We start from the raw sequence: 57,671 nt of genomic DNA on the forward strand, positions 1-57,671 counted from the left end.
CTTCAACGGCCATTAGGCCTTTATCATACTTTTGTGTCAATTGTGCCACAACATATCCTGTAGGTACATCAAAACGTTTAATGTCGTTTACCCCTGTATCTTCATTGAAGGCCCACTGCACAATCGCTCTCTGGTTACCTAATCCGCCTAGAGCTTCATCCATCTCTTTGATACCGTTAATATCTTTAACCTCATAAGTATTTGATTTGGCTACTTCTTGAAAATCTGATTCGCCGGCTGCGATTTCGAATTTTGTAGTTTCAGCAAATAAATCATTACCCGTTTTTTCAGATGGTTCTATTTCTTTGGCAACTGTTGCAATTTTAATTGCCTTTTTAGGCGCTTTTTTCTCCTCAATCAAAACTACGTGAAAACCAAATTCTGTTTCTGTTACCCCTAAACTTGGTGAGGTATCTGCGAAAAGATAATCAATAAAGTCGGAGCTATTCGTATTTCTATAGTTTACCCAACCTAAGTCGCCTTCTTTATTTTTGGTAGACGCATCAGCAGAAAACTCCTGTGCGAATTCTTTGAATAAATCTTGATTGGATTTCAACTCTGTGCTTAAACTGTCCGCTAATTTTTTAGCTTCTTCTTTGGTACGTTCTAGATCTTGACCAACTGCAGTTCCCGAATAAGCTACCAGAATATGTTTTGCTTTTACAGAATCTGTCATTTGTTTTGACTCCACCACCTTAGAGGCTTTCCAGAAGTTATTATGTTTGTATGGCCCATATATAGCTCCGGTTTCGGTACTCATTAGTGCGTCTGCAAATGCCGTTGGAAGTTCATCTTTAAAACTAAAGCGATCTTCATAGGCTAAATCAGAATTCTCATTAATAAATTCTTGATAATCAGAAGTGTTTTTTAAGCCCTTGATTTCCTCTTCCATTTTAGAAACCTCATTGTAGATTTTTCTATCTTCTAATAGGCTCATCAATTCTTCCTTGGTTTCTTCGTCATCCGCTTGCGAAGGCTTTTCTTCAAAATACACATACTGTATAGCACGAGAAGCTTCGGTGGTATATTTTTTCTTATTATCTTGTAAATAAGCCTTAATATCTTCTTTACTTACTTCTACTTCTCCAGCTTTTTCGTAAGGTATTTGTACAAAATTCAAGTTAACTTGATCGTTTTGCTTTTTATAAGCTTGCTCGCCTTCAACTAAAGTTGCCCCAACACCTGCTCGCACAAGATTATAGTACAATTGTGCTTTGGCCTGTTGAGCAATATTATTTTCTATACTCACCCATTGCTGATATGCCTCTGGAGAGTTTGCCTTTAAATTAGCAATGTATTCTTTCATTTTACCAAAATCAAATTGTCCATTTTCATTGGTAAAATTTGGATTACCTGCAAATTGCTGCTTGATACTGTTGTTGATTTGATCGTTTCCTACCTGCAGGCCTAATTTTTCAAGCTGTTCACTTAACAAAGTCTGGTTTACTTGATTTTCCCAAACTTGCTTTACGGCTTGTGCTGTGGTTAAGTTCCCTCTTGAATTACGCTGAACCCCCTCAACTTGTCTTGCAAAAGCTTCACGGCTAATCTCCTCACCATTTACAACACCAATGATGTTTTGATCTTTAGCACCCGAAAATCCTCCACTTCTAAACAAATCAGCTAAAACAAAAGAAAATAAAGCTAATGCGATAATGATGATTAGAAAAACAGAACGTTGTCTAATTTTATTTAATACTGCCATTTTTAAAGGTTATTTATCTAAATATAGTGGGCGAAAATAAGATATTTATACAGATAATAAAATATTTTTCAAAGAAAAACTTAGGCTTATTTTTATTTTTTAAGCAATTTTCTATGGCTAATCTTAATCTTCTAATCGTTCAATTTGTACCAATTCAATTTTTGTGTTGGAAACTTCGAGCACTTTAATCTTATAATCATTCACCATGATTTGTCCTCCTTTTTGAGGAATTTCTTCGGTGTGATGAACAATAAGCCCACCAAGTGTTTCATAGTTTTCTTCTTCGGGGAGATCTAATTTATAGGTTTCGTTTATGTAGTCAACCTCCATTCTAGCCGAGAATTTGTACACGTTTTCGGCCAACTCTTCTTCGATGAGCACTGGTGCATCATGCTCATCTTCAATTTCCCCAAATAACTCTTCTACAATATCTTCGACCGTCATCATACCACTAGTGCCACCGTATTCATCTAGCACTACTGCGATACTTTTTCGTTTTTTAATCAGTAAATTTAATACATCTTTCACCAGCATAGTTTCGGGTACATACACCACTGGTATCATTATATCTTTTATACTTTGCGGATTTTTAAACAATTCAAAAGAATGCACATAGCCTATAATATCATCATTACTCTCTTTGTAGACCAGCAGTTTACTCAAGCCTGTGTCGGTAAAAATATTAATTAGGTTTTGTGGAGTTTCGGTTAGATCTACGGCAATAATTTCTGTTCGAGGCACCATAACTTCTCGAGACTTAACCTCTGAAAAATCAAGCGCATTTTTAAAGATTTGAATTTCTGAATCTATCTCATCATTTTCTTGAACGGCATCCATCTGCTCGTTGATATAATGCCCCAATTCTACCTTACTAAAAGCCAATTGCACCTCATCGCCCTCGGTTTTAAAAAAAAGTTTAAGCACTAAATCTGATATCCAAATGACAAATGCTGAAACCGGAGTAAAAAAGAGGTAAAAGAAATAAGCTGGTAAAGCAAAAAACTTAAGCAATGTATTGGCATATATCTGAAAAAACACTTTAGGCAAAAACTCAGCCGTAAAAAGAATTACCAATGTAGAAATTAAAGTTTGTGTAAAAAGCAAGGCTTCATTGACCAAATAGGAAAAAAAAGAGGGCGTATCTGAATTTACGGATTGTTGCAATAATTCTACTAACAAATCCCCCATAAAAAAACCATAAATCACTAAGGCTATATTATTGCCTACCAACATGGTTGCGATAAACTTGGATGGTTTTTTGGTAAGCTTTGCTAATACTTTAGCTAGAAAATCATTTTGTTTCTTTTCAATTTCAATATGAATTTTATTGGACGAAACGTAGGCGATTTCCATTCCTGAAAAAAAGGCGGAGAGAACTAAGGATAATAAAATTATAAAAAGATCTAACTCCATTATTGCTGATTGCGTTTCTCTACGCGTTTCCTAAACCTTCGCTTAAAAAAGAACATAAAGATTGCCAGAATTACAAAAAAACTAAATAAGTAAGCTTGGCTTCGGTCTTTATTCCAAAGCATAATCGTTTCATAAGTAAAGAAGGCTGCTATTACAAGGTAAGCATATTCAAAATATTTATACACTTTATTCATAGTCTATTGGTCTATAACCTGCATTCCTTTATTAGAACGCGAGATGAATTTATTAAATTTTTCATTAGCATCAAAACTTTCGCCGTTATTCACCGCTCCGTTTTTGAATTGAACCTGATAGGGTACATCAGAAAAAACCCACTGTTTAGATTGATCCCAATAAAGTTGATTAGCTTTAAGCACCACACTATCACTTGTAGTGATTACGACATTATTTTGAAGATCTACCAGATTCGTTTGTTCATATAAAATACCATAATCGGCTTTAATGGTATTTTTCTGATTTTTCTCATCATAAAAGTCAAGCTCTAAACCCTCTGGAAAAGCTCTATAACCAAAATCTAATTGTGTAAAGTCCTGCATCAATGGAGTTCTTAAAAAAGCTTTGATTTTACCACTATCGGTATAAACTAGTTTAATACCTTGACCAGATGTTTGTGGTTTTATTTCTTGCACCTCCCATTTTCTTACCGTACTCAGGCGTTCATTGCAAGAAAAAAACATTGCTGCTATAGCGATAGCAGCAATGTTTTTAAACTGAATAATTAGACTTTTTTTAATATACATCTTATCCTGGAATTCGAACGCTTTCTCCAATCCAGCATCCAATCTTGATGGTTTCCCCGGCTTTTCTACCTTCTTGGAAAACATCAGATTTCTGCGGTGCTCTTCCTCTATAACTTGCAGCGGCTTGCTTTGCAGATGAACTAATCGCCGGACTAACACGCGCTGCTCTTTCTGCATATTCTGCTGCCAACCAGTATACAGCACGTTTATTAAAAGTGGTATCTCCACAATTGTTTGCACTACTAGCATACATACTTGCTATTTGCAAATAAGCGCTACCCAAAGATGGCTGTATGCTTAAAGCTTTTTTATAGTAACTACGTGCTTTTGAGAAGCTTCCAGACTTTTTATAGTTCCCAGCAATCATCATATACACCCTAGCTTTATCGATTTTATTATCTTCTAAATCAGCCGACTGCTCGTAATACTCTAAAGCCTTGCTATACTTTCCGTCTTTAGCAGCCAATTGCCCCAAATAAAGCGCTGATTTAGCAGATGGTTCTTGTTTGTGTAAAGATTCAACTAATTTAAAAAACAAAGGATCTCCAGTACACTCTTTAGCCGATAAACGCTTAGCTGCTCTCTTTAACCACTCTACATCCTCTTTTTTAGCATCAAATTCTTTATTATATAATGGAATAAGGTTGTCACAGTCTGCTCTTTCTCCTAACAACCCGTTAATTCCTTGTTTAATTTTATTGAAATTATTTAAGTAGATATCAGTATTTTTTAAGATACGCTCTTCTTTACTACTTAGAGACTCACCTAGCTCTTGCTTTTTAAGCAAAGGTTCGGCTTGACCGGCACGATAAATTTCTTGTTCTTCAATTTTTTGAATTAACTCATCATACATTGTAAAAACCTCTTGTAAGTCACGGTTTCCAGCATCTTGTTCAGCTACCAAAATATTAAAGTAAACATAAAGCGTACGTGGGTCATTTACATTCTCTTTATCTTCTTTCCAGGCTTTCTCATACCAACTCAATTGCTCGGCTGCTGTACCGATTTTATAATCGTACATTGCCTCTGCGATGTTGGCATAGGTTTCTCCTTTTGAAGTTTTTGCCGGGAAATTTTGGAGTCTTAATTTATAATTCTCTATCAATTGCTCGGCATATTGTTTTTGCAAATCTGCATCATCTTTAGTAGACTTAGCAAAATGCTTTAACATACGATCTCCGTACTGATACAGGCTAATGTGATAATCTTGACAAGATTTTATCAATTTTTCATAATAAGGTTTTGCTGCTTTGTAATCTTTCACCTTGGCACTTTGCGAAAACAAAGATAAAGCTCTAGCACAATCTACCTCTTGAGCAGCAACAGATTGATTTGCAAAAACACCAATGGCCAATAAAATTAAGAATTTGATTTTCATAGTATTTGAATTGTCTCTATTGATTTTAATTGTATTTTCTTTTTATAAACCACTTATCATTTAGTGATAAGCCCACAAAGAAACTAAAAAACTTTTCTTCAACCAAGTTGTTTTTGGTAGTGCCTCTTTGGCCATACTCAACTCCAAGGTTGATATTGGTTAAAAAGTCTCCTGCTGGCAATCCAACTCCAAAAGATATGCCAAACTCATCAATACTCTCTTGATTAATCGCTAAACCTAACTCCTCATAACGTAATCCTGCACGGTAAGTAACTCGTTTAAAGTACCCTGTAACATCATTAAAATTAGGTATATAATACCCACCTAATTTATAAGAATGTCCCGTATTAAACGCTACATTATTTAAACTATACGAACGATTTGAAAATTTATTCGCCTCGGTAATTTGGTATTCAAATCCGGCAAACCACTTTCTAGGTTGCCCTATACCCGCACCAAAACTTGAGACTGCACCCAAGTCTAGCTCACTATCGGCCACAGCGATCTCACGTTCCTCTGCCACTAACTCATCATCTCCTAAATTAAGCACAATAGTAGCCAATTGTCGTTCGTTTTTTGCATTTAAAGTACTAGCTGGCGCATAGGTTGCAGATGCTGTTAACTGCAATTTATCTGTTAGCATTTTCTCATAATGTGTACCAAAATTAAATCTAAAACCGCTAAGGTCTGATCTATTCTTTTCTCGGGTACCAAATTGAACGTTCTGTTGTCTTAAAATACTTTTATTCTTTATGTTACCAAAGTAATAACCACCTTCAACACCTACGCTAAGCTCAGGTAAAACTTGATAAGCTGCTCCTAAGTAAAGTTTATTCACGCCACCACTTCCGCTAAAGCTAGCTTCGCGATCCTCGGTGAAGTCACCCATTTCGTAACCTACAGAGCTAAATGGTTTAAGTCCAAAACCAAAACCAAATTTACCTGCAGGAAAAGCTAGAGCGACATAATCTAATCCTGTAGCAGTAACTTTGCTTTCTGAAATATTATCACTTATGGTATTGCTAGTATGCGATGCACCCACACTAAAAGTGGTTAAACCTAAACCAGCATATCCTGCCGGATTCTGGAGGTTGATGTGAATACTATCTGATTTGATGCCCAAGCCACCCATAACTCTATTTTCTACGGTACCGCTAAACTTATTGGTACCCACCCCAAAAAAGGAGTATGGCGATGCGGTGTTATCTTGTGCAAATCCTGCAAAACCTAGAAAGGTTAAGAGAATAAAAAATGTTTTTTTAATCATTTATTTAAATTAAATTCTAAAATGTAGTTTAATCCTTTGGCCAGAAAATTGGGCGCTGCAAATATGCTATTTTTTAACCGCTTAGACAAAATTTCGTGGTCTCCCCCAGTAAAAATAACTGTTAAATCGCTGTATTTTTTCTTATAATCATTTATAAAGCCATCTATTTCTCTGGCCAATCCTTCAGCTGCGCCAATCTGCATTCCTGTTTTAGTTTCATCTCCTATCAAGGGCAGATCATCAAAAGGCTGATCCCGTAGATCTGGCAATCCAGCGGTAAAAGAATGCATGGCGGCAAACCGCATTTTTAAACCTGGCGAAATTGCCCCTCCTAAATATTCATTTTGATCATTTATAAATTCATATGTCACACAAGAACCAGCATCAATAACCAAAACATTACGTGCAGGGTAATAACCAACGGCAGCGGCAGCCAAAGCAATTCGATCTTTACCCAAAGTTCTTGGAGTGGCGTATAAATTACGAAAAGGAAGAGAGGTTGTTGCAGATAAATGTATAAATTCAATTTGTTGAAGCTTAAAAACCGATTCTAATTCAGGAATCACTACACTCACATTACAAATAATCGCTTTACGGATTTGATTTTCGGATAAAACTGAATTTATTTTTTCAACCAAACTGTCACGCTCTACGCGCCACCAAGCAACAATATTATCCTGCTGAAAAACAGTCACTTTGGCAAAAGTATTACCGATATCTAAAATTAAATTGCTCAATCCCTTTCATTTTATTTCACAACAAATGTAGTTTTTTTTATCAAATTATTTGGTAGAATGTAAAAATGAATATATATTTGCCACCGCTTACAAGCACTGGTGCCTTAGCTCAGTTGGTAGAGCAAAGGACTGAAAATCCTTGTGTCCCTGGTTCGATTCCTGGAGGCACCACCGCAAAACCTCGACTTTTAGTCGGGGTTTTTTGTTTTAAACCGGTTAAGCATTTTCTTTATATTATACACAGCGCTACCTTAAATAAATTCTATGTTGGAGAAACATTGGACGTCCAAAATAGATTAAAGATGTACAATGAAAATAGCTTTAATAAGTCATTCACAAAGGCTGCAGACGATTGGAAACTAGCACTCGCTTTTAAATGCAGAAACAAAAACCACGCGCTTTATTTAGAGAATTTCATTAAAAGAATGAAAAGCAAAAAGTTTATACTTAAAATTATAGATCAGCCAGATATCTTAAATGACATTATTAATAAAAAATAGTCCCTGGTTCTCCCGAAGCATAGGGACTAGAGGCACCACCGCAAAACCTCGATCTTTTGATCGGGGTTTTTGTATAATTGTCATAGCTAACTTATGAGGATAGACCGAAAAATATAGAGACAACCACAGAAAGAATAAAATAGCTCAATGATTTTAAACTATTAATTTATTATTCATTCTTTGTCACCTTATACTTCAACACACTAAATTGCTCTTCTTCAAATTGAATACCATATTTTTCATTTAAAAAGTTTTGTAAAGAAGTAATGGACATAACTGAATCAAAGTTTATATTATATCCTCGTAAATTTTCTTGCCCTTTACCCGTAGTAACCTTTACCCCATATAGATCTTGAATAACACTGGCTAATATTTTTAAATTAGCATTACGCATATTAACTATGCTACCGTTTTGCTCTACACTAGTGTTTTGATTGTTTTCTGCCACATAAATATTTATTTTATCATTTTCTAGACCTAAAGTATAACCTTTTTCTAACTTTTGATTTTTATTTATGTGTAAATCATAATACTCAACAAACTTTTTTAATATAAGGTTTTTTAGCGCTGTAGCATCAGAGCCTCTATACTCTAAAGTGTAAAAATTTTTATCAATTCTGTTATCAACAATAACATCTTTTAAATCAACATCTAGAAGAAAAGAAATTAAATGTCGCAAATCTGCTCCTCTTACTTCATAGCCATTTTCTAGTTTTTTATAGGAATAATATTTTGCACACTGAATATCATTATCTTCATTCGTTTTATTTTTACCTTCATAGATAGTATAGCTAATAGAATCGCTATGCACTTCTTCTATAACCTTCATACTTCTTGCTTTATTCTGACAAGAAGCCAATACGCTAACTGCCATAAAAGCAACCACCAGCGTATTAACTGAATATAAAATTCTATAATTAATTTATTTTATTTTCGATTATTCTGCAAGGCAAGTCTAATCACTCTTAAAATCACAGGGATTAAGACTAAAACAGCCAAAAAAATACCTGTAACTGAATGAAAATTATTGCTCCAAATAGTTTTAAAGCTATAAAAGTAATATAGCTACGGAAAAAATAGAAATATCGCGGTCTTTATTCATTATTCTTAATAGTCTTCCTTACTACAAGTAGCAAAAACCATACTTGCTAACAACCTAATAAAAGGTACTCTAAATAAATTTTTCATTTTATTTTTTAAATTTAATTATACTTTTTTAGATGTATGGCCAAACACGATTGCAAGAAAAAAAATAATATCTAAAAATTTAAAATGTTAAAATTTTATCTCAATTACTAAGTTTATATGATAAATGTATCGGTAAAAATTATATTCTTAGGATTAGTAGTACAAATAAACCAATTTATATATAATTTTACGCTTTTACAAATTAATCAAGACAAGGTGTAATTAAAATAGGATAATTGGTTTAACCTTTCCTAGTAATGACTCAATAATACCAAGGGCATATAATGTATTCAAACATTTGCAAAGTAAAATTTTAGACTGGTTAGTCCCATTTTTAGTCCGCCAATAATCACTTCTCTAATCTTTTATTAGTATTTTTCTTAGCTGGTGCTTTGGCCGATAGAGGTCCTAGCACAGACTCATCCAAGTAAACACCATTTTGGTGCATATCGGCTAGAATAAATTCATCTTTTTCTTGATCTGATTTTTTTAAACTGTTCGGATTCATAACTTTTTTTCTAAAACTTAGAATAAAAACGCCAAACAGAAAAAATACAAAGCTTTAATTCATAAGTAACTAACTATTGTTTATTGCCTAAGAAAAATTAGATAATCAGAACTACCTTTTAAGCGTAAAGTGCGATTTAAACACTTTTATATTTCCCTGATATTTATACTCTACTTGAAACCAATAATCCGCAGACGGCATTTGTTTTCCGTTAAAAGAACCGTCCCAACCTCGCTTTCGCGGATTGGTAGAAGTAATTAATTTACCAAAACGATCGTAAATGTAAATTTTAGCCTCTGGATAATCGTACATATCGTTAATATTCCAATAATCATTTATTCCATCGGTATTTGGGGTGAAAAATTTAGGATAATTAATAACCTGAATCTCTTTTACTACCTCGCCACAATCGGCATATTTACCTTTAGCACGTACCAAATGAGGGCCAGAACCTACTCCGGTAAAATAAGGACTTTCTTGGTAAGGCTGATCATCGATTTGGTACATCATTTCACCCTCAGCTTTTATCAGCTCAACAAAAACCTCTGCTCCCCCAGAAAAGGGCTCAGACACATTAACTTTAATCTCTGGTCGGCTAGAGGCATAAACCTGAACCGAAGTTGCGTAATAGCCACAATCCTCTACATGGCTAATCTCTTTTAACTCTACCTCTATTTCAAAAGTACCTGCCTGAGTAACCTCAAAGTTAACTCCTTCATGCACCAGTTGATTTTCTAGGTACCAATAGACATTGTACTTATTTGGATCAAGTCCCGTTTCTAGAAAAGCTGTTGACAATAGTTCACCTGTTTCCGGGTCTAAACATATAGCAGCCGGTTCTAAATTCAGTTGTTTTATCGGGAATATTTCTATCTCGAATCGGCCTTCACTTATGCAACCATCCATTAAATTAGAAGAGGCTTGTACATAAAAAATATACTTTCCTGGCTTTGTTAAACGCAATGCATTTGGACTTACAGGTTTACTGAAGTTAGGATCTACAAAAAACCTAAAATCTTGATTTTCTTGAGCCAGATCTGGCAGATATAATTCTCCGCAGTGCGTATAGTGCTCAAAAGCGCTTAAATCTATTTTAGGTTCTACTTCTATCCTAAAAGAGGTTTGATCAAAACACGTAAATCGATCTCCTTTTTGAGCAAAAATATATACTGTTTTACTCTCTTTGATTTCGGTTCCAGGTTGAAGTTTCTGCCCCTTAGCATAAGGTTCGGTAAAATACTCCCCTACTGCTAATTGAGGCAACACAAAAGTCTCACAAGCAAGAACATCAGGTAACTGAGTTGCCTCTACGCCCTCTACATATACGGTAAAAGAATCTTCATTGTCGCAACCCACTAAACTGCTAGACTCTTTATACAAAAATAACTTCTGAGTAGAATGAATTAGGTCACCTGAAAAGTATTCATTTCCACTTCCATTAGGGCCACTAAAGTATTTTGCACCTGTTATCTCTGGTAATTCGTAAGTATCACAAGTATAAACATCGGCAAAATTAGGCACTACGGGTAAGGGAATTAAAGTTACGGTAAAAGAGGTCTCGCTCATACAAGTAGTGGTAGCATTATTGATAAATATGGTTTGTGATTCTGCTATCACATCGCCTGGAGCTAGCATTTGCCCACCCCGTTTTTTCTCTGTAAAGTATTCACCATCTTGCAAAGGAGGCAAAACAAAAGGAGTACTTGCACACTGCACCACATTGGGCAAAGTGTCTACCTTAGGTTTATCAAAAATGGTTACCTCAAAGCTCAGGTTTGTTGTACAATTTGGTGATGTAGTGGTTTCTGCAAAATAATATATGGTTTGAGAAAACTTAATTTTAGTTGTTGATGTGAGTAGGTTTCCTTGACCGTTAGGCAAGCTATAAAACCCACCTACTTCGACCTCGGGAAGTTGGAAAGCTCCACAGGAAACAACATCGTCAAATTGAGGGGTTATGAATACAGTGAATTCTGATTGGTTTGCGCATCTACCATCAAAGTTAAAGGCATAAAGCGTGGTGGTCTCGGTGATGGTCGTTCCTGGTAACAATTGGTCACCGGCACCGCCAGACTGTGTGTAATAATTACCATGAGTCAAGGCAGGTAAGGTGTAATTGTTACAGGTAATTACATCTGCTGGTTGATCTACTGGAGGCAAAGGAAAAACCTGAAAAGAAAAGGTATCTTCTTTACAGAATACACCATTCACTTCGGCATAATAATAAATGCTAGCGTCATTATAATAGATGGTACCCGGCGGAATTATTTTTCCGCCACCAGATGGTCCACCAGGCAAAGTATAAAAATTGCCCGCAGGTGGAGATGGAACCCGCATAAATTCGCAGTATTCATCTTTTATACCATACTCTTCAATGAGTTGAACCGTAAAACTGCTTTGGTTATAACAACCTGCATCTGTTGGACCGTTATAAATATAATAGGTTCCGCTTTCATCTATTACGTCGCCTGCAAAAAGCGGGGTTCCGCCACCTTGCGCTCGGGTAAAATAATTACCGTGTGTCAAGGGCGGCAAAGTGTAAGTACTACACTCAATAACATCGGGCAACTCATCTACCAAAGGCAGTCCATTTACTTGAATTTGAAAACTGGTAAATACGTAACACTCAGGCATATATCTATCGGTTACTTTTACATAGATGTTCTGGTTATTTGAGCGTCGACTAGGAGAAACAGAAAAGGCTCGGTAATCTTGAATTTCATTTTGACCAGCTTCCAAATCAGCTTGACTGTAATAATAAGCAAACATATAGTTTTGGGTATGGCCTACTAAATCTTCGTTTACCTGAGTGAGATCTACCAGATGTGTTTTTGTAATGTCGCACAGTTGAATATCTTCTAACGGCCCTAAGTGAATTTTATCCGCTACTTCTAACTTAAAGTCGATGATTTGGGTACACCAATTATTATTATTTTTAGCTTTCAGTTTGATGTAAACACTTTGGTTGGGTGTACCCGCAAAAGCCGTAATATTTGCCGCAGGTATAGGTAAATCACTATTCAAATCTTGCAAACTGGCATAATAAAAAAGCTCATAATCTGATGGCGATACACCTAGAATCTGGTGATTATTGACGGTTAAATCCCAGAAATAATTAGCTCGATCGTCGTAACATATCTTTAAATTATTAGCTTCATTTATTTGCACTTGTGTCAATTGTATCTCGTCGGTTAAAAGACAACCTGTATTATTTTCGGTAACCTCAACACTATAATCCCCAGGATTGGTCACCGTAAGGGTATTGGTATTGGTGTAGTTCACCACGCTACCATTCATTTTCCATGTATGGTTATAAAGCTGAGTATCTAATCCCGTAGTCAAGGTTTTAGATTGCCCCAAACAAATGGCTTCATCGTCTCCAAGATTTACATTGGTTTGAAAACTACCAGCCTCCAAAAAGATGGCCGAATCAAAATTAGCATCGTTAGAATCTGCTATTAAAAGTTCTATTTTATAGGTATCACCTGGGACAATTTGAGCCGAGGCTTTCATCACCTTGGTATACCCTCGCATATTTAAACCCGCATTGGGTTGATTTACCAAATATTCACCAAACAAATGTTTATTATCTGATGAACAAGAATTGTTATAAGCCTTGTCTTTTATATTCTTTACGGAGACAGGGGTAGTTGTTCCGGGTATTACCGCTAGATTTTGTGATTGCCCAGTATTAAGATTGGTCAATACAAACGCAAAAACATCACTAGAAACACATTGCCACTGCCCATACTCATTTGAAGCAAAGACAAAATTAAAACTGAAGTCATGAGACAAAGGAACAAACTCAAACGATAAAAATGCCACGTCGGTAATTTGAGCGTGTTGCCCAGAAGCGGCATTTAAATTTTCTAAGTAGGCGTTAGTATTTTGATTTATTTGAGAACTCAGGTGGTTCCCTGAAAACGGACCTTCGCTATGCTTTGCGTTTCCACTTCGAATAATCACGCCTTCCTCAATAGGAAAATTACTGTTGTTTTGAGAAAAATAACCAACCGCTTGACTAGATGACATCTCGGCATTGAATAAACTAGAACAAGCATTATTCAATAACATTTCACTTAAGTCTTGTGCATTATATGTATTCACATCTACCTGCACATTCTGACTAAATCCAATATTGAAGATCAAAAAAACAACCAACACAGCATATTTCATAGCAACTCCTAATTTATTCTTAAAATCGATGGCAAAAATAATCGATTATCTTAATTTTTACACGATTAAAGGTATTTTATTTCGGATAAATAACAAATTTTTTTTTAATAATTTTTTAACATATTGTATTTCAGCGGATTAAAATGACTTTATATAGGTAAATCACTCTAGATAAAGTACTTACAACATCGATTTAAGGTTGTTTTTCGTGGTTATAAAACTAATATCTGTAGTTAAAGCTTAATTTTGTACCTTTAATCTTAATTTAAAGGTTAAAAATTATGCGTTTTATTAATGAGACTTCTGCCTATTTAAAAGAGAAAGGATTTGAGGTACCAGAAATTGGTATCATATTAGGCAGCGGATTGAGCGATTTTGTGAATCATATCAATATTATTCAAGAGGTATCTTATAATCATATTCCGCATTTTCCTACCGCAACAGTTGAATTCCATAAAGGTAAACTTATATATGGTGAGTTAAGCGGAAAGAAAATTATGGTTATGCAAGGGCGATTTCATTTTTATGAAGGCTATACTTTACGGGATGTGACTTACCCGGTACGTATAATGAAAAATCTAGGGGTGAAACACTTATTAGTATCTAATGCAGCTGGCGGTTTAAATTTGAATTATAAGACCAGCGACTTAATGCTTCTTGAAGATCATATTAACTTATTAGGAGATTCGCCTTTAGCTTTTAAAGGTGTTGCAAAACATGGAGAGCGTTTTGTAGATATGAGTAACCCCTATGATACTGGTATGCGCAAAAAGCTAATGAAAATAGCTAAGGAAGAAAACATTAAGCTACATCAAGGGGTGTATGCCGCAGTAAAGGGTCCGCAATTAGAAACCAGGGCAGAGTATAGGTATTTGAAATTGATTGGCGCCGATGCAGTAGGAATGAGCACTGTACCAGAAATCATTGTAGCCAATCATTTAAAACTACCTGTCATTGCTTTATCGGTTATTACCGATTTGTGTGATCCAGACCATTTAAAACCTGTGAATATTAAAAGTATAATGCAAGCCGCTAAGCAAGCTGAGCCGCAAATGATCACTTTATTCTGTAAACTCATCGCAAGTTTATAAAAAAAGAGGCGAAGATATCTCTCCGCCTCTTTCTAAATTTTAGATTTAATAGATTACCTAGAAATTTCTAAGATTTCAAAAGTAATCTTTCCATTAGGCACTTGAATTTCAGCTTCTTCACCTGCTTTCTTACCCAACAACCCTTTACCAATAGGAGAATCTACCGAAATTTTACCGGCTTTCAAATCGGCTTCGCTTTGGGCTACTAATTTATATTGCATCTCCATATTGTTGGCTAGGTTTTTTAACTTCACCGTAGAGTGGATTAATATTTTTGAGGTGTCTAGTTGTGATTCATCAATTACTCTTGCATTTGAAACCACCTCTTCTAGTTTAGAAATTTTCATTTCTAATAAACCTTGGGCTTCTTTAGCTGCGTCATACTCTGCATTCTCACTTAAATCTCCTTTGTCTCTAGCTTCTGCTATAGCTTGCGAAGCTTTAGGACGCTCAACGTCTCTTAAATGATCAAGCTCTGCTTTAAGTTTTTTCAAACCATCAGCAGTGTAATAAGATACTTTACTCATAACTTCATCGTTATTAATTATACTATAAAAAAAAGAATCCTACTCGCATAGGATTCGTTAAGACCAAAGATAATAAAATTAAATCAGTAAAACAATTTATATTCGCACACAAAAACTATTATGATGAAATACCTCAATTTTTTGCTTTTAACTTGCCTTCTTTTTGCGAGTTGCGATTCTGATGATGGCCGTTTAGACAATCCTTACTTGGCTGGGGCACCTGTAAATTTAGAAATAAATCTTAGACTACCACAATACACCCCTTTGTTAAATCCTGCTAATCCCGTTTTTATACCCAACCAAGGTAATGTTGGTATTGTTGTAATGAACACTGGCACAAACACCTATGTAGCTTTTGACGCCTCAGACCCTAACCACCCTATTTCATCTGATTGCTATGCCATGCAGCTAGAAGGAACCCGATTAGTTTGTGATTGTGAGCAAAATACCTACGAATTGTTTACCGGGAATTTTATAAGTGGTGAGAATTTGAGGTTCCCTTTGTATGCTTATCGTATTTCTAAAATAGACAACAACACCCTAGTGGTGACTAATTGATTAAATTAATTCCCCCCCTTCCTTTACGGAAGGGAGGGGAACATAATTTTAGCTGTTTAAAATTTTAGGTTAATACCAAATAAAAAGTTTATAGTAGCCTGCGGATAATACCCTGCTCCTTCTAGGGTCTCTAAACCGCTTGGAATATTAGTGTTTTCAACCTCATAATTGAAGTAATAGCCGTTTGAAACATATTTTACATTAAAAATATTATTCACCAACCCCGTGAAAACTATTTCGTTAAAGAAGGGTGGTTTTTTCCAAACGTATTGCAAATTCAAATCGTTGATAAAGTAATCGTCTAATCGCGAAGCCTCGCGCTCAAGGTTACTCATATACTGCTCTCCTACGTATTTACTCAACCAATTGATCTGAAGATTTTTTACTGGTGAAAACCGAATAGCATTAGCGGCCACTACACTAGGTGAAAATGCAATTTCTGTATTGCCAAAATTTTGCAGCTCACCGTCAAAACGAGTTTTAAAATCTCTATTTTGATTCCTACTGATCGCCACATTAGGGTGAAGGCTTAATGTATTGGTAAGTTTGATACTGGCATCTAATTCGATTCCTGCTCGGTAACTATCGCCTACATTTTCTCTAACAGCTCCTCCCTCGGCATCAATTTCACCAGTTAAAACCAATTGGTTTTTATAATTCATGTAATAGAAATTAGCATTTAAGACAAGTTTTGGTGTTTGCCAACGCCATCCCCATTCAAAATCGTCTAAACTTTCTGGCTCAACATCTGCATTGTTGAATAACGCATTTTCAAAATCTGAACGGCTTGGTTCTCTATGCGCTTTAGCATATGAAAAGTAAAGTTGATGGTCTTCAGCAGGTTGATAGGTAAGTCCGAATTTAGGGTTAAAGAAACTATATTGCTCATCAACACCTAAAGGAATACCCTCTTCAATTGCACCATTTGTTTCATATCCGATCCATCGTCCTTGTAAATCGATATAAGTATTAAGCTTATTGCTTAGAGCGTATGAAATTTTAGTGTAAAGATTTGCATCGGTTTTAACCGCATCATTATCATAATAAGGCGCATAAGGTTCTTTATTTTGTGCAAATCGGGTATAAATAACTTCTCCAAAATGATCTCCTTCGTAACGATTTGCCCCTCCACCAATAAGAGCATTAATCCTCTTAAAATTATATTGAACACTAAAAGTTGTACCGTAAAAATGATTATCTAACCATTTGGTATTAATAAGATCTGAAGTTTCAACCAGTTCGCCATTAGCTGTAAAGCTCGGTAGATTATAGTCGTTTAAACTTGCATCCTCTTGAAATTCCTCGTAATAACCTTTACCGCGCGTGTAGTGTAGCGCAAAATTTGATGACCATCTACTATCATAAGTCTGGTTCCACAACAGTTGGTAATGATCTTGCCAGTAATTATCGGTTTGGTTATCATAATATTTTACCTCTCCTTCATCTGTAGTGTATTCTCCTGCGGGGTTATATCGTCTATCTTCTTTTAACTGATTAGCATCTATACCATACCATGCTTGGTAGGTCTTTTCTTTATTACCAAAAGTAATCGCTTTAATCTTGGTATTCTCATCAATAAAAGCGGCTTGCAAGAAATAAGAGCGCATCGAGCTACTGGCTCTATCTATGTAACCGTCGCTCTCAAGAACCGAGGCTCTACCAGATATTTCCCAATGTTTATTAAATAAACCGGTACTAAAATTCAGGGTATGTTTATGGGTATCAAAAGAGCCATAACTATTTGATAGCTCGGCATAAGCTTTTTCAGAAAAGTCTTTTGTAGCGATATTTATACTCGCTCCAAAGGCTCCTGCGCCATTTGTTGAGGTTCCTACACCACGTTGTAATTGCAAACTTTCGATAGAACTGGCCATATCGCTTAAGTTTACCCAAAAGCTCCCTTGGCTTTCGGCATCGTTATAAGGAATACCGTTAATGGTCACATTGGTTCTTGACGCATCGCTACCTCTAACCCGTAAAGAGGTATAACCAATACCAGCCCCCGCATCTGATGTCATAACCACTCCTGGCATATAACCCATTAACACTGGTATATCCTGTCCTAGATTTCGCTCTTCTATTTCATCCTCCTCCAAATTGGTGTAAGCAATGGGTGTTTTTTTGGTTGCTCTAAGCGCCTGAATAAATACCTCCTCTAAGTTCTCTTCTACCCCATCTAAGCTTATATTGAGTCGTGTATCTTTATTCAAAAACACCTCAACTTTTTTGGTATTGCCCGAGGTTACCACTAAATTGTAGTTTCCCTTCTTTAATTTTAATCGGTATTTACCGTTTTGATCGCTTAGGGTTCCCATTTTTGTGCCTTCTATACTAATTTGAGCGTAAGGCACCGGTTTTTCATTTCTTGAGATTTCGCCAGCTAAAAAATAAGTTGCCTCTTGGGCGGAGACTATACTGGCAGAAATTAAACCAACTAAAAATAATACAATTCTCATTCGTAATTTTTTTTAAATACGAATAAAAGGGGCGATTATTCTTGGTAAATTATTAAACATAAAAAAACCTGCAATTCTTTTCTTCAAAAGAAAAACAGGAGTACACCTACAACAAAATGCTGCTAGCCGCATTTTCCCTTGGCAACATTACTTGCCCAGGTTCATTGGGTATGATCTCAGCCTTCTTCAAGGCACCCCTTAGAGATGCTGCGAAATTAATTCTTTTTTTGATTTTACCATAACTTTAAGGCACTTTTAAAAATTTGCATTCTATTTTTGAGTATGCCTGAATCTACAAAGAAAAGAATTACCCTTAAAGTTAGCCTTGGCTATCTGTTACTTACTGTTTTTACAGCGGCATCTATTTACATAATTTACACTCAGGTAGTCGAATTAAATCAGGCAGGGAAAGAAAATACCAAAAATCAAGAGCGCCTATTGTTAATGAACAAAATGGTGACAAAAATTTATAATACCGAAGGAATCAGTCGCGCTATTATTCAAAATCAAGAGGCAGACAAGGTCGACTCTTTAGAAAGACAGCATGATTCTATACACTCGTTAATTGGCCAATTAAAACAGGTATACCCCGATCGAGAAATAAAAATTGAATTAGACAGTCTCAACAAGCTACTCGTTCTTAAACAAGAGAATCTCCTAGAACTGCTAAAATTACGATCTCAAAACTCGAGTGTAAATTACTATGACAGAGTGCTCAATAATTTAAAAAAGGTAAATTATTTATTTGAGGAAGACAATTATGACAAGCTTTTTAAAGATCATAGTCCGCATGCGCGTAGGGCTCTTATAAAATGGTTAGAATATGCAAAAGAAGACAACGCCCAGCGGCTGACCCAGCAAACCGCCGATTCGCTCATAACTTCGGTTAAAAAGGTATTGAGCTCTTTAGAGCGCGAAGAAAGACGTTACCAAACCGAAGTAATTGCTAAAGAGAATGCCCTTATAAAAAACGATCAAAAATTATCGGCGCAACTTCAGAAAATTAGGAATGAGATTGAACGAGAAGAACTACAACAATCTGTACAACAACTTCAAAATTCGCAACAAGCCATTAGTAAAACCACATTAATTATAGGTGTACTAGGGGTGGCCTGTATTTTTACTATTTTATTATTTGTGATTTTAATTTCAAGAGACACCAGAAGCAGTTCTCGGTACCGGGAAGAACTTGAAAAAAGTAAACGATATGCAGAGTTTTTATTGAAACGCTATAAGCAGATTTTAGCCACTGTTACGCATGATTTAAGGTCTCCGCTAAATGCAATCTTAGGTTATTCTGATTTGATTAAACAAGATTCTTTATCTGCTAGGCAAAAACACCAATTGGGGCAATTGCAAAAATCATCAGACTATATTTTACAAATGGTCAACAGGTTACTTGACCTTTCAAAGCTAGAAGCGGGAAAAATCGGTTTAGAAATTTTACCTTTCGTGCCTAAAAATTTGGTAGAAAACTGCATTAGCGCTGCGATACCTGCGCCAGCCAAAAATTCTATTGAACTCGAAACTTCTTTTGGCGAACACACCGAGCTATCTTTCTTAGGTGATCCCTTTAGAATACAACAAGTGTTAACCAATCTTATTAACAACGCTTACAAATTTACTCATAAAGGTAAAATAGAGGTAAAGACGAGATTATACCCTATCACTCGTAAAAAATTCAATCTTCTTATAGAGGTAAGTGACACAGGAATTGGCATAGCCAAGAGCCAACAGGCAGAAATTTTTGAAGAATTTACACAAGCGAACAATAAAATTGAAAGCCAGTACGGTGGTTCAGGATTAGGATTAGCCATTACAAAAAAAATTATAAAACTCTTAAACGGGAATATTACCTTAACAAGTGAGCCCGGTGCTGGAAGTGTTTTTAAGATTGAAATACCGGTTCATCTAAATGAAGACCGAGTAAAAATCCGTAAAGACATTAAGGTACACAATGCTAAAGAAAAAAAGATTTTACTGGTTGATGATGAGCCCGGGCAACTCGAATATTTAAAGGCGATGTTAGAAAACTCCAACTTTAACTGTTTCACAGCAAACAACGGCAAAACCGCTTATAATTTGCTTCAAAACATGAAGTTTGATTTGGTAATTACAGATATTCAAATGCCCGTCGCTAGCGGATTTGATTTGCTCAAAAAAATGAAAACTGATGCAATTTTAAAAAGCATTCCCATAATTGCACTTACGGGTAACACACAGCTCAAAGAAGAGGATTATCTTATAAAGGGGTTTTCGGCTATGCTTATTAAACCTTATAAATCTCAAGAATTACTACTAGAAATAGCTTACGTCTTAAAATTAGAAACGCTCCAAAAACAAACCAGGATTTCCACACCGATAAATAAAGAAAATTTGTTTACGATATCCGAAATACAAAATTTCACTTTGGGCGATAATCAGGCTACAAGAAATATCATACAGAGTTTCTTAAAGAGTTGCCAGGATAGCGCAAAACAATTAAACTACAGTTTAAGAACAAAGCAATTTGAATCTGTTGGAAAAACCGCTCATAAGTTACTTCCAATGCTTAAACAATTACAAGCAAGTAAATGCATTGTATCATTTGAATTATTAGAAAAACAGGGACTCAAAAATCCAAGCCACATAGATAAAGATAACTTGGCTAAGGCTATTAAAGAACTTAACCTATTAATTAAAGCGTTGCAAAATTATTTAATTACGCCCACCTAGTATTCTATATTATACTGCTTTAATTTATTATAGAGCGTTTTGCGATCTATTTGTAACAGCCGTGCAGTTTTACTCTTATTTCCGCCCGTTTTAGCCAGCGTATCTTTAATTAACTGAACCTCATTTTTATTTTTAAATAACGAATAAGATTCTTGGCGTTCTGGTTTTACTTGAATTTCTTTTGGCAAATCTGTTTCTTCTATATACTCGTTCTGTGCTATTAAACTGGCTCGCTTTACACAATTTTGCAATTCACGTAAATTTCCTGGCCAAGAATAGCGCTCCATTTTACTCATTGCTTCATCGGTAAAACCCAAAATTTGTTTATTTAAAATTCGGTTGGCTTGGCTTAAAAAATAGTTCGCAAAGAGCACTAAATCTTCTTTTCGTTCCGCTAAAGCAGGAATTTGAATACTAAATTCATTTAATCGGTGGTATAAATCTTCTCTAAAGTGACCCGCAGCAACAGCTTTGTCTAAATTTTCATTTGTAGCGGCTATCACCCGAATATCCACTGGGATTTCAGTATGACTTCCTATAGGTTTTATTTTCCTTTCTTGTAAGGCTCTAAGTAAATGAATTTGTAGTTCATAAGATAAGTTACCTATTTCATCTAAGAATAAGGTTCCGCCGTTGGCAGCTTGGAAATGCCCCACCTTATCTTGAATAGCCCCAGTAAAAGAACCTTTCACGTGTCCAAAAAATTCGCTAACCGCTAGTTCTTTAGGAATAGCGCCGCAATCTACTGCAACAAAAGCCGCTTTACCACGTTTGCTTTTATGATGTATATTTTTTGCTACATACTCTTTACCTGTACCGCTTTGGCCTTCGATAAGCACTGAGAAATCTGTGGGAGCCACTAAATCTATATAACCGGCTAAAGTTTTTGCCTCTTTACTTACCCCTTGTACGTATTTCTGCTTTTGAGACTCTAAAATTAAAGCATCCGATTTCTTACTGGCTTTATTTGTTTGATTTAAAGCACTTTTATCAAATCCTTGCAATTCCTTGAGCGCGTTCTTTATACTAGCAAGAAGTTTCTCGGGATTAACAGGCTTAGCAATATAATCAAAGGCACCACCTTTCATCACTTCAACCGCTTTACTCACTTCTGCATACCCTGTCATTAAAATCACTTTGGTAGACCAATTATTCTGCTGCACACGATCAAGTAATACTGTTCCTTGCTTTTCGGGTAAACGCACATCGGTAAGTAAAACATCAAAACGATTTTGATCTAGTTCTTTGTGGGCCTGTTCTGCACTTGTACAGGTAGTTACTTCAAAACCCTTTTTGGTTAAGAAAGTAGCTAACATCTGGCAAAATGCAAGATCATCTTCAACGATTAAAATTCGGTTCACAATGCGTAGTTTTTTTACAAATTTAGTCCAAACAAAAGCAATCCATTCTCAATTTTTTCATAAAATAAGACCGCCCTTTAAGGCGGTCTTCACTAACTGTACAAAACTAACCAATCTTAGCTTTCGCTACAAATTTTCATATTTTGGATAAATCCAATTTCCTTTTTCATCTAAATAAACTACTTGTTTCTTGTCTTTAGCATTTATTAGTTCTACTTTATAATCATTTTGCTTATTTACATAAATCTTTATCAATTCACTCTTTTCAAATCGTTCTGTAATTGACTGTATAATTGATTTTTCTACTTCGCTCTCCTGCAAAAGAACAAAACCATCGCTTAGGACGCTTTCATTCTTATTTATGGCTTCAACTTTACCATTTTGTGAAAACCCTAAATTGATAGAACCTAGGCAAAAAATAAGCATTATTAGTATTTTCTTCATGTAAGGGTTTTCTTTACTAATACTATAGAAAAAAGTATACCATTTACTTATAAGGTCAGCTTTCGCCGAATATCTAATTATAATACCGAAATTCAATCCTTTAAGATATTCACAGTGTGTAGAATTCCACACACAAGTGTGTAATTTTTCTACACTCCCCTAAATGAAAAATTCTACAAAGGAGGTTTCCTGTTTCGTTTCTTTTCTGAATGCAGGCGTTTATTTTGAAGTCTTTTTAATCGGGCCGCCTTTGTGGGAAGTGTTTTCTTTCGCTTTCGCGGAACTTTTAAGCTATTTTTAAGCGCCTGAAGGAACTGCAGTATTACTAATTGTTTATTTTTAAACTGGCTTCGGCTCTCTGCGCATCGCATTTGTAAAACCCCATCTTTATTTAAATAAGAACTTAATTTTTGCGATAGCCGTTGTTTTTCTTCAGCTGTAAAACACTCCGAATTTGAAAGATCCCAGTATAATATTATTTGCGAATATGTTCTATTAGCGTGCTGTCCTCCAGGGCCACCACTAAGGGAAGCCTTAAATTGTGTTTCGGCTAGTATTTTTTCTTCTTGCAAACCTATTGATGATTTGGCTTTAATAGGTCCAAAACTGTTTTTACAGGATTAAAGGTATTCACTGGTACCTCAACCATAATTGTATTCCAATAAGCCATAGCACCATTCCATAGTCCCGGTAACTCCAGTGCTTTAAATTCTTCCCCATTTTTAGATTTGATGGAAATAAAACATTCGTTTTCATTTCTAAAATGAGTTAATTCAAAGGCGTTACCCTTATAATTTTTAAGACCACAAACTAAATCAACCGGATTAAAATGTGTTGATTTTTTTAATATAGCCAATTGGTTTTTATCTTTTTTATCTATTTGAGAAGACTCTACAATTTGTAAACTAGGGTGTTGGTTATCGTGTTGCACCCAATACGGACCTCCACCTGGCTCTCCTTGGTTTTTAACCATACCACAAATCCGTAAAGGCCGATTATAAAAATTAAAAATTGCCTGAGCACTATCAAAATTAATTTTTTTAAAAAAATAGGTTTCGGCAATGCTATCAGCCTCCGTTGCTAAAGCTTCGTTAAAACCCTTTTCTTCTAACTCATTTAATAAGGAGAAAATTTTGTCTTGTACTTCAATTAGCAATCCGGCCAAAGCCTGTTTATAAACAACATTCTCCTGAAGAATGCGTTTTGAACTTACATTATCTATGTTTTTAATAAAAACAATATCGGCATCTACATCATTAAGATTATCTAACAAAGCTCCATGCCCACCAGGTCTTAAAATAAGCTGACCTTCTCTATCTCTTACTGGCTTATTTTCATGATCTACCGCTAAAGTATCGGTATGTCTTTTCTGATATGAAAAATCAATTACAAGCTTTTTCTGAAATGCCTCCTCCAAAGCTTTAAGTTTTTTCTCCACCACTTTTTTAAATAAAGAAGCTTTACTTTCTGAAATGGTAAAATGTAAAGCTACTCTTTCAAGATGTTGGGTGTAGCACGCTTCAACCAGTTGTTCTTCAAAAGCAGTTATTACATTATCTTGCTCTAAATGAAAAGGTACAAGTGCCTTAGGTAAATTTACAATAGCTTCTCCTTGAATAACAGGTTGAAACAATGCCTTTAAAAATAAGTAATTTTGTTGGTTCTCATTTTGGCTCTCGTAACCTGGATTATTATTTTTTAAAAAGGGTCTTAGTTGCTGATATATGGCTAATTTGTTTTTATTCTTAAAGAAATTACACCATGAACTCCAAGATGATTCTTGCAGGGTATTGGCTAGTGTTTCAGAGCTATTCGATAGTTCATGCAACTTGTATAAGTCTTTAAACATACGTGAAGCTGCACCACTAGCGGGAATAAAACTTAGACTTTTTCCTTGATAATTATGAAAGCTATTCTGCAAGCTGGCTATTTTCTCTGGAGAAAGAGATTTAATACCATTATTTACATTTGCAGGTTCGACCAACTTGACAGGCTCAACACCATTCTTAAACAAACGCATCTGGTTGGCTATAAGGTTTTGGTTTAAACCATGTTTTTCTAGTTGGGCTATATCTTTCTGAGAAAAATCAAAATTATTGATCATTGCTTAATAGTTTATCAATTTGCTCTTTTGCCAACTCTATGCGGGTATTCAAACTGCCAGAAAGTTGTGTATAAGGCAAATTATTTTTTTGCAAAGCCCGCTCAAAATGATTGAACATAGCTTGGCGTTCATTGGGTTTATCTCTTAAATCATCTGCTTCCCAAGGCACATCAATATCTGTAAGAAAATAATAGGTGTATTGATGTTTTTGCACCGCTTGCTCTAAGCGTTCATTTTTAAAGTTGTTGTAATACACTTGAGCATAGCAGTAAGTTTGCAATACATTGGTGTCACAAAATAACACTTTGTTCGCTAATACTGCAAGTTTATTTTCTAAATCTATTTGCCCAATGGCAATGGGTATAAGATCTTTTTCTTCACAAATAATACCAGAGTCATCATATTTTCTTTGCAAATAGTCACGTGCAAACTCAGGCACCCATTGCGTTTGGTAGTGCTCTGCCAATTGCTTTGCTAAGGTGGTTTTACCTGTTGACTCTGGACCAAAAAAAACTATTTTGATACAATTACTTGGTTGTTGTTGTAAATCTTTATCCATGAATAATATCCGTAAATCGCAATGATAGTAAATAATATGTACTGTACTGCAGCCATATTCAATCCTTTATAAAAATACAAGGGTATCGAAACCAAATCACCTATAATCCAAAAAATCCAATTTTCAATTTTACGTTTGGCCATAAGCCACATGCCAACAAAAAATATTGCCGTGGTGAAAACATCCATATAAGAAATCCAGCCATCCCATTTTTCAAATACAGTGTACACCCCTATAACAAATATAGCTGTACCAACAAAAAGAAGTAAACCGTATAAATGTTCTTTAAAACTGGCATGTTCTATTCTATGCAAGGTCTCTCCATTTTTTTTTCTTGACCAAATATACCAACCATAGATACTCATACTAAAGTAATATCCATTAATTAGCATATCTCCCAGTAAACCGTAATACCACAAAATGTATACAAAAATACTGGTGTTTATAATTCCTGTAGGATACACCCAAATATGATTTTCTTTAGAGTACCAAACCGATAAAAATCCGAACACTACGGCCACAAATTCAAGTAAAATAAGATGCCAAGAAACACCAATATAAGGCTCAAAAAACCACTCCAACCAATTCATAGCCTCTATTTTAATGTTCTTTGTTCATAAGCAGTTCCTACTACAACCATTCGGGCACCAGCTTTATAATATTCTTTCGCCAAGCTAAGACTCCTAATACCGCCCCCAACCATTATTGGTAGATCTATTTCTTGCTTAAGTTTTTTAATAATGTTTAAATCAACTGGTTTTTGCGCTCCACTACCTGCTTCGAGATAAATCAATTGCATTCCCAAAAATTTTGCTGCTAAACAAGTATCTACAATCAATTGAACCGAATCTTGTGGTATAGGTTGGGTTTGCGTCACTTCTCTAACGGCGGTTCGAGTTTCCCCGTCAATTAACAAATAGGCTGTAGGAATGACTTCGAGAGCATGTTTTCTTAAAAACGGTACAGCCTTGACATGTTGATTAATTAAAAATTCTGGATTTCTTCCTGAAACCAAAGAAAGAAATAATACTGCATCTACATTAGAGCTCAATTGTTTTTCATCACCAGGAAATAACATTACGGGTAAAGAAGTAAATAGCTTTATACTTTTACAAATCAAGTCGCTTTTTCCTGGCTCCACACGGCTTCCCCCTACCAGCACACAAGTTGTTTCTACCGGTAAGCCCTTTACTAAATTAGGTATACCTTCTACCTCCTCTTTGTCTGGATCAATAAGAATTGCCAAACCCGCAGTAGATGCATTTAAAAACTTTAAAATTTTATGGTTGTCAATTGAATTTTGCATTATATGCTGGGTAATATATATGCACAAGTAAAACCTTCAAACTCCCAAAAAGCAGCCTCATAAGTACCCTGCGCAAGATGACTCACACTAGCCGTTGTTGATCCCGCATCAAAGTCGAAGTCTTCAACATAGATATGTTCTAAAAATCTTAAACCAGGTATGCTTAAAACTTTATATACCGATTCTTTAATCCCCCAAACAATTGTAAGTTTTCTAATTTTCGCTTCATCGTTAGCCAAGGTATGATACTCTTGTATAGGAGTAAACTTATGCGCTATTCGCAATATTTTATCTCGCTGCTTTTCAATATCAATACCAACTGGCCTATCACTAATAATTATCCCTGTAAAGGTAAATGAATGAGTTATTGAAATATACTTACCGTCTTTTAGGTGTGGCTTCCCAAATTCATCATAATACAAATCACAATCTTCATAACCTTCTAATGCTAACAGGTGACGAATACTCATAAAACCACGTTGATGAATTTCAGACTTCATCGAATCTAAACGTTTTTGGCAATGAGGCGTAAGCTTAATTGATTCCCTCAAAAATGCTAAGGACTCTTCTATCTTCCAAATGAGCACTTTAGCGCGCTCATCAATTGTTATATTTTTATAAAGAGGCATCCTGTTCTTTGATTATTATGTATTTTTGCAAATGAATTGATAAATACAAATATAAGGATATGAGCACGAAAACAGTAGGTTATGTACCATATAAAGTAAAAGATATTAGCTTAGCCGATTGGGGGCGCAAAGAAATCGAGTTGGCTGAGGCCGAAATGCCCGGACTAATGGCATTACGCGAGGAGTACAAAGACCAACAACCTCTTAAAGGTGCAAGAATAGCAGGTTGCCTGCATATGACTATACAAACCGCAGTCTTAATTGAGACATTAGTGGCGCTTGGCGCGGAAGTTACTTGGAGTTCTTGTAATATTTTTTCTACCCAAGATCAAGCCGCAGCAGCAATTGCTCAAGCTGGGATTCCTGTATATGCTTGGAAAGGCATGAACGAGGAAGAGTTTGACTGGTGTATTGAACAAACATTATTTTTTGGAGAAGAGCGCAAGCCCTTAAATATGATTTTGGATGATGGCGGTGATTTAACCAATATGGTTTTAGATCGTTACCCAGAATTGGCCAAGGACATTAAAGGTCTTTCTGAAGAAACTACCACAGGAGTGCATCGTTTATACGAACGTATGAAAAACGGCACCCTGCCAATGCCAGCCATTAATGTAAATGACTCGGTAACAAAATCTAAGTTTGATAATAAATACGGCTGTAGAGAAAGTGCCGTAGATGCTATTCGAAGAGCTACAGACGTTATGCTTGCTGGAAAACGTGTAGTGGTATGCGGATATGGAGATGTAGGAAAAGGTACGGCCGCTTCATTTAGAGGAGCCGGATCGATAGTAACGGTAACCGAAATTGACCCTATTTGTGCGTTACAAGCAGCTATGGATGGTTTCGAAGTAAAACGCCTTGAAACGGTGTTACCGAAAGCCGATATTGTAATCACAACAACAGGCAACAAGGATATTGTTCGAGGTGAGCATTTTGAAGCCATGAAAGATAAAACTATTGTATGTAATATTGGTCATTTTGATAATGAAATCGATGTGGCTTGGCTGAACGAAAATCATGGAGAATCTAAAACCGAGATTAAGCCGCAAGTTGATAAATACACGGTGAATGGAAATGATATCATACTTCTTGCAGAAGGTAGATTGGTGAATCTAGGTTGCGCAACCGGACACCCGAGTTTTGTAATGAGTAATTCATTTACCAACCAAACTTTAGCTCAAATTGAATTGTGGAATCATAGCGATAAATATAAAAATGAAGTTTATATGCTTCCTAAACACTTAGACGAGAAAGTAGCCGCGCTACACTTAGAAAAAATTGGTGTTGAGCTAACTGATCTTTCTGAAGATCAAGCAAAATATATAGGAGTTGAAGTGAAAGGACCGTTTAAACCTGAATACTACCGCTATTAATACAAAAAATCATTTTAATAAAAAAGCCGCGCAAATGAGCGCGGCTTTTTTATTTGAAAAACTTTTCTTTTACTGATTAGAAACCAAAGCTTCATTATATTGAACCATTTTGCTATTAAGAATGGCCAATCCGTTTTCTGTAGTTGTTGCTGCGTTCATTTTAACCACCTCACCTTCTGGCAAATAAACTACATAACTCCCTTCTTCAATAGCTGCTAGCTTAATCGCCTCTTCATCTTCTTGCTTTAAATTCCAAGATTGCTCTTCTGGTGAATAAAAGAAAGTGGCACTGCGACCTTCATCTTTTCCGTCAAGAACATTAACTTTCATAGTGTTGGTAGTTGCAATTAATTCATACGTTACTCCTTCGTGAGTTATGATTTGCGATTCCATTTCACCAGGTTTCATGGCTATCGGATTAGAACCTGACCAGAATTCTATCACGTTAAAAATAATTGCATCCCCCAAAAAGAACAAACCGTAAACAGGGATAATATTTAGCCCCCAAAATATTACATTATTAACGTATTTGTTATTTGTAGCTTGTTGGTTCCAATCTTTCAACCCATTAAAGGCGCTGAAAGAACCTAAACAACTCGTACTTAAAATTGCGGCAGCCAGTGCCATACTTACATAAACTCTTCTCATAATCAAATATTTTATTTAGAATTCTAAGTTAATTGGAAATTACGCTACCTCTGCCCATTTTAAAAAAATTATAACAAAAAAAAACCTCTAACACTAGGTTAGAGGTTTTCAAGATTTATTCACGATATATTTCTAAGCTTCAAAAGGCTCTATAGAAACATATGATTTATTGTTTTTCTTCTTCGTAAATTTAACAATACCGTCAATTTTCGCATGTAAAGTATGATCTTTACCTGCATAAACGTTTTCACCAGGGTTGTGTGCCGTACCGCGTTGTCTAACAATAATATTACCAGCAACAGCTGCTTGCCCTCCAAAGATTTTAACTCCAAGACGTTTCGATTCTGACTCTCTACCGTTCTTCGAACTACCTACTCCTTTTTTATGTGCCATTTTACGTAAATTTTAAAATTAATACTTATTTGCTTAAAGCTTCAATAAGCTCAGCTTTCTTTAAAGAAGAGTAACCTTCAAGACCTTTTTCTTTAGCCATTTCTTTAAGTTCAGCTACTGTGTAACTACTTAAATCTTTATCTTCTTTAGATTTTGATTCGGCTTTTGCCTCTGTTTTTTTACCTCCTTTAAGCGAAATATCGTTGATAACGATCTCTGTCAATGCCTGACGGTGACCATTTTTTACACGATAACCTTTTCTTCGCTTCTTTTTGAATACAATTACTTTATCTCCTTTAAGGTGTCTAGTAATTTTGGCTCCAACAAGAGCTCCTTCTATAGCCGGGGCGCCAACAGTAATATCATCACCATTACCAGCTAAAAGAACTTTATCGAAAGAGATTTCATCTCCCTCTTCTCCTGCTAAACGGTGAACAAACACTTTTTGGTCTTTTGCAACCTTAAATTGCTGCCCTGCTATCTCTACAATTGCGTACATAGCGTAAATTTATTTAATTAAAACGGATGCAAATATACGTCTATTTTTCTAATTTACAATATGCTCATGATTTTTTTTATACTCGTTTACAGGATGTTTCTTTGCATTCCAAGAGTTTTTAAATAGCTGCATAAAAGTTAAGGTAACCACCAAGGTTGTAGCAAAACCCATTATCGCTACAATGAATAAAAGCAGTGCAAAATTATTAATCAATTTTATATCCATTTGTTCTAAAAAGTCAGGCTGCAAATGCGTAGCATACACACCAAAAAATAAAGTAAACAGAATACTGGCGATGAATCCCGAAGTTATACCTGCAGTAAAACCATCTTGATAATTGAATTCAGATTCGATATTGCGCTTGTAAGCTCGAATACAAAGAAAAATACCAGCACTAGTAATCACCGCATTAAAAAAACTAAAAGCCGGGTAAACATGCAATCCGAAAAGAGCTAAAATTAGAAAATAAGCACTTAGCATTACAGCTATCCCAAAGCCATAAATAATAGGAATATTTTGTTTTCTCATAATCATTATTTTTGTTTCTTTAAATTTAACTAAAAAGCAGTAAGTTATTAATTAAGTTCTTGTTAAATTTAACTTAATCCGGTAATTTTCAGCTAATTGAAAATTACAACCTATTTTTGTAACAAATTTGTATTTTTGGAGTCTTATTTAATAAATAACTAAACAAATAAAACATGATTAAAAAAATCAGCTTAACGGTGTGTTCGTTACTTTTGACTTTTGGAGCTTTTGCCCAACAAGTTGAATTTAGCCAGTACACCCTAGACAACGGTCTTGATGTAATCTTACATCAAGATAATACTGCTCCTGTTGTTACCGTGGCAGTAATGTATCACGTAGGAGCTAAAGATGAGGAAGAAGGACGCTCAGGATTTGCACACTTTTTTGAACACCTACTTTTTGAAGGTACCGAAAATATTCCACGTGGCGAATGGTTTAATATTGTAGCAGCCAACGGCGGTCGAAACAACGCAAACACCACGCAAGATAGAACTTATTACTACGAGACCTTCCCTTCAAACAATTTAGAACTTGGGTTATGGATGGAGTCAGAACGCATGTTACACCCAGTTATCAACCAAATCGGCGTAGACACTCAAAACGAAGTGGTAAAAGAAGAGAAAAGATCGCGAATAGATAACGCTCCTTACGGTAAGATTCTTTATAACACTGGAATCTCACCTTATATGTTTGAAAAACATCCGTACAAAAATTCTGTTATCGGAACGATGGAAGATTTAGATGCCGCTCAATTAGATGAGTTTAAGGCATTTTTTGAAAAGTATTACGGACCCAATAATGCGACTTTAGTGGTAGCCGGTGATTTTGAAGAAGCTAACACTAAAAAATTAATCGAGCAATATTTTGGCCCAATTGAGGCTAAGCCAGAGGTTGAACGAGTAAATGTTAAAGAAGATCCTATTACTTCAACTATTAAAGCAACCGAATATGATGATAACATCCAGATTCCTGCGAAACTTTATGTGTACAGAACACCTTCAATGAAAGATAGAGATGCTTATGTATTAGACATGATATCTTCTATTTTAACCGATGGTAAAAGTTCTAGAATGTATAAAAAAATGGTTGACGAAAATAAAGAAGCATTACAGGTATTAGCCTTTCCTAGATCACAAGAAGATTATGGAACTTATGTGATGGGTGCTCTAGCAATGGGTGACACGCCACTTGAGCAGCTAGGAAAATCTATAGATGAGGAGATTGAAAAGCTACAAAACGAATTAATCAGCGAAAAGGAGTATCAAAAGCTTCAAAATAAATTTGAAAATAGATTTGTAAACTCCAACAGCAACATTCAGGGTATTGCCTCTTCTTTAGCTACCTACCATACTTTATACGGCGACGTAGATCTAATCAATGAAGAAATTGACATCTATAGAAGTATAACACGCGAGGAAATAAGAGAAGTAGCTAAAAAGTACTTGAACAAAAATCAAAGACTTGATTTAGATTATTTACCAACACCAGAAGACGCTAAATAAAAACAACATGAATAAATTTAAAATATTTACCATTCTATTTCTATGTGTTTCTCTCTTTGGAGCACACGCACAAATAGATCGATCTAAACAACCACAGCCCGGGCCAGCCCCAAAAATCAACTTAGGACAACCAGATACTTTTACGCTTAAAAATGGCCTTAAGGTATTGGTGGTTGAAAACCACAAGTTGCCACGGGTAAGCGCCACATTAATCATAGACAATAAGCCGCATTCAGAAGGCAACAAAGAAGGCGTTAAAGCCCTTTTTAGTGCACTTATGGGTACTGGTACCCAAAACACTAGCAAAGACGCGTTCAATGAGCGTATTGACTTTTTAGGAGCTAGAGTAGGATACGGAACTTCTAGCGCTAGCGCTGCCTCATTATCTAAATTCTTCCCAGAAGTATTTGGGCTTATGGCAGAGGGTTTACTTATGCCAAAATTCACCCAAGAAGAATTTGATTCTGAAAAAGCAAAATTAATCGAAGGTATAAAATCTAGTGCCAAGAGCGCTGGAGCTATTGCTAGCAACGTTTCTTCTGCTCTAGTATACGGTAAAAATCACCCTTACGGGGAATTTGCCACAGAGGAGTCTGTAGAAAACGTAAGTTTAAAGGATGTAAAGAAATATTACCAAAATTACATATCTCCGAAAAATGCATACTTGGTGGTTGTAGGTGATATCAAAACCAAAGAAGTTAAGAAGTTAGTTAAGAAGAATTTCAAATCTTGGCAGGCAGACACACCTCCAGCGGCAGCGCTTCCTAATTTACCTACAGTACAATACACTCAAGTTAACTTTATAGATGTACCCAATGCCGTTCAAAGTGAGTTGCGTATACAGAATGCTATTGACTTAAAAATGGCAGATGAAGATTATTTCCCTGTCTTATTAGCCAACCAAATTTTAGGAGGTGCATTTGGAAGTTACTTGAACATGAACTTACGTGAAGAACACGGTTGGACATACGGAGCCAGAACAAGTACAGGTTCAGACAAGTATGCAAGCCGTTTTGTAGCATCAACCAGCGTAAGAAATGCAGTTACCGATAGTGCTATTGTAGAATCGTTTAAAGAATTTAACCGCATAAAAACAGAACCGGTTTCTTTTGAGGATTTAAATAATGCTAAAAGTCAATTTGCAGGAGATTTTGTAATGCGCTTAGAAAGTCCTTCAACCGTTGCTAATTATGCACTAAATATCGAAACTAACGATTTACCTGAAAATTTCTACGTGACTTTTTTAGAAAAAATCAATGCAGTAACCCCAGAAGATATTTTACGTGTTGCTAACAAATACTACAAAACAGATAAAATGCAAATTGTAGTAGCTGGTAAAGGTTCAGAAATTTTAGAAAATTTAGAGAACATTCACTTAAATGGTAAAAAAGTTCCAGTATTTTACTTTGACAAAGAAGGTAATAAGGTAGATCGCCCTGTTTACAAAATAGCGCTTCCAGAAGGTGTAAACGTTGAAACTGTTTACAACGACTATCTAAAAGCTATTGGTGGAAAAGAAAAACTTAAGGGTGTTAAAAGCCTAGCCATGGAAGGCGAAGGAAAAATTCAAGGGATGACACTTAACTTTAACATCAAAAGCACCCAGAAAGGTGAATATGCTAGAGTGGTAAGTATGAATGGAATGACAATGAGTAAAGAAGTTTTTGATGGTGAAACTGGATACGTGATGGCTCAGGGTCAAAAAATCGACTTTACCCCAGAACAAATCAAGGATGCCAAAAAATCTGGTGGATTATTTCCTGAATTAAACGTACCTGCCGATGCCAAATTAACAGGTATTGAAATGGTTGACGGTAAAAAAGCTTACGTGGTTCAAACTACCGAAAACACACAGGATTTTTACAGTGTAGATACTGGCCTTAAAATCCAGTCGGTTACTACCGCAGAACAAATGGGACAAACCGTTAGCAATACAGTTGGTTACGGAAACTACAAAGAGGTAAATGGAGTTAAAATTCCACACTCAATGACAATGAGCATGGGACCTCAAAATTTGGATATTAACATGAAAAATGTTACTATTAATAAAGGAGTAAGCAGTAAGGATTTCGAATAATCTAAATGCGATAAATCTTTAAAAGGTCTGGTTTTCAAAAAAGAACCAGACCTTTTTTTATGTATTGATTTGTTTGGCTTGCTTATAAGATTTTCTAGTTTTTCTTTTGTTAGCGTAAAACACTCCAATTAGCACCACAAAACCGCCAAAAGCTTGCATCCAACTAAATTTTTCACCATCTAAAAAACCCCAAAATAAAGCCACTACAGGAATTAAATAAGTAACCGATGTTGTAAAAACCGGACTAGAAAGCTGCACCAATCTATTGAATAATATTTTAGCAATACCAGTGCCTACAATCGCTAAAATCGCGATATAACCCATAGATTCATATACAATGGGATCATTAAGCAATCTAGTTGTAAAAAATCCGCTGAAAAGCAAATAAAAAAGCGCCGGAAAAAACAAAACTATAAAACAACCCACTGTGATGCTTAAAGCGGATATATCCTGGAGATAGGTTTTGATAATATGAACATTAAAAGCATACATCGTGGTGGCAATCAAAGGCAACAAAGTGAACCAATAATTCTGATCTTGATTAGTAGTTGCGCCATTACCGATGAGTATTATACTACCTATTAAGCCTATTATTACCCCTATCGTCTGCTTTTTACTGGCTTTTTGAGCAAAGAATAAACTTCCCACAATTATTGCTAAAATAGGAACCGTTGAGTTAAGAATAGATACCACAGCACTATCTACCTCTAATTCGGCAAAAGCGAATAAATAAGCAGGAAAAAAACTTCCAAGAAATGCCGATAGAATAATATAACGCCAGGAAGCCTTTGGAATTTTTTTAAGACTTCTAGCACCAATAATCATTAAAAATAAAGCCGCTAAACAAATGCGTAACGACCCCAATTGTAACGGTGTTAAACCAACCAAACCTTTTTTTATAAGTATGAAAGAACTTCCCCACACCAAGGAAAGGGCGAATAAGTAAACCCATTTAAGCACCGATTGCTGCATTTCTTTTTTTTGCAAAAGAAAGCAAAAAAAATTACATCAGAGATAAATTAACGCCATTGTAATGACTCAAGCAAACGCTTCATATCTGTTTTAAGATAAGCGGCTGCTGGTTGAATGCTATCAAAATTAGGTTTTGTTTTAAAGTAAAGTGAACCAGTTAGGAAGTGATTTACACTATCGGTTACATAAAATTGAGCTTGAGAGGCGGCATCTCCCTTTACTTCATAAAAAGTACCATATACTTTTCTTTTATTATTTACATAGGTATCTCCCTCAATTTCATCTGCCTTAATTGTATGCTCTAAAGGAAGACGCTGAGCATCGACTAACAAATCCCTTAAATTGTCCTTATTTACTGGCCTGTAACTTAAAAATAAAGTAGCATTTAAAGTAGGATATTCTATGTTGTACCAACAGTTTTGCTTTGCTTTTGCTGGTTGAATCTTGGCTATTTGATTTATTTCAAAAGCGTAAGGGCAAGCTAAAAATTCACGCATACTATAGGTTGGTTCTGGGTAATTAAGTGCCAAGTAACCACCGGGTTTAGGAGTGGTTGTTTCTTCACAAGAAAATAAAAGAAATACAACAACCGCTACGTATTTTAAAATTTTTAGGTTCCTATACATAATTTCACCTGTTTAATTCTTTTTTTATCTACAATTTCAACAATAAAAGTAAGGTGCCCAATTTCTATTTTGGTGTTGCGCTTGGGAAACTCTCCCGATATTTCAAGTAAAAAACCAGCTAAAGTTTCTGCCTCACCTTTTTTTTGTTCAATTAGCTCTACCTCATCAAGGTCAACTATTTTATAAAAATCTTTTAAGGTAGTTTTACCTTCGAAAACATAAGTATTTTCGTCTAATTTAGAATAAATTAAATCTTCGTCATCAAATTCATCGCTAATATCGCCCACGATTTCCTCAATGATATCTTCAAGAGATATAATTCCACTCGTTCCACCATATTCGTCTACAACAATGGCGAGGTGATTTTTCTTCTGTTTAAAATCATTCAATAAATCATCTAGTTTTTTATTTTCTGGAACAAAAAAAGCTTCGCGTATTAGGTTTTGCCATTTAAAGTCTCGCTCCTCTAAAAAAGGTAACAAGTCCTTAATGTAAAGAATACCTAAAATTTGGTCTATATTATCTTCGTATACCGGTATCCTCGAGTAGCCATTTTCGATAATCTCATCAACCACCTCTTTGAAAGATTGCTCTTTATTAAGCGCAAAAACATCCATCCTATTTTTCATTACCTGCTTGGCTACGGTATTACCGAATGAGACAATACCTTGTAAGATTTTTTGCTCCTCTTGGGTAGTATCCTCTGCATTGGTTAACTCTAAAGCTTGAGATAATTGATCAACGCTTAAGCTAGACTTTTGCTTCCCTAAACGTTCATGAATCCGTAAAGTAACAAAACGCATGGGCATACTAAATACCAAAAAGAGCTTATCTAGGAACGCTAAAGGATAGGCCATAAACAATGAAAACTGTAAACGATTACGATTAGCATATATTTTAGGAAGGATTTCGCCAAACAAGAGAATTAAAAAAGTTACCACTACCACTTCAACCAGAAAACGTAAATTAAGTCCTAGTATACTTGTGTTTAACTGATGTAATAATTGCTCTCCCAATTGATCAAAAAGCAATACAATAGCAATGTTTACAAAATTATTGGCAACCAAAATAGTAGCTAATAACCGCTTGGGTCTGTCTAATAATCGTATTAATATTTGCTGTTTTGCCGGAATTGATCCCTGATCTACCTCAAAATCTGAAGGCTTTAAAGAAAACAAAGCAACTTCGGAACCAGATATTAAGGCCGAAAAAATTAACAGAACAAAAAGCCCAAAAATACCCAAGGCTTCAAAATATCCTAAACTATAAAAAAGCAACAAACTGGAAGGGTCGGGGTCCAAGTCTTAAAAGATTAATTAAACAAGAATTAAAATGGCAAGTCATCGTGGTCTTCGGTATCTACCGATCCAGCTTGGCTTGTGTTGGGGTTTGGCGTCTGCGGTTTGGCCTCATTTGCCGCACCTAAACTAGCATCTTGGTTTTGATTACTCGCCGATTTGGGTGTAAGAAAAGTGAAATCTGTGCATTGTACCTCTGTACTATACCGCTCTTGGTTCTTATCATCTACCCATTTTCGGGTTTTAATTCTACCTTCTATATAAACTTTATCTCCTTTTTTAAGGTATTTCTCACAAATTTCGGCTCCTTTATTACGCACCACAATATTATGCCACTCTGTATTGCTTACTCGCTCACCAGTTGACTTATTTAGGTATTCTTCATTGGTAGCTAAAGGGAATCTACCTATGCAGCCACCCCCTTCAAAATAGTGCATCTTCACTTCATCTCCTGTATGCCCTATAAGCATTACTTTATTTAAGGTTCCTGACATAGTTTTATTAATTGATTATAGTAGTAAATGTAAAAAAAAACTACGAGTTGAAAAAATCGCTCGCTCCAATAAATCTTTCAATTACCACTGGAACTGCAAAGGTATGAATGTTTTGGACAATATGGTACTTTTTTGATAGCGATGCAAATGCAGAATAGTCTGTAACCATACCAATGTAAAATTGAATAAATAACTTACGATGTGATAATAAATGTTTTACCGGCTTTGGATAAAAAGCGGTTAATTCTACATTTTGATTTTCTAGCGACTTCAGCCTAATAGTTTCATTTAGTCCCTCAGAAACGCCATTAGCAAATTCACTTTCTAGTCTAGGGAATTCAAATAAATTACGCCAAATACCTTTCTGAGTTCTTTGCTTCATAAAAGTATTGCCATTATTGTCTACCAACACCAAATAATTTATGTGTTCTTCTTTAACTTTAACCTTCTTCTTTTTCCGAGGTAAGTCTCCAATCATTTGATTTTGATAGGCCACACACTTTTGCATAAACGGGCAAACATTACACAAGGGTGCCTTAGGCGTACACTGCAAAGCCCCAAATTCCATAATGGCCTGATTGTATAAATCTGGTTTTTCACTGTCGAGTAATTTTTGAGCTAAATCTTTGAAAATCCTTTTCCCGGCGGGAGTATCAATTTCGTCATTTACTCCAAAAACCCTGCTCAGCACTCTAAAGACATTTCCGTCTAGAACGGCGACAGGCTCACGAAAGCAAAATGAAGCTATAGCATGAGCCGTATATTCTCCCACGCCTTTAAGTTTTTTTAATTCTTTAGCCGTTTGCGGAAAAATCCCATTTTTTTCCTGCGCAATATATTGTGCTGTTGCGTGTAGGTTTCTAGCCCGCGAATAATATCCCAAGCCTTGCCAGAGCTTTAAAACCTCATCTTCTTTCGCCTCTGCCAAGTCGAAAACTGTGGGAAATCGCTCTAAGAACTGCAAGTAATACGGCATGCCTTGCACTACACGGGTTTGCTGCAACACAATCTCGCTTAACCATATTTTATAAGGATCTTGAGTAGCTCTCCAGGGGAGATCACGTAGATTAATTGAATACCAGTCAATTAATTTTTCAGAAAACAGCATAGACAAAATTTGAATGTACAAATTTAATAGAATAGATTGAAAACTAAATAACGATTTAATGCTTGACTTATTGATAATTAAATTAGTATATTTGCATCCTCGAAAATATTAACCCATATTTTAAAATAACTTAACGATGACGAAAGCAGATCTTGTAGCGAATATTTCAGATAAATTAGGTATGGAAAAGGCGGACGTACAAGCGACTATTGAAACTTTTATGCAAGAGGTAAAAGAGTCTTTAGAGAACGGTGACAATGTATATCTAAGAGGCTTTGGTAGCTTTATCATAAAAACAAGAGCAGAAAAGACAGGGAGAAATATATCTAAGAATACAACTATAAAAATTCCTGCACACAATATACCTGCATTTAAACCTGCAAAAGTATTTGTAGAAGGTGTAAAAACCAATGTAGAAGTAAAGTAACGAAAATCATTTATTAATCTAAAAACATATTTTTATGCCAAGTGGTAAAAAAAGAAAAAGACATAAGGTAGCGACGCACAAGCGTAAGAAGAGAAGAAGAGCTAACCGTCATAAGAAAAAGAAGTAGTTTAGTACTACTTCTTTTTGTTCAAACGTTCATTGACAAAGAAGCCTTTAAAAAAAGGTTTCAATTTATTTATTTACATAACCTGTGAGTAAAATTGTTTAATCCATCTGTATATTTATATACGGATAATAAATCTATTAAGCTGGAATTATGGATAGAGAATTAATTATCAGATCAAATTCCGATGCTGTTGATTTTGCCTTACTAAAAGATGGAAAACTAATTGAATTACATAAAGAAAAAGATGACAGCAACTTTTCTGTAGGTGATATATTTATTGCTAAGATTAGAAAAGCTGTGCCAGGTTTAAACGCAGCCTTCGTTAATGTAGGCTATGAGAAAGATGGTTTTTTACACTATCATGACCTTGGCCCGCAAGTATCTACTTTATTAAAATTCGTAAAACGTGTAAGCACAGGTAAACAAAAAGACTTTTCTTTAAAGGATTATCCTTTTGAGAAAGATATTGATAAAGACGGCAGTATTACTGATGTTCTTAAATCAAATCAGTCTATACTGGTACAAATAGTTAAAGAACCCATTTCTACCAAAGGTCCTAGGATAAGCAGTGAACTTTCTTTCGCAGGAAGGTACATTGTACTAGTACCTTTCTCAAATCGCATCTCTATCTCACAAAAGATTGAAGATAAAGAGGAGAGAGATCGCTTAAAGCGATTGGTAAAAAGTATAAGACCAAAAGGTTTTGGGGTAATTGTACGAACTGTAGCAGAAGGCAAAAAAGTAGCAGAACTAGACCGCGATTTGCAAAACTTAGTAAATCGATGGACTGGCATGTGTAAAAAATTGTATAAAGCCCAGCATCCTACAAAAGTATTAGGCGAGTTAAGTAGAGCTTCTTCCATTTTAAGAGATATGTTCAACGACTCCTTTACCGCTATTGTTACCGATGAAGAAACCCTTTATACACAATTAAAAAATTACGTGGGAAAAATCTCCCCACAAAAAGAGTCTATTGTTAAGTTATACCAGTCTAACGTTCCTATTTTTGAAAAATATGGTATTGAAAGACAAATAAAATCTGCTTTTGGTAAAACTGTTTCTATGAGTAAAGGAGCTTATCTTGTTATAGAGCATACAGAAGCCATGCACGTTATAGACGTGAACAGCGGTAACCGAAGCAACAAAGCAAAAACCCAAGAAGATACCGCTCTAGAGGTAAATCTTATAAGCGCTACAGAAGTAGCTCGCCAATTAAGATTACGCGATATGGGAGGTATTATAGTGGTAGATTTTATTGACATGAGTGACGCCGAAAATCGTAAAACGCTCTACAATCACATGCGTGATGAGATGAGCGATGATCGGGCAAAACACAAAATTTTACCCCCAACAAAATTTGGATTGGTACAAATTACAAGACAACGCGTAAGGCCGGAAATGAATATTAAAACCCGCGAAGAAGATCCTAACGGAAATGGAGAAATAGAAGCTCCTATTGTGGTAATTAATAAAATAAATGCCGACCTTCAAAAACATATTAAAAAAGGGCACAAGAACTTATCTTTAAGCGCACACCCTTTTATTGCCGCCTTTTTAACTAAAGGTATTCCATCACCCAGAAGCAAGTGGTTTTTTGATCACAAGCGATGGGTTAAAATATTACCTAGAGATGCTTACACGTATCTGGAATATCATTTTCACGATAAAAATGGTGAAATTATTTCCTAAAATTAAAGCCCGAGTTTTATTTTCTCGGGCTTTTTTTATTTTTATAATTCAAAAAAGAAAAAAAACGTGAAAAAGAAGTCATTTACCGTTGAGGAAGCCAAAATCAAACTGATGCGTTATTGCGCTTATCAAGAGCGATGTCACCAAGAGGTCAATAAAAAATTAGATGAACTCCATATAATTCCACTGGCAAAAGAGCATATTATAGTCGAGTTGATTCAACAAGACTTTTTAAATGAGGAACGCTTTGCAAAAATATTTACCATTAGCAAGTTCAATCAAAAAAACTGGGGAAAAAAAAGAATTATTAATGAGCTGAAACGTAGAGAGATTAGTGCTATAAATATTAAAACAAGCTTAAATCAAATCGACGAATCTGAGTATTTAGCAAAGTTAAGCCATCTTGTTGAAAAAAAATGGAATGCCACCTCAGAATCTAATTTAGCTAATAAAAAGAAAAAAGTAATGAATTACTTTCTTTATCGAGGTTGGGAGTCCCATCTGGTGTATGAGCAAATTCAAAATCAGGCCAACATCAAATAGTATTCAATTTAAGTTCGGTTCTTTTTTTAGCCTCCCTATTCTTATAGTCAATCCAATCTTGGCCTTTCCATTTGCGCATAAAGTTATCGTAATTGCGCATAATAAAAATATTGTATATTGCCTTGGCTAGGTTTTTCGGCTTTCGCGGAATTGATCTTAGACTCATAGAAAAACCAGGAGTAACATAACGCATATAGTGCCAATATCCTTCTGGCATATAAAGCATCTCCCCGTGCTTTAAACTAGCTTTAAAACCCCTAGCTTCAGCTAATGCAGGCCATTTTTCAAAATCTGGATTACTAAAATCGATATCTTCTCTTACTATTAGAGAATGAGGAATCTTATATAAATAATCATTTTGTTTTTGGTCAAACAAAATCACTTCCTTCTCTCCATGAAAATGAAAGTGAAAAATATTGGCCAAATCGATATCATAATGCATAAAGGTGTAAGAATCTTTGCCGCCAAAAAATAACATCGGTAAAGTTTTTAAAAACTTAACTCCAAAATTTGGATAATTAAAATCATTTTGAAGATCTGGCGCCTCTTTAAGGATGTTCCATAAAAAAATCCTGTATTTGGTTGGCTCATTTTTTAATAAATCTACATATTCATTCAGCTTCATACGAGCGTGGGGCTCATTAAAACCTTCATCATGCCGTACCGGTCGATCATCATATAAAGGTATCACTTTGTCTCCTGCCTGCTCTACCATATAATCTAAATTCCATTTTTGGTAGGCTGGCCAATGGGTGATGCCTTTTTCTATGATAACGGGTTTCTGTGGCTTCAGGTAGTTTTCTTTAAAAGATTTTGGGCTAATATCTTGAACCCGCTCAATAGATTGTAAATTCAATTTTTGCATTTGGTATAGGCTTTAAAATAAAAAGCCCTGGTAGAACCAAGGCTTAAATGTTAAATCAGGTTACCCCAATATCCTAATTTACAAAAACTAAATTAATTAGCTAAATCAAAAATACAAAATTCTTCCACTTTTTATCGGTTTGTTTGAAATTTTTTCGACAAAAAATCAATCTTCTTTTTCTTTTTTGGGCTCTACATACTCTTCTTCACTACTTAAATGGTGTGTAATTCGCTTGTATTTCCCCTTAAGCTCGTCTTTCTTTGTTTTTTTCCACAAAGGCATTTCTAACAAATAACTTGCTCTACCAATTAAGTGAGCCCCTACCGGTGCTGTTAAAATTATAAATAAAATTATAGCCAGTACACGTGAAGTTACCGATAAATCATCAAAATAAATGGCCGCGGCCACTAGTATTAACCCTACCCCCAACGTAACGGCTTTTGTGGTTACCGATATACGTAGGTAAGTATCTGGCATACGTAAGAACCCTACTGCAGCCAAGAAAATAAATACTGCGCCTAATGTTGAAAAACCTATTATGAGTGCATCTGTCATTTTTATTTATTTTTCTGAGCTTTATTTAGGTTTGCTTTATTGCTTTTCTCTAGATAATACGAAAAAGCCACAGTACTTAAAAACGCGATAAGCCCTAATATCATTGCGATATCTAAAAACGTAGATTGGTCGTAAACAATACTGTAAACAGCAATAATGGTTATACCAATTGTAATTAATAAATCTAATGCTACTACCCGATCTACTATTCTTGGCCCCATAACAAAGCGAATAAAAACCAATAGTACCGAAATGGCCAGAATGGGCAATATGATATAATATAAATATTCTTCTACTGTCATCTTAAAATCTCTAATAAACGTCTTTCAAAACCATTTTTAATATCTCTTACAAAATCTTCTTTGTTTTCCATGTACATGGCGTGCACGTACAAAACTTTTCGGTCATCACTCACATCTAAACTCAAAGTACCTGGTGTTAAAGTTATAAGATTAGCCAATAAGGCAATTTCTAATTCTGTTTCGGCATCTAGGGGCACTTGAACAATTGCTGGTTGCATATAGAAGGTTGGGGTAACCACATCATAAGCGACCTGTAAGTTTGCTTTTAGCAATTCATATAAAAAGAAGAAAACAAAGGATATTAACTTTGGTATTATTTTAAAATACTTCGCATCTCCCTTACCCCGAGTAATCACATACAAAACCACAAAACTTAAAACAAAGCCAAATACATAATTAGAAAAATTAAAATCTCCTGTAATGGCCACCCAAATAAAGGTAAGTAGTATGTTAGATAAGAATCTATTTTTCATAGTTAATTATTTGGTAGAACCGCATTGATATAAAAATCGGTGTTCATTAATTCACTGGTTATCCGCATAGACAACTGCTGAATGTTTTCAGCTCCAAAACCTAAATATAACGAAACTCCTGTTAACATCATTATAGGTAAAATCATTTGCAATTTCCTAGCAAGAGTCATTTTCTTAAAGTACAAGAAATGATTCTTCTTAGGAAATTTATCAGGTTCTTTCCAGAACACCTCAGCCCATAGCTTAGCTACCACAACAAGGGTTATAAAGCTTGCAAAAATAACGGCTGCCAAAATAAAGTAACTCTGCGTATCGAAACTAGCAATAATCAAGCTAACCTTTGGCCAAAAACCAGACAAAGGGGGAATTCCTATAAGCGAGAACATAGGAATAATCATCATTAAGCTTAATTTTGGATATTCTTTATAGATACCGCCTAGCTCTTTAAATCTATTGCTTCCTTTAATTCGGTAAATTAAACCACTAATCATAAACAGATTGGTTTTTACCACGATATCATGAATTAGATAAAACACAGCCCCCGCTATAGCCAATTCTGTAAACATTCCCAAACCGGCGATCATAAATCCTATATGGCAAATAATCAAGTAAGAAAATACCTTTCGTACGTTAGTTTGCACCATAGCGCCTAGACCTCCGCTTATTAGTGTAAGTATAGCGATTACCATTAAAATTTGGTCAAGCAACACATCTTCTACAAACATTAGGCTAAAGAAACGAATCAGTGCATAAACGCCCACTTTTGTGAGTAAACCTCCAAAAATAGCAGCAATAGCAGATGGAGGCGTATGGTAAGAAGCTGGAAGCCAAAAATACAGTGGAAAAACAGCCGATTTGATTCCGAAAGCCACCAAAAATAGAATCGCAGCAACTTCTACCAGACCTCTATTTTCAATCTGTGGAATTAAAATAGCCAAATCTGCCATATTTAACGATCCGGCTAATCCGTAAAGCACAGCAATTGCGGTTAAAAAAATAATCGAAGCCAGAAAGTTCAATGTAAAATATTTAACTGCACCTTCTATTTGTGCTTTTTCGCCACCAAGAGTTATTAAAACAAATGAGCTTATTATAATAATTTCGAACCAAACATATAGGTTAAAAATATCGCCGGTTAAAAATGCTCCTGTAAGGCCTAAAATTAAAAAATGGAAAATAGAAAAATAGCCAAATCTCAATCTGGCTGGTATAAGTGATGCCGCCGAATAGCTAGATACCGCGAGCCCAGCTATTGATGTTAACAACACAAGTGTAGCCGCTAACATATCGCCCACGAAACTTATTCCAAATGGAGCTTTCCAACTGGCCGCTTGAACTACCAAGGTTCCGTTTTGCCAGACTTCATAAAAGAGGGCTACAGAAAGGCCTACCCCAATTGCACTCCCTACAATACTAATAATTTTTTGTATTTGGATATGGCGCCAAGCAAACATCAACACGATGCTTAAAAACAATTGCCAAAGTAATGGATATAGTAAAAATTGTTGCGTCATACTTCTTCTTCTATGGTATTCATTTCGTCTAAATCATCTGTTTTAACTACTTGGTAAGCTCGTTTTACCAATATAATAGCAAAAGACTGCAAACCAAAACTGATAACAATGGCTGTCAAAATAAGGGCTTGCGGAACAGGATCTGCATAAATATCGGCAAAGAACTTAGTATCTCCTGGAATAATAGGCGGAGCACCTTTAGTAATTCTACCTAATAAAAAAATAAGCAGATTTGCCCCATTACCAATTATAATAAGCCCAATTATAAGTTTTACTAAACTTCTTCGTAGCATCATATACAAACCCGCTGCATATAAAACTCCTGTCATTATAGCTAAAAGAAACTCCATATTAAGCTGATTCTGAAATGGTGAATATTATGGTTAAAGTGACTCCTAGAACAACAATGTAAACGCCTACATCAAAAAAGAGCGCTGTACCTATACTACCTATAACTGGTATAGGATTCTCCAGCCATAAGCCTGTCATAAAAGCTGCATCTTGAAGAATTACCGGTAACAATCCGCTCAAAAAAGACAAGAGCAAACCTGCAGGCATCAAAAATCCTGGATGAAACTTTAATAATTTTTTTGTGTCTTTGAGTCCGTTGGCAAACGCGTGCAAAACAAAAGCAATAGATGCCATTAGTCCGCCCACAAATCCGCCTCCAGGCAAATAATGCCCTCTAAGAAGGATAAATATTGAAAAAAGCAACAAGATAGGCAAAAGGTAATCTGAAGCTGTTTTTAAAATTAAGGTTCTCATCTCTTTTAAATTATTGTTGTTTTCTTTCTTCTGATTTCAATCTGAGCTTCAATAACCCAAAAACTCCTATAGCCGCAATAGCTAAAACAGAGATTTCAACCATAGTATCTATACCTCTAAAATCAACTAAAATAACATTTACTACGTTTTTACCATGCGCCAACACATACGCATTTTCTGCATAATAGCTGCTTATCTCATTATTTTGCGGCTGTGCCAAGACTTCTAAAGCTAGTATGCTGACCAATCCACCAAAAGCTATGGCAATAATACCATCTTTAACTCGGGTTTTATAGTCTGATAAATTTAAATAGCGCGGAAGTTTATATAAAACTAAAACGAATAAGATAACGGTTAGAGTATCAATAGCAAATTGTGTCATAGCTAAATCTGGAGCACTATAAAACACGAAAAATAGACAGATGCTATATCCCATTACCCCTGTAGCCGCAACTGCTGCTAGTCTCGATTTCGTGAACACCGCAAAGCCTATAGCTAAAATCATAATACATAAAGAAACCACTTCATATATGGTTAGTTTTGAAAAAGAACTATAATCAATTTGGTAAGTCGTATTGTTAAGCAAGGTAAATGCTACCAATGAAATTAAAAAGACTACAATTACAGTGATATAATTGCGCAAGTATCCGTTCTGAAAAATTCTTGTCCACAAATCCGAAAAAGATTCGAACCAATCCGCTAAGGTTTCAATTATGAATTTTGGCGAAAGTTTATCAAAACGTTGAATAAAATAGCGTTTAGTTGCATTGGGTTTCCAAATAAAATACAAAGCGATTCCCGAAATGATTGTTATAGCACTCAAACCCAATACGGTATTAAAACCATGCCATAACTTGATATGGATATCACTTGTATCTACGCCCGTGGTAGCTACTATTGGTTTTATAAGAGAAGCCTCAACCAGACTTGGAAATAAACCAAAAACAAATCCTAGCACCCCTAATATAACTGGAGGTATCCAAATAGCTGGATGTGGGAATGTTACTTTTTCTAATCCTGTTGGCGTTCTCCCTATAAATGGCTTAACCCCAGCAACATAGCCTGCATAGCCAATTAATATATTAGTAAGAATAGCAAGTGTGGTAAGTAAAGTAGCGTTATGTCTAAAATGTAAAGTACTTTCGTAAATAAGATCTTTACCTATGAAACCAATACTAGGTGGAATTCCCGCATTTGAAATTGCAGCTAACCCTCCAGCTATGGCAATAGGCAACATAACCTTGTGTAGGCCTGAAAGCTTGGTAACATCTCGCGTGCCGGTGTATAAGTCTATCGCTCCGGTCATAAGGAATAACGTTGCTTTATAAAGCGCGTGTACTAGAATAAATACCGCGGCTGCAATAAAAGATTCTTTGGTACCTAAACCTATTAAAAAAGTAAGAATACCTAAAGCCGCAATTGTAGAATAAGCTAAAATTCCTTTTAAATCTGTTCTGAATAAGGTGTGAAATGCGGCATAAAGCATGGTAATACCCCCAACGATTAGCAGGGTATTGTTCCAAAAATCGCTATTTCCTAAAACCGGCGAAAGCCTAAACAATAAATATATTCCTGCTTTTACCATGGTTGCAGAGTGCAAATAAGTTGAAACCGGTGTAGGGGCCTTCATCGCACCGGGCAGCCAAAAATGAAAAGGAAACTGAGCCGATTTGGTGAAAGCTGCCCCAAAAATTAAGGCAACAGTTAAGACATACAAACTATGATTTACTAAAAGTTCGTTTTGACTTATCATTTGAGAAATCTGGTAGGTGCCAGTAACCTCCCCAAGCAACAAACCGCCTGCTAGAAATAGTAATCCGCCAATTCCGGTAATAGATAAGGCGGTTAAAGCAGATTTGCGGGAATCTGGATTGGTATTATTAAATCCGATTAAGAAGAATGAACTAATACTAGTAAGCTCCCAAAAGATAAACATGGCCAGAAAATTATCAGATAGCACCAGCCCAAGCATAGCTGCCATAAAGATGAATAGGTAGCCATAAAACCGATCTAGCATAGGATGATTTTTTAAATAAGCCGAGGTGTAAATAAAAACCAAAGTTCCTATTCCTGTTATCATCAAACTAAAAAGAAGCGCTAAACCATCCAATCTCAAATCTAAGTCTACCCCAAATGAGGAAACCCAAGTGTGCTTGGCTGTTACAATTTCGCCAGCGGCAATGGCCGGAATATATTGAACAAAAAATATAAAAAATGCTAGCGGAACTAAGCTTAGTAAAATAGAAAGTTTACCCTTCATAAATTTACCAAACAACAATTGAGATAATGCCGCAAAAAATCCAATTAATATGGCTAAAAGCATAGATAAAAGTATTGAATTCACAAATATAAAAACTAAAAGTTAAACCCTTAGCAGCGAAAGTTATATTCTACAGGTTTAACACGTTGATAACATTATATGCAGTTATAATTATTGTTATTCGATAATTTTATTTACATTTGTTATCGATAAACAATAATATCATGAACAGCTTAAAAATCTTACGCACCTTCATAGGAACTTTATTTTATCTATCGGTTCTATTTTATATAATTTCATTGGGGCTATTGTCCTATATGAAACTTTTTAGTCAAAATTTAGCCGCAATAGAAAACTTACATTGGCTGTCGATAAACGCATCAGCTACCCATGACTTAATTTTTTATAATTGGATCATAGTTAGTTTGCTCTATATATTCACCCTTAAACATTTTAAAGATCTTGTTTCAGATTTTTACAGAAAGGACTTTTTCAGCATCCATCAGATCAATAGATTAAAAAACATTGGAATATTAATTTTATCCATAAAAGCTGTACAGTTTCTAGCAAGTTTCATTTCTATCTTATTGACCGAAGCTAAAATAGAATTTGGCTTTCATATCAATTATGATTTTACAGGTACCCTATTTCATTTAGTTTTAGGCTTATTTTTCCTGTTTTTATCCACAATTTTTAAAATTGCCCAACAAAATAAAAACGAAATAAATTTAACCATATGACAAAAAAGATAATTTTTTTCACCTTATTAGATATTTTGGCTTTTATCGTCGGGTTTGCCTTGCTCAATCATATTCTTAGTTGGTTTTTCGGGCTCAAGTTATTGGCACCTGAGGCACCTATAAAAACAGAACTTAACTGGCTAATCAAAACAACTTTCTTACTACTCGCTTTTTTGAGTTCAGCTTCATTCTTCTATGCCGTTTTAAATTTTAGAAGAGTAGCAAAGAATTTCCTCCGTAATGGATTTAACAACCAAAAGCATATTAGCTTAATCAAGCGCATAGGTCTTATGTTAATCTTAGCTTGTATATCTGAGATTATATTAGGTATTTTAAAATATTTTGTTTTTGAAGATTTCCTTGGCGGAGCTAATTTTGGGATATACAATAGCCATTACGTCTTGTTTACGGGCTGTATTGGTGTTTTTATGCTAGTTGTAAGCCAACTTTTAAAAGAACATCAAGAGGTAAAAAACGAAAATGATTTAACAATTTAAGGTAAGAACGCTATGCCCATTATTATTAGGCTGGATGAAGTTTTAGAGGAAAAAGGGATGAAATCTAAAGAATTAGCCCAACGAGTTGGTATCACAACAGCCAATTTATCTATTTTAAAAACCGGGAAAGCCAAAGCAATTCGTTTTACCACGCTTGAAGCTATTTGTGAAGCATTAGATTGCCAACCAGGAGATATTATTGTATATAAATTATAATTGATTATCTTTATTTAGCTAAAAAGAAATTAATCTTATGAAATCAATCAAAGTACTACTCCCCCTATTTCTTACTTTCTCCTTAATAACTTCTTGCAACAACGATGATTCTAAAGAAGAAATCATTGAAGAAGAAAAAACAGAAACCACCGCCCCCAATTCACTAAAATCCTTTACTGTAGACCAAAATGGAGACATTTATTCTTTTTATTTTCATTACTACGACAATAAGCTAGATAAACTTGCTTATGTAAATGAGTTAAATAAAATTACTTATTATTCTTTTACATATAATGCTTCAGATAAAATAGAAGAAACCATTAAATATGAAATGAACCCTAATGCTACTTCTATAGATTTCGGTGATTCAAATAATTTTGGCAATGCTGAAAGCTCCATAGTTCATAGCTACCATGGTAATAATACATTACAGGAAATCGCTGGTTATATCTACGCTTATAACAACAATGGTTTAACCTCGCAAATTATGGGCTTAAATATGTTTCCTACTGTCAATATTTTTTACGATGCCAGCAACAAAATAGAGAAAACCGAAACATTTGAAAACCAATATGACCCAGGCTTTAAGCAGTTTTTACAATTTGACAATTATAATAATCCTTTTTATTATTTATTTGATGAGTTTGGGTTTGTAATAGATAAAAATCTAACAGGTGTTTCATATAACGGCTCAACAACAACAAGTATAGGAAGAATCATAAAAGATTTATACTGTATTAGTCCTTACAATATTACTGAAAAGAAAGAGTATGATGAATCTCAATGGCCTTCATATACTGTAGACTACACTTACAATACAGATAACTATCCTGTAGAAGGAGTCTTTATTGCTGAAAACCTTGACACCCAAGTACAAACTGTACGTTATACTATTAATTTTGATTATTACTAATGCTTTATTTTAGATAATAAAAGCCCGAACTAGTGTTCGGGCTTTTTTAGTTTTATAGTAAGATCAATTTAATCGGCTAACACTATCGCTTTATTATTATTAAATTCAAGCACGCCGCCTTTAATATGGTACTCTAATCTACCGTCTTCTCCAGTTGCAAATTCTTTAGCAATAGTTTCATCTAACTCAATTTTCCCGTCTATTTTAACCTTTCCTGCTACCAAGACAGACACAATAGCTTCGTGATTATTAAGCATTTGAAATTCACCATTAATACCCGGTACTGCCACCGAATCAACTTCGGCACTCAACAATACTTTTTCTGGGGTTACAATTTCTACGTGCATACTTTTAAATTTTACAGCTTTAAAGCGTTCTTTATGATTAAGCTTCAGCTAACATTTTTTCTCCAGCCTCGATAGCTTCTTCGATAGTCCCTTTCAAGTTGAAGGCTGCTTCTGGTATGTGATCTAACTCACCATCCATAATCATGTTAAACCCTTTAATGGTATCTTTAATATCTACTAACACTCCTTTTAAACCAGTAAACTGTTCTGCTACGTGGAATGGCTGCGATAAGAAACGCTGTACACGTCTTGCTCTTGATACAGCAAGTTTATCTTCCTCAGATAATTCTTCCATACCTAAGATCGCAATAATATCTTGTAGTTCTTTATATCGCTGCAACAACTCTTTTACACGTTGTGCACAATTATAATGATCATCACCAAGGATATCAGCGGTAAGAATTCTCGAGGTAGAATCTAATGGATCTACCGCAGGATAAATACCTAACTCGGCAATTTTACGCGATAATACGGTAGTAGCATCTAAGTGAGCAAATGTAGTTGCTGGTGCTGGATCGGTTAAATCATCTGCTGGTACATATACTGCTTGTACCGATGTAATAGATCCTTTTTTAGTTGAAGTAATACGTTCCTGCATAGCCCCCATTTCTGTTGCTAAGGTAGGCTGATAACCTACAGCAGATGGCATACGCCCTAACAATGCCGACACCTCAGAACCTGCCTGGGTAAATCTAAATATATTATCTACAAAGAAAAGTACATCTTTACCTTGACCATCTCCTGCTCCATCTCTAAAATATTCCGCAATGGTTAGACCAGACAAAGCAACACGAGCACGTGCTCCTGGTGGCTCATTCATTTGTCCGAATACGAAGGTTGCCTTAGACTCTTTCATAGCAGATTTATCTACTTTCTTAAGATCCCATCCACCGTCTTCCATCGAGTGCATAAAATCATCTCCGTACTTAATAATTCCAGATTCTAACATCTCACGCAACAAGTCATTACCTTCACGGGTACGCTCACCTACTCCAGCAAACACAGAAAGTCCACCGTGTCCTTTGGCGATGTTGTTAATTAATTCCTGAATAAGAACGGTTTTACCTACTCCTGCTCCTCCAAAAAGGCCAATTTTACCACCTTTAGCATAAGGCTCAATCAAATCAATTACCTTAATACCTGTAAATAGAACTTCTGTAGATACAGATAAGTCTTCAAACTTTGGAGCCTCACGGTGTATTGACAAACCATCTTTACCGGTTTTTGGTAAATCACCTAAACCGTCAATAGCGTCACCAGTTACATTGAATAGACGTCCATAAACATCATCGCCTATTGGCATTTGAATAGGATTACCAGTAGCTACCACTTCGGCCCCTCTACTTAATCCATCGGCAGAATCCATTGCGATGGTTCTTACCATATTTTCTCCAATATGTGTTTGCACTTCAAGTACGAGTTTTGCTCCGTTTTCTCTTACGATTTCAAGAGAATCATAAATCTTGGGTAACTCGGCGTTCTCTGTGTTAAACTCAACATCAACAACAGGACCTATAATTTGTACAACTTTACCTGTAACTTTAGACATTATCTAATGGTTTTATTTATAGTTTGTAATCACCAAAAATGGTATTGCTTTTTCTGGCTGCAAAGATAGATTTTTTTTATAAATTTTCTAGCACGCTTTCATAAATTTTAAATTACTTACTCTACCGTTACAGATTTTGCTAAATTTCTGGGCTGATCTACATTTTTACCCAACATTACCGCAATATGATAAGAGAGTAATTGTAGAGGTATGGTTGTAAGCAATGGCGTGAGGGCTTCAACCGTATCGGGAACCTCTATCACATAATCGGCCATAGATCTTACATCTTGGTCGCCTTCTGTAACTACTGCAATAATTTTCCCTTTTCGGGATTTTATCTCTTGAATATTGCTAACTACTTTTTCGTAGTGCCCTTTTTTGGTGGCAATAACCACCACTGGCATTTTTTCATCAATCAATGCAATAGGGCCGTGTTTCATCTCGGCGGCAGGATAACCTTCTGCGTGAATATAAGATATCTCTTTTAATTTTAAAGCCCCTTCAAGTGCTACAGGAAAATTAAAACCTCTACCTAAGTATAGGAAATTAGCCGCATTCATATATTTATGAGCCACTTTTTTAATATGCTCGTTAGAAGCCAAGGCTTGTTTTATTTTTTCTGGAATTAAATCTAATTCTTCTAAATGGTATTGAAAATCTGAATTCGAAATCGCTCCTTTGGCTTTAGCAAGTTTTAAAGCAATCAAACTTAAAACCGTTATCTGGGTGGTAAAGGCTTTGGTTGAGGCTACCCCTATTTCAGGTCCGGCATGGGTGTAAGCTCCAGCATGGGTTTCTCGCGAGATCGATGAACCTACAACATTACATACCCCAAACACAAAAGCACCTTTTTCTTTGGCGAGTTTAATAGCCGCCATAGTATCGGCTGTTTCTCCAGACTGAGAAATAGCAATTACGACGTCTTTTGAACCGATAATAGGGTTCCTGTATCTAAATTCCGAAGCATATTCCACCTCAACAGGTATACGTGCTATATCCTCAAAAATATACTCAGCAACTAGACCCGCATGCCATGAAGTACCACAAGCCACAATTATTATTCGGTCAGCATTTAAAAAGCGCTCTAAATTATCATCAACACCCGCCATTCTAATCAGGCTTTGCTCAACCAACATACGACCTCTGTAAGTATCTGTTACTGCATCAGGTTGCTCGTAAATCTCTTTAAGCATAAAATGCTCATATCCTCCTTTTTCAATCTGCTCAAGATTAAGTTGCAACTCTTGAATATAAGGATCAACTAGATTATCATTTTTTATTTTACGGATTTTAACGTCTCTACCCCTTCTTACAATTGCCATTTCGCCATCTTCTAGATAAATAGCATTGTTGGTAAATTCTATAAAAGGTGAAGCATCTGAAGCAATAAAAAATTCATCCTCGCCTACTCCAATAGCCAAAGGACTTCCTAGACGAGCTACTACAATTTCATCGGGTTTATTACGATCAAAAACAGCTATTGCATAGGCGCCAATTGTTTGATTAAGTGCGATTTGAACGGCTTTACCTAACTTTATATTCTCTTGCTTTTTTATCTCCTCAATAAGGTTAACCAACACTTCTGTATCTGTATCAGATTGAAAAGTGTATCCTCTAGAAATTAATTCTTTTCTTAAAGCATCGTAGTTTTCGATAATTCCGTTGTGAATAATTACCAAATCTCCAGAGTTCGAGTAGTGCGGGTGAGAGTTTACGTCATTAGGCACTCCGTGTGTTGCCCACCTGGTATGTCCTATTCCTATTGTACCGCTAGTTTCGGTAGTTTTCTCAAACTTCTCTTTTAAATCTTGAACCTTTCCTTGAGTTTTACAAACCTTTAGCGATTCACCATCATACAATGCAATTCCAGCACTATCATATCCTCTATACTCTAATCGCTGTAATCCCTTTAAAACAATTGGATACGCGTCTCTATGACCTATATAACCTACAATTCCACACATAATTAATCTGGTTGTGTATAAAAAATTTCTAATTTCAATTCTTTGCCTTCTGGCGCTTGAACACCATATAATACAGTGCTATAAGGGTTCAATACCATTGGCGAGGGAATCCGCTTAAGTTCAGACTCATTAGGCAAATCTACCGTTACCGGATTAAATACATTAACATTATTAGATAATACTACTCCTAATTTAGAACTAGTACGCTCGCTTTCCGGGTTTAACAAATCTCCTATATAATTCGTAATTCTAAGTTTATAAAAAGAAACACCATCTTCGGTAGTAAGCGGTTGCAAATGGTTCAGCCTTGATATATTCGGATTATTATCATTAGCGGTTATATCTAAAGTGTAATCCGCCAAGGTGGCACCATTGGTTAAATCATATATAAATAAGCGATTGGGTTGTTTTTCCCCTCCAGCTAAAGCCGATTCATTCACGTAAAAAGTAAGATTAGCCTCATTTATTAACCAATTATTTGCTCTCAAATCTTCTAACTCGCCCTCTTCGGTAAATAAATTTATAACCGCCATTGAACCAGCACCTCCTTTAAGATAAAGGCCTTGCCCAGTTGGGATATTTTGATTTTGCGTATCAAAAACATTCACCATTTGACCGCTAAATTTCAATCGGTAAATTCCGGTTTCATCTTCTTCATCTACCCCAGTAGCAGGAATATGATAATAGATTAAAATCTCGGCCTCATCAGACCTCAAGTTTAATAAGGTGTATGCTTGTGAGGGCGTACCCGAATTATTCTTAACTTTAAAATAAAGCCCTCTAAAATGATTTTTAAAATTTTCATTACTTAGCAAAGCATCGCTGCCTGCTTTATTGATTACATGCTGTTGAAAATAAGCAGCAGGCAACTTTAGTTTCATTCTAGGGCTTTTAGATAGCGTATCTAATTTACCCGATTCAAAATCAACCACACTTACAGCGCTTGCTGAAGGACTGAAATTATTTTCAATATGAATTGGCGTACTTTCTAAATTGCTTTCAAATAAACTTTGCTGGTCACTATAATACTTCTGAGCCTCATAGTTTTCTGTTGGATCTAGATCTCTTAAAAAATAATTCGAACGATAAATTTCAAGTGTGTAAGAATCATTTCCGTAAAGGGAATCTAACGCATAGGTAACATTCTCTCCTTCCCTTGACTTAATTCGGCTAAAATAAGGTACCAACATTACTACACTATCAACTACAGGGTTGCCATTGAATTGAGGATTTGGAAAACCTAAACGAAGCTGACTTAAAATATTTGCCGAGGTTTCACCATAAATAGGATCTTGATTAAATCCTAGTGCATAACTAGACAAGGCATTGGTTTGAACTTTTTTAATAGGTTCAGTTTTTGCCGTCAGCGAGACTAAGTTGTACTTCTGTGCATTAAAATTGGTCTCACCAACTAGACCGCTTCCTGTTTGAGTCAAATCATCTTCGCAAGAAACAAAAACTAGACTTAATACAATTGCACTTAAAACTATTCGAATAAAATTCATAAATTAATCTTCTTTTTCCTCTCCCAAGACATCGTGCAGATAAAAATCTTGATAAGCTTGAGAGAATTCTTCCTTCGACTTGTATTCTAATACAGGTACGTCAGCATTTTCTATATGTTGCAAAACTCCATCTGGCAATTCTGCACTTCCTTTAATTAAAGCGTCTGAATTATCAATTGCCACTTTCATTAATGCAGCATAATCTGGTTGCTGCAATGGGGTTACTACATCATCTTCTAGTCCATCAAAAAGCACCTTGGTTTGCATTTCACTATCTAACTCACCTTCAAAACCTTTGTTGTAAATAGAAGTTACAATTTTTGATTCGGCAAATAAAGGTTCATTTCCGTAATAATTTCTTAAATAAAGGGGTAAAAGCGAGGCTAGCCATCCGTGTACATGAATAATATCTGGCGCCCAATTTAGTTTTTTAACGGTTTCTATAACTCCCTTTGCAAAGAAAATAGCGCGCTCATCGTTATCATCATATAACTGACCGTCTTCATCGGTTAAAGTGGCTTTACGCTTAAAATAATCCTCATTATCTATAAAGTAAACTTGCATCCTTTCTTTAGGTACCGAAGCTACTTTTATAATAAGCGGCATATCTAAATCATTTATCACAAGATTCATTCCCGATAAGCGAATAACCTCGTGCAACTGATGTCTTCTCTCATTTATATTACCAAATCTTGGCATAAAAATACGTATTTGTCCTCCCTGGTTATTCACCATGCGGGGAACTTCAAAAGACATAGATGATATTTCTGTTTCTGGAAGGTATGGGATTACCTCTGAAGACACGTACAAAATTCGTTTATCTTTCATAAATAATTTAGAATTGGAAATTACTGTTAACGACAAAAAACAGGCAAAATTACAAAAATTTATGCAGTTTACCAGTAATATATTAATTTTGCACGAGTTAAAAAAATTAACGTGCACATAATACACGAGAGAGAATCATTAGAAAACCTGCTTTCTGCCAAGCGTAAAGCAGGTAAAAAGATTGGGCTAGTACCCACTATGGGAGCTTTACATACCGGGCATTTATCATTGGTAGAAAAAGCATACACCACAACTGATGTTGTTGTGATTAGCATATTTGTAAACCCTACGCAGTTTAATAATCAAAATGATTTAGCTAATTATCCGCGCACCTTAGAAAAAGACAGCGAGCTACTGGCCCATCATTATCCAGACTGCATAATATTTGCCCCGTCTGAACAAACGATGTATAGCGACCAATTACAAGCCAACACATATGAATTTGGCCCATTAGCCAACTATATGGAAGGACAATTTAGACAAGGTCATTTTGATGGTGTAGGTACTATTGTAAATAAACTGCTTAGGTTAGTAAAGCCAGACTATGCTTTTTTTGGGGAGAAAGACTACCAACAACTCTTAATCATCAAAAAATTGGTCGAAATTGAAAAATTACCAGTCACTATTATTCCTTGCTCTATAAGCCGCGAAAAAAACGGCTTGGCTAGAAGTTCCCGAAATGAATTGC

57 protein-coding genes, 1 tRNA gene and 1 riboswitch (2 of these 59 running past the window's edge) are annotated in these 57,671 nt (G+C 35.4%); of the genes, 16 read left to right on the top strand and 42 right to left on the bottom strand.

Features of this window, described 5'->3' with window-relative positions:
* The 7 genes from ACH2AZ_RS07640 to ACH2AZ_RS07670 all read right to left on the bottom strand — a co-directional run.
* Window positions 1-1,705, bottom strand: partial view of a SurA N-terminal domain-containing protein gene (locus ACH2AZ_RS07640; RefSeq protein WP_394907353.1) — the 5' portion only. 416 nt of this gene lie to the left of the window's left edge; only the first 1,705 of its 2,121 coding nucleotides appear in the window; its start codon is at window positions 1,703-1,705; the stop codon falls past the left edge of the window.
* 123 nt (window positions 1,706-1,828) lie between these two features.
* Entirely contained in the window at window positions 1,829-3,118 is a 1,290-nt protein-coding gene (locus ACH2AZ_RS07645; RefSeq protein WP_394907354.1) for a hemolysin family protein, read from the bottom strand.
* Entirely contained in the window at window positions 3,118-3,312 is a 195-nt protein-coding gene (locus tag ACH2AZ_RS07650) for a hypothetical protein (protein WP_394907355.1), read from the bottom strand. Before ACH2AZ_RS07650 ends, ACH2AZ_RS07645 begins: the two co-directional genes overlap by 1 nt.
* Window positions 3,313-3,315: 3 nt before the next feature.
* Window positions 3,316-3,879 (bottom strand): LPS export ABC transporter periplasmic protein LptC, encoded by a 564-nt coding sequence (lptC, locus tag ACH2AZ_RS07655; RefSeq protein ID WP_394907356.1) that lies wholly within the window; start codon window positions 3,877-3,879, stop codon window positions 3,316-3,318.
* A 1-nt stretch (window position 3,880) separates the two neighbouring features.
* Complete coding sequence (locus ACH2AZ_RS07660; protein ID WP_394907357.1) at window positions 3,881-5,257, bottom strand: tetratricopeptide repeat protein; 1,377 nt, start codon at window positions 5,255-5,257, stop codon at window positions 3,881-3,883.
* Window positions 5,258-5,282: 25 nt separating this feature from the next.
* A complete protein-coding gene (locus tag ACH2AZ_RS07665) occupies window positions 5,283-6,524 on the bottom strand; it encodes a hypothetical protein (protein WP_394907358.1) in 1,242 nt (413 codons plus the stop codon).
* Window positions 6,521-7,261, bottom strand: a complete 741-nt coding sequence (locus tag ACH2AZ_RS07670) for a type III pantothenate kinase (RefSeq protein ID WP_394907359.1) — start codon at window positions 7,259-7,261, stop codon at window positions 6,521-6,523. The genes ACH2AZ_RS07665 and ACH2AZ_RS07670 overlap by 4 nt, the downstream gene beginning before the upstream one ends.
* A 98-nt stretch (window positions 7,262-7,359) precedes the next feature.
* On the opposite strand from ACH2AZ_RS07670, the gene ACH2AZ_RS07675 reads away from it, so the two are divergent.
* Window positions 7,360-7,432, top strand: a tRNA-Phe gene (locus ACH2AZ_RS07675).
* Entirely contained in the window at window positions 7,417-7,761 is a 345-nt protein-coding gene (locus tag ACH2AZ_RS07680; RefSeq protein ID WP_394907444.1) for a GIY-YIG nuclease family protein, read from the top strand. The genes ACH2AZ_RS07675 and ACH2AZ_RS07680 overlap by 16 nt, the downstream gene beginning before the upstream one ends.
* A 169-nt stretch (window positions 7,762-7,930) precedes the next feature.
* Here ACH2AZ_RS07680 and ACH2AZ_RS07685 read toward each other — a convergent pair whose 3' ends face one another.
* From ACH2AZ_RS07685 to ACH2AZ_RS07695, 3 genes are all read right to left on the bottom strand, one after another.
* On the bottom strand, window positions 7,931-8,590 hold the full coding sequence (locus ACH2AZ_RS07685) for a hypothetical protein (RefSeq protein ID WP_394907360.1): 660 nt from the start codon (window positions 8,588-8,590) through the stop codon (window positions 7,931-7,933).
* A 708-nt stretch (window positions 8,591-9,298) separates the two neighbouring features.
* The gene (locus tag ACH2AZ_RS07690; protein ID WP_394907361.1) at window positions 9,299-9,457 is read right to left on the bottom strand and encodes a hypothetical protein; all 159 of its coding nucleotides are present in this window, start codon (window positions 9,455-9,457) and stop codon (window positions 9,299-9,301) included.
* Window positions 9,458-9,568: 111 nt separating this feature from the next.
* Window positions 9,569-13,633, bottom strand: coding sequence for a choice-of-anchor L domain-containing protein (locus ACH2AZ_RS07695; RefSeq protein WP_394907362.1), 4,065 nt, complete (start codon window positions 13,631-13,633; stop codon window positions 9,569-9,571).
* A 281-nt stretch (window positions 13,634-13,914) separates the two neighbouring features.
* Here ACH2AZ_RS07695 and ACH2AZ_RS07700 point away from each other — a divergent pair, with 281 nt between their 5' ends.
* The gene (locus ACH2AZ_RS07700) at window positions 13,915-14,724 is read left to right on the top strand and encodes a purine-nucleoside phosphorylase (RefSeq protein WP_394907363.1); all 810 of its coding nucleotides are present in this window, start codon (window positions 13,915-13,917) and stop codon (window positions 14,722-14,724) included.
* Window positions 14,725-14,777: 53 nt separating this feature from the next.
* Here ACH2AZ_RS07700 and greA read toward each other — a convergent pair whose 3' ends face one another.
* Window positions 14,778-15,251 carry a transcription elongation factor GreA gene (gene greA / locus ACH2AZ_RS07705; RefSeq protein ID WP_147862259.1) on the bottom strand — a complete coding sequence of 158 codons (474 nt, stop codon included), beginning with the start codon at window positions 15,249-15,251 and terminating at the stop codon, window positions 14,778-14,780.
* A 120-nt stretch (window positions 15,252-15,371) separates the two neighbouring features.
* Between greA and ACH2AZ_RS07710 the strand changes: the two genes are divergently transcribed.
* A complete protein-coding gene (locus ACH2AZ_RS07710) occupies window positions 15,372-15,809 on the top strand; it encodes a hypothetical protein (RefSeq protein ID WP_394907364.1) in 438 nt (145 codons plus the stop codon).
* 56 nt (window positions 15,810-15,865) lie between these two features.
* Here the strand turns inward: ACH2AZ_RS07710 and ACH2AZ_RS07715 are convergent, their stop codons facing one another.
* Entirely contained in the window at window positions 15,866-18,265 is a 2,400-nt protein-coding gene (locus ACH2AZ_RS07715) for a TonB-dependent receptor (protein ID WP_394907365.1), read from the bottom strand.
* Between the two features lie 117 nt (window positions 18,266-18,382).
* Window positions 18,383-18,474, bottom strand: a riboswitch (TPP riboswitch).
* Between the two features lie 73 nt (window positions 18,475-18,547).
* Here ACH2AZ_RS07715 and ACH2AZ_RS07720 point away from each other — a divergent pair.
* On the top strand, window positions 18,548-20,980 hold the full coding sequence (locus ACH2AZ_RS07720) for a hybrid sensor histidine kinase/response regulator (RefSeq protein WP_394907366.1): 2,433 nt from the start codon (window positions 18,548-18,550) through the stop codon (window positions 20,978-20,980).
* On the opposite strand, the gene ACH2AZ_RS07725 is transcribed toward ACH2AZ_RS07720, so the two are convergent.
* From ACH2AZ_RS07725 to ACH2AZ_RS07760, 8 genes are all read right to left on the bottom strand, one after another.
* Entirely contained in the window at window positions 20,977-22,341 is a 1,365-nt protein-coding gene (locus ACH2AZ_RS07725; RefSeq protein WP_394907367.1) for a sigma-54-dependent transcriptional regulator, read from the bottom strand. The two genes, ACH2AZ_RS07720 and ACH2AZ_RS07725, sit on opposite strands and share 4 nt — an antisense overlap.
* A 126-nt stretch (window positions 22,342-22,467) precedes the next feature.
* Entirely contained in the window at window positions 22,468-22,785 is a 318-nt protein-coding gene (locus tag ACH2AZ_RS07730) for a hypothetical protein (protein ID WP_394907368.1), read from the bottom strand.
* A gap of 173 nt (window positions 22,786-22,958) precedes the next feature.
* On the bottom strand, window positions 22,959-23,357 hold the full coding sequence (locus ACH2AZ_RS07735; protein WP_394907369.1) for an aminoacyl-tRNA hydrolase: 399 nt from the start codon (window positions 23,355-23,357) through the stop codon (window positions 22,959-22,961).
* A gap of 2 nt (window positions 23,358-23,359) precedes the next feature.
* Window positions 23,360-24,889, bottom strand: coding sequence for a DUF4301 family protein (locus tag ACH2AZ_RS07740; RefSeq protein ID WP_394907370.1), 1,530 nt, complete (start codon window positions 24,887-24,889; stop codon window positions 23,360-23,362).
* Window positions 24,879-25,448 carry an AAA family ATPase gene (locus ACH2AZ_RS07745; RefSeq protein ID WP_394907371.1) on the bottom strand — a complete coding sequence of 190 codons (570 nt, stop codon included), beginning with the start codon at window positions 25,446-25,448 and terminating at the stop codon, window positions 24,879-24,881. The genes ACH2AZ_RS07740 and ACH2AZ_RS07745 overlap by 11 nt, the downstream gene beginning before the upstream one ends.
* The gene (gene pnuC / locus ACH2AZ_RS07750) at window positions 25,403-26,038 is read right to left on the bottom strand and encodes a nicotinamide riboside transporter PnuC (protein WP_394907372.1); all 636 of its coding nucleotides are present in this window, start codon (window positions 26,036-26,038) and stop codon (window positions 25,403-25,405) included. The genes ACH2AZ_RS07745 and pnuC overlap by 46 nt, the downstream gene beginning before the upstream one ends.
* A gap of 5 nt (window positions 26,039-26,043) precedes the next feature.
* Window positions 26,044-26,754: a geranylgeranylglyceryl/heptaprenylglyceryl phosphate synthase gene (locus ACH2AZ_RS07755; protein ID WP_394907373.1), complete on the bottom strand. Its 711-nt coding sequence runs from the start codon at window positions 26,752-26,754 to the stop codon at window positions 26,044-26,046.
* Entirely contained in the window at window positions 26,754-27,383 is a 630-nt protein-coding gene (locus tag ACH2AZ_RS07760; RefSeq protein ID WP_394907374.1) for a 4'-phosphopantetheinyl transferase superfamily protein, read from the bottom strand. The genes ACH2AZ_RS07755 and ACH2AZ_RS07760 overlap by 1 nt, the downstream gene beginning before the upstream one ends.
* 59 nt (window positions 27,384-27,442) lie before the next feature.
* Here ACH2AZ_RS07760 and ahcY point away from each other — a divergent pair, with 59 nt between their 5' ends.
* Window positions 27,443-28,759 carry an adenosylhomocysteinase gene (gene ahcY, locus ACH2AZ_RS07765; protein ID WP_394907375.1) on the top strand — a complete coding sequence of 439 codons (1,317 nt, stop codon included), beginning with the start codon at window positions 27,443-27,445 and terminating at the stop codon, window positions 28,757-28,759.
* A 69-nt stretch (window positions 28,760-28,828) separates the two neighbouring features.
* Here ahcY and ACH2AZ_RS07770 read toward each other — a convergent pair whose 3' ends face one another.
* The 4 genes from ACH2AZ_RS07770 to ACH2AZ_RS07785 form a co-directional block, all read right to left on the bottom strand.
* A complete protein-coding gene (locus ACH2AZ_RS07770; RefSeq protein ID WP_394907376.1) occupies window positions 28,829-29,407 on the bottom strand; it encodes a DUF3332 domain-containing protein in 579 nt (192 codons plus the stop codon).
* Between the two features lie 132 nt (window positions 29,408-29,539).
* Window positions 29,540-29,800: a 50S ribosomal protein L27 gene (gene rpmA / locus ACH2AZ_RS07775; RefSeq protein ID WP_379047838.1), complete on the bottom strand. Its 261-nt coding sequence runs from the start codon at window positions 29,798-29,800 to the stop codon at window positions 29,540-29,542.
* A 25-nt stretch (window positions 29,801-29,825) separates the two neighbouring features.
* The gene (gene rplU, locus ACH2AZ_RS07780) at window positions 29,826-30,299 is read right to left on the bottom strand and encodes a 50S ribosomal protein L21 (RefSeq protein WP_394907377.1); all 474 of its coding nucleotides are present in this window, start codon (window positions 30,297-30,299) and stop codon (window positions 29,826-29,828) included.
* A 48-nt stretch (window positions 30,300-30,347) separates the two neighbouring features.
* Window positions 30,348-30,827 (bottom strand): DUF4199 domain-containing protein, encoded by a 480-nt coding sequence (locus tag ACH2AZ_RS07785; RefSeq protein WP_394907378.1) that lies wholly within the window; start codon window positions 30,825-30,827, stop codon window positions 30,348-30,350.
* A gap of 173 nt (window positions 30,828-31,000) precedes the next feature.
* Here ACH2AZ_RS07785 and ACH2AZ_RS07790 point away from each other — a divergent pair, with 173 nt between their 5' ends.
* Window positions 31,001-32,329 (top strand): M16 family metallopeptidase, encoded by a 1,329-nt coding sequence (locus ACH2AZ_RS07790; RefSeq protein ID WP_394907379.1) that lies wholly within the window; start codon window positions 31,001-31,003, stop codon window positions 32,327-32,329.
* Window positions 32,330-32,336: 7 nt separating this feature from the next.
* On the top strand, window positions 32,337-34,406 hold the full coding sequence (locus ACH2AZ_RS07795) for a M16 family metallopeptidase (protein WP_394907380.1): 2,070 nt from the start codon (window positions 32,337-32,339) through the stop codon (window positions 34,404-34,406).
* A gap of 57 nt (window positions 34,407-34,463) precedes the next feature.
* On the opposite strand, the gene ACH2AZ_RS07800 is transcribed toward ACH2AZ_RS07795, so the two are convergent.
* From ACH2AZ_RS07800 to mutY, 5 genes are read right to left on the bottom strand one after another with little or no spacing between them, the layout of a single operon-like run.
* Window positions 34,464-35,393 carry a DMT family transporter gene (locus ACH2AZ_RS07800; RefSeq protein ID WP_394907381.1) on the bottom strand — a complete coding sequence of 310 codons (930 nt, stop codon included), beginning with the start codon at window positions 35,391-35,393 and terminating at the stop codon, window positions 34,464-34,466.
* A 32-nt stretch (window positions 35,394-35,425) separates the two neighbouring features.
* A complete protein-coding gene (gene gldD, locus ACH2AZ_RS07805) occupies window positions 35,426-36,004 on the bottom strand; it encodes a gliding motility lipoprotein GldD (RefSeq protein WP_394907382.1) in 579 nt (192 codons plus the stop codon).
* Window positions 35,989-37,305 (bottom strand): gliding motility-associated protein GldE, encoded by a 1,317-nt coding sequence (locus ACH2AZ_RS07810; protein ID WP_394907383.1) that lies wholly within the window; start codon window positions 37,303-37,305, stop codon window positions 35,989-35,991. Before ACH2AZ_RS07810 ends, gldD begins: the two co-directional genes overlap by 16 nt.
* A 26-nt stretch (window positions 37,306-37,331) precedes the next feature.
* Window positions 37,332-37,796: a single-stranded DNA-binding protein gene (locus tag ACH2AZ_RS07815; RefSeq protein WP_394907384.1), complete on the bottom strand. Its 465-nt coding sequence runs from the start codon at window positions 37,794-37,796 to the stop codon at window positions 37,332-37,334.
* A gap of 40 nt (window positions 37,797-37,836) precedes the next feature.
* Window positions 37,837-38,904: an A/G-specific adenine glycosylase gene (gene mutY, locus ACH2AZ_RS07820; RefSeq protein WP_394907385.1), complete on the bottom strand. Its 1,068-nt coding sequence runs from the start codon at window positions 38,902-38,904 to the stop codon at window positions 37,837-37,839.
* Window positions 38,905-39,040: 136 nt separating this feature from the next.
* On the opposite strand from mutY, the gene ACH2AZ_RS07825 reads away from it, so the two are divergent.
* From ACH2AZ_RS07825 to ACH2AZ_RS07835, 3 genes are all read left to right on the top strand, one after another.
* Entirely contained in the window at window positions 39,041-39,331 is a 291-nt protein-coding gene (locus tag ACH2AZ_RS07825) for an HU family DNA-binding protein (RefSeq protein WP_147862236.1), read from the top strand.
* 277 nt (window positions 39,332-39,608) lie between these two features.
* The gene (locus tag ACH2AZ_RS07830) at window positions 39,609-41,147 is read left to right on the top strand and encodes an Rne/Rng family ribonuclease (RefSeq protein ID WP_394907386.1); all 1,539 of its coding nucleotides are present in this window, start codon (window positions 39,609-39,611) and stop codon (window positions 41,145-41,147) included.
* Window positions 41,148-41,213: 66 nt separating this feature from the next.
* Window positions 41,214-41,690 carry a regulatory protein RecX gene (locus ACH2AZ_RS07835; RefSeq protein WP_394907387.1) on the top strand — a complete coding sequence of 159 codons (477 nt, stop codon included), beginning with the start codon at window positions 41,214-41,216 and terminating at the stop codon, window positions 41,688-41,690.
* Here ACH2AZ_RS07835 and ACH2AZ_RS07840 read toward each other — a convergent pair.
* From ACH2AZ_RS07840 to ACH2AZ_RS07875, 8 genes are all read right to left on the bottom strand, one after another.
* Complete coding sequence (locus ACH2AZ_RS07840) at window positions 41,683-42,555, bottom strand: cupin-like domain-containing protein (RefSeq protein WP_394907388.1); 873 nt, start codon at window positions 42,553-42,555, stop codon at window positions 41,683-41,685. The genes ACH2AZ_RS07835 and ACH2AZ_RS07840 overlap by 8 nt on opposite strands.
* 165 nt (window positions 42,556-42,720) lie before the next feature.
* The gene (mnhG, locus tag ACH2AZ_RS07845; RefSeq protein ID WP_394907389.1) at window positions 42,721-43,110 is read right to left on the bottom strand and encodes a monovalent cation/H(+) antiporter subunit G; all 390 of its coding nucleotides are present in this window, start codon (window positions 43,108-43,110) and stop codon (window positions 42,721-42,723) included.
* A 2-nt stretch (window positions 43,111-43,112) separates the two neighbouring features.
* A complete protein-coding gene (locus ACH2AZ_RS07850; RefSeq protein ID WP_147862232.1) occupies window positions 43,113-43,412 on the bottom strand; it encodes a cation:proton antiporter in 300 nt (99 codons plus the stop codon).
* The gene (locus tag ACH2AZ_RS07855) at window positions 43,409-43,885 is read right to left on the bottom strand and encodes a Na+/H+ antiporter subunit E (protein ID WP_394907390.1); all 477 of its coding nucleotides are present in this window, start codon (window positions 43,883-43,885) and stop codon (window positions 43,409-43,411) included. Before ACH2AZ_RS07855 ends, ACH2AZ_RS07850 begins: the two co-directional genes overlap by 4 nt.
* A gap of 2 nt (window positions 43,886-43,887) precedes the next feature.
* On the bottom strand, window positions 43,888-45,399 hold the full coding sequence (locus ACH2AZ_RS07860; protein ID WP_394907391.1) for a proton-conducting transporter membrane subunit: 1,512 nt from the start codon (window positions 45,397-45,399) through the stop codon (window positions 43,888-43,890).
* Complete coding sequence (locus tag ACH2AZ_RS07865) at window positions 45,396-45,749, bottom strand: Na+/H+ antiporter subunit C (protein ID WP_379047796.1); 354 nt, start codon at window positions 45,747-45,749, stop codon at window positions 45,396-45,398. The genes ACH2AZ_RS07860 and ACH2AZ_RS07865 overlap by 4 nt, the downstream gene beginning before the upstream one ends.
* A gap of 1 nt (window position 45,750) precedes the next feature.
* The gene (locus tag ACH2AZ_RS07870) at window positions 45,751-46,164 is read right to left on the bottom strand and encodes a Na+/H+ antiporter subunit B (RefSeq protein WP_147862228.1); all 414 of its coding nucleotides are present in this window, start codon (window positions 46,162-46,164) and stop codon (window positions 45,751-45,753) included.
* A gap of 10 nt (window positions 46,165-46,174) precedes the next feature.
* Window positions 46,175-48,487, bottom strand: coding sequence for a putative monovalent cation/H+ antiporter subunit A (locus tag ACH2AZ_RS07875; RefSeq protein ID WP_394907445.1), 2,313 nt, complete (start codon window positions 48,485-48,487; stop codon window positions 46,175-46,177).
* 161 nt (window positions 48,488-48,648) lie between these two features.
* Between ACH2AZ_RS07875 and ACH2AZ_RS07880 the strand changes: the two genes are divergently transcribed.
* From ACH2AZ_RS07880 to ACH2AZ_RS07895, 4 genes are read left to right on the top strand one after another with little or no spacing between them, the layout of a single operon-like run.
* Window positions 48,649-49,164 (top strand): DUF2975 domain-containing protein, encoded by a 516-nt coding sequence (locus ACH2AZ_RS07880; protein WP_394907392.1) that lies wholly within the window; start codon window positions 48,649-48,651, stop codon window positions 49,162-49,164.
* Window positions 49,161-49,661, top strand: a complete 501-nt coding sequence (locus ACH2AZ_RS07885; RefSeq protein WP_394907393.1) for a DUF2975 domain-containing protein — start codon at window positions 49,161-49,163, stop codon at window positions 49,659-49,661. The genes ACH2AZ_RS07880 and ACH2AZ_RS07885 overlap by 4 nt, the downstream gene beginning before the upstream one ends.
* Before the next feature lie 12 nt (window positions 49,662-49,673).
* Window positions 49,674-49,877 (top strand): helix-turn-helix domain-containing protein, encoded by a 204-nt coding sequence (locus ACH2AZ_RS07890; RefSeq protein ID WP_394907394.1) that lies wholly within the window; start codon window positions 49,674-49,676, stop codon window positions 49,875-49,877.
* Window positions 49,878-49,914: 37 nt separating this feature from the next.
* Window positions 49,915-50,790: a hypothetical protein gene (locus ACH2AZ_RS07895; RefSeq protein ID WP_394907395.1), complete on the top strand. Its 876-nt coding sequence runs from the start codon at window positions 49,915-49,917 to the stop codon at window positions 50,788-50,790.
* 68 nt (window positions 50,791-50,858) lie between these two features.
* Here the strand turns inward: ACH2AZ_RS07895 and ACH2AZ_RS07900 are convergent, their stop codons facing one another.
* From ACH2AZ_RS07900 to ACH2AZ_RS07920, 5 genes are all read right to left on the bottom strand, one after another.
* Complete coding sequence (locus tag ACH2AZ_RS07900) at window positions 50,859-51,137, bottom strand: FoF1 ATP synthase subunit delta/epsilon (RefSeq protein WP_394907396.1); 279 nt, start codon at window positions 51,135-51,137, stop codon at window positions 50,859-50,861.
* Window positions 51,138-51,174: 37 nt separating this feature from the next.
* Window positions 51,175-52,686 carry a F0F1 ATP synthase subunit beta gene (gene atpD, locus ACH2AZ_RS07905; RefSeq protein WP_394907397.1) on the bottom strand — a complete coding sequence of 504 codons (1,512 nt, stop codon included), beginning with the start codon at window positions 52,684-52,686 and terminating at the stop codon, window positions 51,175-51,177.
* A 116-nt stretch (window positions 52,687-52,802) separates the two neighbouring features.
* On the bottom strand, window positions 52,803-54,650 hold the full coding sequence (gene glmS, locus ACH2AZ_RS07910; RefSeq protein ID WP_394907398.1) for a glutamine--fructose-6-phosphate transaminase (isomerizing): 1,848 nt from the start codon (window positions 54,648-54,650) through the stop codon (window positions 52,803-52,805).
* Between the two features lie 2 nt (window positions 54,651-54,652).
* Window positions 54,653-56,155, bottom strand: coding sequence for a DUF4270 domain-containing protein (locus ACH2AZ_RS07915; RefSeq protein WP_394907399.1), 1,503 nt, complete (start codon window positions 56,153-56,155; stop codon window positions 54,653-54,655).
* Window positions 56,156-56,158: 3 nt separating this feature from the next.
* Complete coding sequence (locus ACH2AZ_RS07920) at window positions 56,159-56,983, bottom strand: glycogen/starch synthase (protein WP_147862218.1); 825 nt, start codon at window positions 56,981-56,983, stop codon at window positions 56,159-56,161.
* 111 nt (window positions 56,984-57,094) lie between these two features.
* Here ACH2AZ_RS07920 and panC point away from each other — a divergent pair, with 111 nt between their 5' ends.
* Window positions 57,095-57,671, top strand: partial view of a pantoate--beta-alanine ligase gene (panC, locus tag ACH2AZ_RS07925; RefSeq protein ID WP_394907400.1) — the 5' portion only. It continues 272 nt past the right edge of the window; the window shows 577 of its 849 coding nt (coding positions 1-577); it begins with the start codon at window positions 57,095-57,097; the stop codon falls past the right edge of the window.

It is taken from the genome of uncultured Mesonia sp., from assembly GCA_947499595.1.
In the GTDB taxonomy this organism is placed as follows: domain Bacteria; phylum Bacteroidota; class Bacteroidia; order Flavobacteriales; family Flavobacteriaceae; genus Mesonia; species Mesonia sediminis.

What these genes read in the sequence shown, in the direction of transcription:
- ahcY (WP_394907375.1), top strand. Translation starts at nt 27,443, where the DNA reads ATGAGCACGAAAACAGTAGGTTATGTACCATATAAAGTAAAAGATATT.
- ACH2AZ_RS07860 (WP_394907391.1), bottom strand. Translation starts at nt 45,399, where the DNA reads ATGACGCAACAATTTTTACTATATCCATTACTTTGGCAATTGTTTTTA.
- ACH2AZ_RS07890 (WP_394907394.1), top strand. Translation starts at nt 49,674, where the DNA reads ATGCCCATTATTATTAGGCTGGATGAAGTTTTAGAGGAAAAAGGGATG.
- ACH2AZ_RS07915 (WP_394907399.1), bottom strand. Translation starts at nt 56,155, where the DNA reads ATGAATTTTATTCGAATAGTTTTAAGTGCAATTGTATTAAGTCTAGTT.
- ACH2AZ_RS07880 (WP_394907392.1), top strand. Translation starts at nt 48,649, where the DNA reads ATGAACAGCTTAAAAATCTTACGCACCTTCATAGGAACTTTATTTTAT.
- ACH2AZ_RS07840 (WP_394907388.1), bottom strand. Translation starts at nt 42,555, where the DNA reads ATGCAAAAATTGAATTTACAATCTATTGAGCGGGTTCAAGATATTAGC.
- glmS (WP_394907398.1), bottom strand. Translation starts at nt 54,650, where the DNA reads ATGTGTGGAATTGTAGGTTATATAGGTCATAGAGACGCGTATCCAATT.
- ACH2AZ_RS07790 (WP_394907379.1), top strand. Translation starts at nt 31,001, where the DNA reads ATGATTAAAAAAATCAGCTTAACGGTGTGTTCGTTACTTTTGACTTTT.
- ACH2AZ_RS07645 (WP_394907354.1), bottom strand. Translation starts at nt 3,118, where the DNA reads ATGGAGTTAGATCTTTTTATAATTTTATTATCCTTAGTTCTCTCCGCC.
- ACH2AZ_RS07900 (WP_394907396.1), bottom strand. Translation starts at nt 51,137, where the DNA reads ATGCACGTAGAAATTGTAACCCCAGAAAAAGTATTGTTGAGTGCCGAA.
- ACH2AZ_RS07745 (WP_394907371.1), bottom strand. Translation starts at nt 25,448, where the DNA reads ATGGATAAAGATTTACAACAACAACCAAGTAATTGTATCAAAATAGTT.
- ACH2AZ_RS07815 (WP_394907384.1), bottom strand. Translation starts at nt 37,796, where the DNA reads ATGTCAGGAACCTTAAATAAAGTAATGCTTATAGGGCATACAGGAGAT.
- ACH2AZ_RS07795 (WP_394907380.1), top strand. Translation starts at nt 32,337, where the DNA reads ATGAATAAATTTAAAATATTTACCATTCTATTTCTATGTGTTTCTCTC.
- ACH2AZ_RS07885 (WP_394907393.1), top strand. Translation starts at nt 49,161, where the DNA reads ATGACAAAAAAGATAATTTTTTTCACCTTATTAGATATTTTGGCTTTT.
- ACH2AZ_RS07850 (WP_147862232.1), bottom strand. Translation starts at nt 43,412, where the DNA reads ATGACAGTAGAAGAATATTTATATTATATCATATTGCCCATTCTGGCC.
- lptC (WP_394907356.1), bottom strand. Translation starts at nt 3,879, where the DNA reads ATGTATATTAAAAAAAGTCTAATTATTCAGTTTAAAAACATTGCTGCT.
- ACH2AZ_RS07895 (WP_394907395.1), top strand. Translation starts at nt 49,915, where the DNA reads ATGAAATCAATCAAAGTACTACTCCCCCTATTTCTTACTTTCTCCTTA.
- rpmA (WP_379047838.1), bottom strand. Translation starts at nt 29,800, where the DNA reads ATGGCACATAAAAAAGGAGTAGGTAGTTCGAAGAACGGTAGAGAGTCA.
- ACH2AZ_RS07730 (WP_394907368.1), bottom strand. Translation starts at nt 22,785, where the DNA reads ATGAAGAAAATACTAATAATGCTTATTTTTTGCCTAGGTTCTATCAAT.
- ACH2AZ_RS07715 (WP_394907365.1), bottom strand. Translation starts at nt 18,265, where the DNA reads ATGAGAATTGTATTATTTTTAGTTGGTTTAATTTCTGCCAGTATAGTC.
- ACH2AZ_RS07665 (WP_394907358.1), bottom strand. Translation starts at nt 6,524, where the DNA reads ATGATTAAAAAAACATTTTTTATTCTCTTAACCTTTCTAGGTTTTGCA.
- atpD (WP_394907397.1), bottom strand. Translation starts at nt 52,686, where the DNA reads ATGTCTAAAGTTACAGGTAAAGTTGTACAAATTATAGGTCCTGTTGTT.
- ACH2AZ_RS07870 (WP_147862228.1), bottom strand. Translation starts at nt 46,164, where the DNA reads ATGAGAACCTTAATTTTAAAAACAGCTTCAGATTACCTTTTGCCTATC.
- ACH2AZ_RS07710 (WP_394907364.1), top strand. Translation starts at nt 15,372, where the DNA reads ATGATGAAATACCTCAATTTTTTGCTTTTAACTTGCCTTCTTTTTGCG.
- ACH2AZ_RS07865 (WP_379047796.1), bottom strand. Translation starts at nt 45,749, where the DNA reads ATGGAGTTTCTTTTAGCTATAATGACAGGAGTTTTATATGCAGCGGGT.
- mnhG (WP_394907389.1), bottom strand. Translation starts at nt 43,110, where the DNA reads ATGACAGATGCACTCATAATAGGTTTTTCAACATTAGGCGCAGTATTT.
- pnuC (WP_394907372.1), bottom strand. Translation starts at nt 26,038, where the DNA reads ATGAATTGGTTGGAGTGGTTTTTTGAGCCTTATATTGGTGTTTCTTGG.
- ACH2AZ_RS07720 (WP_394907366.1), top strand. Translation starts at nt 18,548, where the DNA reads ATGCCTGAATCTACAAAGAAAAGAATTACCCTTAAAGTTAGCCTTGGC.
- rplU (WP_394907377.1), bottom strand. Translation starts at nt 30,299, where the DNA reads ATGTACGCAATTGTAGAGATAGCAGGGCAGCAATTTAAGGTTGCAAAA.
- ACH2AZ_RS07770 (WP_394907376.1), bottom strand. Translation starts at nt 29,407, where the DNA reads ATGAGAAGAGTTTATGTAAGTATGGCACTGGCTGCCGCAATTTTAAGT.
- ACH2AZ_RS07690 (WP_394907361.1), bottom strand. Translation starts at nt 9,457, where the DNA reads ATGAATCCGAACAGTTTAAAAAAATCAGATCAAGAAAAAGATGAATTT.
- mutY (WP_394907385.1), bottom strand. Translation starts at nt 38,904, where the DNA reads ATGCTGTTTTCTGAAAAATTAATTGACTGGTATTCAATTAATCTACGT.
- ACH2AZ_RS07920 (WP_147862218.1), bottom strand. Translation starts at nt 56,983, where the DNA reads ATGAAAGATAAACGAATTTTGTACGTGTCTTCAGAGGTAATCCCATAC.
- ACH2AZ_RS07700 (WP_394907363.1), top strand. Translation starts at nt 13,915, where the DNA reads ATGCGTTTTATTAATGAGACTTCTGCCTATTTAAAAGAGAAAGGATTT.
- ACH2AZ_RS07695 (WP_394907362.1), bottom strand. Translation starts at nt 13,633, where the DNA reads ATGAAATATGCTGTGTTGGTTGTTTTTTTGATCTTCAATATTGGATTT.
- ACH2AZ_RS07855 (WP_394907390.1), bottom strand. Translation starts at nt 43,885, where the DNA reads ATGAAAAATAGATTCTTATCTAACATACTACTTACCTTTATTTGGGTG.
- ACH2AZ_RS07785 (WP_394907378.1), bottom strand. Translation starts at nt 30,827, where the DNA reads ATGAGAAAACAAAATATTCCTATTATTTATGGCTTTGGGATAGCTGTA.
- ACH2AZ_RS07760 (WP_394907374.1), bottom strand. Translation starts at nt 27,383, where the DNA reads ATGCCTCTTTATAAAAATATAACAATTGATGAGCGCGCTAAAGTGCTC.
- ACH2AZ_RS07755 (WP_394907373.1), bottom strand. Translation starts at nt 26,754, where the DNA reads ATGCAAAATTCAATTGACAACCATAAAATTTTAAAGTTTTTAAATGCA.
- ACH2AZ_RS07825 (WP_147862236.1), top strand. Translation starts at nt 39,041, where the DNA reads ATGACGAAAGCAGATCTTGTAGCGAATATTTCAGATAAATTAGGTATG.
- ACH2AZ_RS07660 (WP_394907357.1), bottom strand. Translation starts at nt 5,257, where the DNA reads ATGAAAATCAAATTCTTAATTTTATTGGCCATTGGTGTTTTTGCAAAT.
- ACH2AZ_RS07685 (WP_394907360.1), bottom strand. Translation starts at nt 8,590, where the DNA reads ATGAAGGTTATAGAAGAAGTGCATAGCGATTCTATTAGCTATACTATC.
- greA (WP_147862259.1), bottom strand. Translation starts at nt 15,251, where the DNA reads ATGAGTAAAGTATCTTATTACACTGCTGATGGTTTGAAAAAACTTAAA.
- ACH2AZ_RS07650 (WP_394907355.1), bottom strand. Translation starts at nt 3,312, where the DNA reads ATGAATAAAGTGTATAAATATTTTGAATATGCTTACCTTGTAATAGCA.
- gldD (WP_394907382.1), bottom strand. Translation starts at nt 36,004, where the DNA reads ATGTATAGGAACCTAAAAATTTTAAAATACGTAGCGGTTGTTGTATTT.
- ACH2AZ_RS07830 (WP_394907386.1), top strand. Translation starts at nt 39,609, where the DNA reads ATGGATAGAGAATTAATTATCAGATCAAATTCCGATGCTGTTGATTTT.
- ACH2AZ_RS07875 (WP_394907445.1), bottom strand. Translation starts at nt 48,487, where the DNA reads ATGCTTTTAGCCATATTAATTGGATTTTTTGCGGCATTATCTCAATTG.
- ACH2AZ_RS07740 (WP_394907370.1), bottom strand. Translation starts at nt 24,889, where the DNA reads ATGATCAATAATTTTGATTTTTCTCAGAAAGATATAGCCCAACTAGAA.